47 protein-coding genes and 1 pseudogene (2 of these 48 only partly in view) are annotated in these 57671 nt (G+C 35.0%); 24 read left to right on the top strand and 24 right to left on the bottom strand.

Going from position 1 to position 57671, the window contains the following annotated elements; genetic code table 11:
• A protein-coding gene (ccmA, locus tag ACJZL3_RS02910; protein ID WP_007548816.1) for a heme ABC exporter ATP-binding protein CcmA crosses the window boundary here: on the bottom strand, positions 1–430 show its 5' portion. Its footprint begins 194 nt before the window's first position; only the first 430 of its 624 coding nucleotides appear in the window; it begins with the start codon at positions 428–430; the stop codon falls past the left edge of the window.
• 3 nt (positions 431–433) lie between these two features.
• The gene (locus ACJZL3_RS02905) at positions 434–865 is read right to left on the bottom strand and encodes a hypothetical protein (protein ID WP_010082661.1); all 432 of its coding nucleotides are present in this window, start codon (positions 863–865) and stop codon (positions 434–436) included.
• 190 nt (positions 866–1055) lie between these two features.
• Between ACJZL3_RS02905 and aspS the strand changes: the two genes are divergently transcribed.
• Together aspS and ACJZL3_RS02895 are read left to right on the top strand one after the other, a co-directional pair.
• Positions 1056–2858, top strand: a complete 1803-nt coding sequence (gene aspS, locus ACJZL3_RS02900; RefSeq protein ID WP_038198726.1) for an aspartate--tRNA ligase — start codon at positions 1056–1058, stop codon at positions 2856–2858.
• A gap of 61 nt (positions 2859–2919) precedes the next feature.
• Complete coding sequence (locus ACJZL3_RS02895; protein WP_038198717.1) at positions 2920–4182, top strand: MFS transporter; 1263 nt, start codon at positions 2920–2922, stop codon at positions 4180–4182.
• A 7-nt stretch (positions 4183–4189) separates the two neighbouring features.
• Here ACJZL3_RS02895 and ACJZL3_RS02890 read toward each other — a convergent pair whose 3' ends face one another.
• Positions 4190–5113 (bottom strand): RluA family pseudouridine synthase, encoded by a 924-nt coding sequence (locus ACJZL3_RS02890; protein WP_006279888.1) that lies wholly within the window; start codon positions 5111–5113, stop codon positions 4190–4192.
• A 408-nt stretch (positions 5114–5521) separates the two neighbouring features.
• On the bottom strand, positions 5522–6502 hold the full coding sequence (gene pdhA, locus ACJZL3_RS02885; protein ID WP_006279887.1) for a pyruvate dehydrogenase (acetyl-transferring) E1 component subunit alpha: 981 nt from the start codon (positions 6500–6502) through the stop codon (positions 5522–5524).
• A 55-nt stretch (positions 6503–6557) separates the two neighbouring features.
• Between pdhA and hemJ the strand changes: the two genes are divergently transcribed.
• From hemJ to miaB, 3 genes are all read left to right on the top strand, one after another.
• A complete protein-coding gene (gene hemJ, locus ACJZL3_RS02880) occupies positions 6558–6986 on the top strand; it encodes a protoporphyrinogen oxidase HemJ (protein WP_010082641.1) in 429 nt (142 codons plus the stop codon).
• Positions 6983–7318: a hypothetical protein gene (locus tag ACJZL3_RS02875; RefSeq protein WP_138344595.1), complete on the top strand. Its 336-nt coding sequence runs from the start codon at positions 6983–6985 to the stop codon at positions 7316–7318. Before hemJ ends, ACJZL3_RS02875 begins: the two co-directional genes overlap by 4 nt.
• 613 nt (positions 7319–7931) lie before the next feature.
• Entirely contained in the window at positions 7932–9251 is a 1320-nt protein-coding gene (gene miaB, locus ACJZL3_RS02870; protein ID WP_419198923.1) for a tRNA (N6-isopentenyl adenosine(37)-C2)-methylthiotransferase MiaB, read from the top strand.
• Between the two features lie 139 nt (positions 9252–9390).
• Here miaB and ACJZL3_RS02865 read toward each other — a convergent pair whose 3' ends face one another.
• Entirely contained in the window at positions 9391–10857 is a 1467-nt protein-coding gene (locus tag ACJZL3_RS02865; RefSeq protein WP_007548626.1) for a peptide MFS transporter, read from the bottom strand.
• A gap of 176 nt (positions 10858–11033) precedes the next feature.
• Here ACJZL3_RS02865 and ACJZL3_RS02860 point away from each other — a divergent pair, with 176 nt between their 5' ends.
• Both ACJZL3_RS02860 and ACJZL3_RS02855 read left to right on the top strand, forming a co-directional pair.
• Entirely contained in the window at positions 11034–14369 is a 3336-nt protein-coding gene (locus ACJZL3_RS02860; RefSeq protein ID WP_070356811.1) for a class I tRNA ligase family protein, read from the top strand.
• A 68-nt stretch (positions 14370–14437) separates the two neighbouring features.
• Entirely contained in the window at positions 14438–16927 is a 2490-nt protein-coding gene (locus tag ACJZL3_RS02855) for a hypothetical protein (protein ID WP_419198922.1), read from the top strand.
• On the opposite strand, the gene pheT is transcribed toward ACJZL3_RS02855, so the two are convergent.
• Positions 16918–19257 (bottom strand): phenylalanine--tRNA ligase subunit beta, encoded by a 2340-nt coding sequence (gene pheT / locus ACJZL3_RS02850; protein ID WP_010962581.1) that lies wholly within the window; start codon positions 19255–19257, stop codon positions 16918–16920. The two genes, ACJZL3_RS02855 and pheT, sit on opposite strands and share 10 nt — an antisense overlap.
• 112 nt (positions 19258–19369) lie before the next feature.
• The gene (locus ACJZL3_RS02845; protein ID WP_010962582.1) at positions 19370–19633 is read right to left on the bottom strand and encodes a hypothetical protein; all 264 of its coding nucleotides are present in this window, start codon (positions 19631–19633) and stop codon (positions 19370–19372) included.
• Positions 19634–19862: 229 nt separating this feature from the next.
• Between ACJZL3_RS02845 and ACJZL3_RS02840 the strand changes: the two genes are divergently transcribed.
• Genes ACJZL3_RS02840 through ACJZL3_RS02815 form a run of 6 tightly spaced genes read left to right on the top strand, consistent with a single transcriptional unit; the run spans position 19863 to position 24457 of the window.
• On the top strand, positions 19863–20588 hold the full coding sequence (locus ACJZL3_RS02840; protein WP_022626288.1) for a F0F1 ATP synthase subunit A: 726 nt from the start codon (positions 19863–19865) through the stop codon (positions 20586–20588).
• Positions 20589–20647: 59 nt separating this feature from the next.
• Complete coding sequence (locus ACJZL3_RS02835; protein WP_006014985.1) at positions 20648–20875, top strand: F0F1 ATP synthase subunit C; 228 nt, start codon at positions 20648–20650, stop codon at positions 20873–20875.
• 3 nt (positions 20876–20878) lie between these two features.
• Complete coding sequence (locus tag ACJZL3_RS02830) at positions 20879–21358, top strand: ATP synthase F0 subunit B (RefSeq protein WP_010962584.1); 480 nt, start codon at positions 20879–20881, stop codon at positions 21356–21358.
• 8 nt (positions 21359–21366) lie between these two features.
• The gene (locus ACJZL3_RS02825; RefSeq protein WP_070356812.1) at positions 21367–21843 is read left to right on the top strand and encodes a hypothetical protein; all 477 of its coding nucleotides are present in this window, start codon (positions 21367–21369) and stop codon (positions 21841–21843) included.
• A gap of 5 nt (positions 21844–21848) precedes the next feature.
• Positions 21849–23447: a glycosyltransferase family 2 protein gene (locus ACJZL3_RS02820; RefSeq protein ID WP_419198921.1), complete on the top strand. Its 1599-nt coding sequence runs from the start codon at positions 21849–21851 to the stop codon at positions 23445–23447.
• A complete protein-coding gene (locus tag ACJZL3_RS02815; RefSeq protein ID WP_038198748.1) occupies positions 23429–24457 on the top strand; it encodes a COX15/CtaA family protein in 1029 nt (342 codons plus the stop codon). Before ACJZL3_RS02820 ends, ACJZL3_RS02815 begins: the two co-directional genes overlap by 19 nt.
• Here the strand turns inward: ACJZL3_RS02815 and ACJZL3_RS02810 are convergent.
• Together ACJZL3_RS02810 and ACJZL3_RS02805 are read right to left on the bottom strand one after the other, a co-directional pair.
• Positions 24406–26481, bottom strand: a complete 2076-nt coding sequence (locus ACJZL3_RS02810) for an acetyl-CoA carboxylase biotin carboxylase subunit (protein WP_070356813.1) — start codon at positions 26479–26481, stop codon at positions 24406–24408. The two genes, ACJZL3_RS02815 and ACJZL3_RS02810, sit on opposite strands and share 52 nt — an antisense overlap.
• A gap of 72 nt (positions 26482–26553) precedes the next feature.
• Complete coding sequence (locus ACJZL3_RS02805; RefSeq protein WP_419198920.1) at positions 26554–27309, bottom strand: ankyrin repeat domain-containing protein; 756 nt, start codon at positions 27307–27309, stop codon at positions 26554–26556.
• Positions 27310–27458: 149 nt separating this feature from the next.
• Here ACJZL3_RS02805 and gltX point away from each other — a divergent pair, with 149 nt between their 5' ends.
• Both gltX and sdhA read left to right on the top strand, forming a co-directional pair.
• Positions 27459–28880, top strand: coding sequence for a glutamate--tRNA ligase (gene gltX, locus ACJZL3_RS02800; protein WP_010962590.1), 1422 nt, complete (start codon positions 27459–27461; stop codon positions 28878–28880).
• A 745-nt stretch (positions 28881–29625) separates the two neighbouring features.
• Positions 29626–31425: a succinate dehydrogenase flavoprotein subunit gene (gene sdhA / locus ACJZL3_RS02795; RefSeq protein ID WP_010962592.1), complete on the top strand. Its 1800-nt coding sequence runs from the start codon at positions 29626–29628 to the stop codon at positions 31423–31425.
• Here the strand turns inward: sdhA and ACJZL3_RS02790 are convergent.
• The 5 genes from ACJZL3_RS02790 to ychF all read right to left on the bottom strand — a co-directional run bounded on the left by ACJZL3_RS02790 (position 31397) and on the right by ychF (position 38532).
• Entirely contained in the window at positions 31397–33295 is a 1899-nt protein-coding gene (locus ACJZL3_RS02790) for an ankyrin repeat domain-containing protein (protein WP_038198760.1), read from the bottom strand. The two genes, sdhA and ACJZL3_RS02790, sit on opposite strands and share 29 nt — an antisense overlap.
• Before the next feature lie 294 nt (positions 33296–33589).
• On the bottom strand, positions 33590–34195 hold the full coding sequence (gmk, locus tag ACJZL3_RS02785; RefSeq protein WP_022626283.1) for a guanylate kinase: 606 nt from the start codon (positions 34193–34195) through the stop codon (positions 33590–33592).
• The gene (locus tag ACJZL3_RS02780) at positions 34179–35984 is read right to left on the bottom strand and encodes a pentapeptide repeat-containing protein (protein ID WP_070356815.1); all 1806 of its coding nucleotides are present in this window, start codon (positions 35982–35984) and stop codon (positions 34179–34181) included. The genes gmk and ACJZL3_RS02780 overlap by 17 nt, the downstream gene beginning before the upstream one ends.
• Positions 35977–37170 carry an ankyrin repeat domain-containing protein gene (locus tag ACJZL3_RS02775; protein ID WP_070356816.1) on the bottom strand — a complete coding sequence of 398 codons (1194 nt, stop codon included), beginning with the start codon at positions 37168–37170 and terminating at the stop codon, positions 35977–35979. Before ACJZL3_RS02775 ends, ACJZL3_RS02780 begins: the two co-directional genes overlap by 8 nt.
• Positions 37171–37437: 267 nt before the next feature.
• Positions 37438–38532, bottom strand: a complete 1095-nt coding sequence (gene ychF / locus ACJZL3_RS02770; RefSeq protein WP_010962597.1) for a redox-regulated ATPase YchF — start codon at positions 38530–38532, stop codon at positions 37438–37440.
• Positions 38533–38649: 117 nt separating this feature from the next.
• Between ychF and ACJZL3_RS02765 the strand changes: the two genes are divergently transcribed.
• Positions 38650–39582, top strand: a complete 933-nt coding sequence (locus tag ACJZL3_RS02765; RefSeq protein WP_419198919.1) for a hypothetical protein — start codon at positions 38650–38652, stop codon at positions 39580–39582.
• 75 nt (positions 39583–39657) lie between these two features.
• Entirely contained in the window at positions 39658–40833 is a 1176-nt protein-coding gene (locus ACJZL3_RS02760; RefSeq protein WP_419198918.1) for a CCA tRNA nucleotidyltransferase, read from the top strand.
• On the opposite strand, the gene ACJZL3_RS02755 is transcribed toward ACJZL3_RS02760, so the two are convergent.
• The 3 genes from ACJZL3_RS02755 to ACJZL3_RS02745 form a co-directional block, all read right to left on the bottom strand.
• A complete protein-coding gene (locus ACJZL3_RS02755) occupies positions 40817–42064 on the bottom strand; it encodes a hypothetical protein (protein ID WP_419198917.1) in 1248 nt (415 codons plus the stop codon). The genes ACJZL3_RS02760 and ACJZL3_RS02755 overlap by 17 nt on opposite strands.
• 78 nt (positions 42065–42142) lie before the next feature.
• Positions 42143–42592 (bottom strand): hypothetical protein, encoded by a 450-nt coding sequence (locus ACJZL3_RS02750; protein ID WP_419198916.1) that lies wholly within the window; start codon positions 42590–42592, stop codon positions 42143–42145.
• 135 nt (positions 42593–42727) lie between these two features.
• Entirely contained in the window at positions 42728–43261 is a 534-nt protein-coding gene (locus ACJZL3_RS02745; protein ID WP_070357044.1) for an HK97 family phage prohead protease, read from the bottom strand.
• A 568-nt stretch (positions 43262–43829) separates the two neighbouring features.
• Here ACJZL3_RS02745 and ACJZL3_RS02740 point away from each other — a divergent pair.
• The 3 genes and pseudogenes from ACJZL3_RS02740 to tatC all read left to right on the top strand — a co-directional run.
• Positions 43830–43910, top strand: a pseudogene (locus ACJZL3_RS02740) (WPE palindromic element domain-containing protein); the annotation flags it as partial.
• Positions 43911–44514: 604 nt separating this feature from the next.
• Positions 44515–45612 (top strand): type I glyceraldehyde-3-phosphate dehydrogenase, encoded by a 1098-nt coding sequence (locus tag ACJZL3_RS02735; RefSeq protein ID WP_010962604.1) that lies wholly within the window; start codon positions 44515–44517, stop codon positions 45610–45612.
• Positions 45609–46370: a twin-arginine translocase subunit TatC gene (gene tatC, locus ACJZL3_RS02730; RefSeq protein WP_010962605.1), complete on the top strand. Its 762-nt coding sequence runs from the start codon at positions 45609–45611 to the stop codon at positions 46368–46370. Before ACJZL3_RS02735 ends, tatC begins: the two co-directional genes overlap by 4 nt.
• 53 nt (positions 46371–46423) lie before the next feature.
• Here the strand turns inward: tatC and ACJZL3_RS02725 are convergent, their stop codons facing one another.
• Positions 46424–46879: an arginine repressor ArgR gene (locus ACJZL3_RS02725; RefSeq protein WP_010081874.1), complete on the bottom strand. Its 456-nt coding sequence runs from the start codon at positions 46877–46879 to the stop codon at positions 46424–46426.
• A 125-nt stretch (positions 46880–47004) separates the two neighbouring features.
• Here ACJZL3_RS02725 and ACJZL3_RS02720 point away from each other — a divergent pair, with 125 nt between their 5' ends.
• Genes ACJZL3_RS02720 through ACJZL3_RS02710 form a run of 3 tightly spaced genes read left to right on the top strand, consistent with a single transcriptional unit; the run spans position 47005 to position 49011 of the window.
• Positions 47005–47739, top strand: coding sequence for an ABC transporter substrate-binding protein (locus ACJZL3_RS02720; RefSeq protein ID WP_038198776.1), 735 nt, complete (start codon positions 47005–47007; stop codon positions 47737–47739).
• Entirely contained in the window at positions 47739–48386 is a 648-nt protein-coding gene (locus ACJZL3_RS02715; RefSeq protein ID WP_419198915.1) for an amino acid ABC transporter permease, read from the top strand. The genes ACJZL3_RS02720 and ACJZL3_RS02715 overlap by 1 nt, the downstream gene beginning before the upstream one ends.
• Positions 48370–49011: an amino acid ABC transporter ATP-binding protein gene (locus ACJZL3_RS02710; RefSeq protein ID WP_010962606.1), complete on the top strand. Its 642-nt coding sequence runs from the start codon at positions 48370–48372 to the stop codon at positions 49009–49011. Before ACJZL3_RS02715 ends, ACJZL3_RS02710 begins: the two co-directional genes overlap by 17 nt.
• 390 nt (positions 49012–49401) lie before the next feature.
• On the opposite strand, the gene ACJZL3_RS02705 is transcribed toward ACJZL3_RS02710, so the two are convergent.
• A complete protein-coding gene (locus ACJZL3_RS02705) occupies positions 49402–50601 on the bottom strand; it encodes a phage major capsid protein (protein ID WP_065094900.1) in 1200 nt (399 codons plus the stop codon).
• Between the two features lie 48 nt (positions 50602–50649).
• On the opposite strand from ACJZL3_RS02705, the gene ACJZL3_RS02700 reads away from it, so the two are divergent.
• Positions 50650–50943, top strand: coding sequence for a hypothetical protein (locus ACJZL3_RS02700; protein WP_010962608.1), 294 nt, complete (start codon positions 50650–50652; stop codon positions 50941–50943).
• 192 nt (positions 50944–51135) lie between these two features.
• On the opposite strand, the gene ACJZL3_RS02695 is transcribed toward ACJZL3_RS02700, so the two are convergent.
• The 5 genes from ACJZL3_RS02695 to ACJZL3_RS02675 form a co-directional block, all read right to left on the bottom strand.
• A complete protein-coding gene (locus ACJZL3_RS02695) occupies positions 51136–51933 on the bottom strand; it encodes a hypothetical protein (RefSeq protein ID WP_007548904.1) in 798 nt (265 codons plus the stop codon).
• Between the two features lie 49 nt (positions 51934–51982).
• Positions 51983–52657, bottom strand: a complete 675-nt coding sequence (pyrF, locus tag ACJZL3_RS02690) for an orotidine-5'-phosphate decarboxylase (protein ID WP_010082622.1) — start codon at positions 52655–52657, stop codon at positions 51983–51985.
• Positions 52658–52687: 30 nt separating this feature from the next.
• The gene (locus ACJZL3_RS02685; protein ID WP_010962610.1) at positions 52688–54010 is read right to left on the bottom strand and encodes a hypothetical protein; all 1323 of its coding nucleotides are present in this window, start codon (positions 54008–54010) and stop codon (positions 52688–52690) included.
• Positions 54011–54178: 168 nt separating this feature from the next.
• Positions 54179–56716, bottom strand: coding sequence for an AAA family ATPase (locus tag ACJZL3_RS02680; protein ID WP_419198914.1), 2538 nt, complete (start codon positions 56714–56716; stop codon positions 54179–54181).
• A gap of 66 nt (positions 56717–56782) precedes the next feature.
• Positions 56783–57671, bottom strand: the 3' end of a protein-coding gene (locus tag ACJZL3_RS02675; RefSeq protein WP_182282612.1) for a valine--tRNA ligase. 1706 nt of this gene lie beyond the right edge of the window; 889 of the gene's 2595 nt are visible here — the last part of the coding sequence; its start codon lies beyond the right edge, outside the window; its stop codon occupies positions 56783–56785.

Genomic DNA, 57671 nt, shown 5'->3' with positions numbered 1-57671 from the left:
AAATCAAGAGGCGAGCAAGCGCAACTCTCCTTTTCCAGCCTGCAGAAAGTTCGCCATATCTAATATTAAGTACAGGTTGCAACTGCAAGCAACAAATAGCTGCCACAATCAATTCTCTAGTATTTCGTATTCCTGCCCAGAATTCTACGTTTTGAGCAACAGTTAAGCTATCTTTACAGGCATTCTTATGGCCTATATAGACCATAGAAGATATATAGGATTTTGGATCATCATATATATCTTTTCCGCAGTGCCTTATATTGCCTGATACCGGCGGTAAAAGTCCAGATAAACTTCTAATTAAGCTGGTTTTACCACTACCATTTGGACCAGTGATTAGAATCTTTGATTTTAGCTCAGCTTTAAAACTGAGATTCTTAAATAGTACCTTATTATTACGAGTGCAGGATAAATTTTCACATTCAAGCATGGATTATCTGCCCTTTCCCTTATGTTTACCTTGAGTTGAAGCCTGAGCTTTTACAAACAGCTCCCAAAATCCTTTCTGTCCGCCTTCTCTATGTATCAATTGTGCAAAACGCTGCATTAAACCATTACCCATCATAACCATCTTTGTCCATTTACCTACCGGTTTTGCTATGTCAACTATTTCTGGATCTTCTTTATAAACTTGCACATCTTTTTGCTTCTCACGCAGTATTTCCTGTTGTTTCATCAACTCTTTTTGCTTATTTTTTTGATATAATTCATTGAATTTTCTGTCTTCTTCCCACTCTTCTTTAAAAACTTTTCTAGGAAATATGATTTTTCTAATGCGATTTTTGTATATTTTTCTCAAAAAGAGAAATACTTTGACTATAGCAAGTAATGCTATACTATATATAATAATTTGTCCGAAAGACATTTTCTGTACTCAGCTTACGCCACATTATATTATACCATAATTATAGAAATTGTGCAATTTTTGTGTGAGTAAAGACAGTATAAAAGTAATACTGCTCTATTTCGTAAACTGGACAAATATCTGACGAATGGGCTTGTATGTGGTAAGGTTTATTTCTATACTTTTTAAAGAATTTAGAAGTGAAACAAATATGAACTGCTACAAGACTCACACGTGTGAAGAATTAAGAAAGAATGATGTAGAAAAGGAAGTTACCCTTTCTGGATGGTTATATCGTAAGCGCGACCATGGTAACCTAATTTTTGTTGATTTAAGAGACTTCTACGGAATCACTCAGCTAGTATTTAATAATGACAAAGACTTTTTTGATGAGATATCAAATTTAAAATTGGAGAGTGTAATTACTGTTACAGGAATAGTTGAAGCTAGAACTGAAGATACGGTAAACAGCTCTATTTCTACCGGAGAAATCGAGGTGATAGTCAACAATTTGCGCGTTGAGTCGGAAGTTGAGTTCCACTTTGATGAAGAAATAGCAAAAGAAGAAAGAAGTATATTGGCAAGCATTACCGGCGAGCAAGAATACCCAGAAAACATGAGATTTAAATATCGATTTCTTGACTTAAGACGTGAAAAAGTCCGCAACAATATTATTTTGCGCTCACAAATTATTGCAGAGCTCCGCAAGCTCATGATAGAGCGAGGATTTTTAGAGATTCAAACTCCAATACTCACTGCTTCCTCTCCTGAAGGAGCACGCGACTACCTAGTGCCAAGCAGGCTAAATCCTGGCAAGTTCTATGCATTGCCACAAGCTCCGCAGATTTTCAAACAGTTGCTCATGGTTTCAGGGTTTGATAAATATTTCCAAATTGCACCGTGTTTTCGTGATGAAGACGCAAGGGCTGACCGTTCTCCGGGAGAGTTTTATCAGCTAGATCTTGAAATGTCTTTTGTAACTCAAGAAGACATCTTTCAGATTATTGAGTCTACCTTATATAGAGTGTTTGCTAAATTTTCTCGCAAGTCTGTCGATAAAGATTTTCCACGCATTACATACAAAGAGGCAATGCTTAAGTATGGTTCTGACAAGCCAGATTTGCGTAATCCACTATTAATCAGCGATGTTACAGAAATTTTTCGTGATTCAGGGTTCAATATTTTCAAAAGCAATATTGAGCGTGGTATGGTAGTGAGAGCCATCCCTGCACCTAAAACAGCAGAGGAACCACGCAGCTTCTTTGATAAAAAGATAGAACATGCGCAAAAAGAATTCGGTGCTAAGGGTCTCGGATATATAACGTTTGATAAAGATGGAACTGCGAAAGGCCCAATTGCTAAATTTCTTGATGAAAATAGGCTAAACCACATAAGAGAAGCAACAAACATAGAGCCAGGAGATAGTGTATTTTTTGCTTCTGACAAAGAGAATGAGGCGGCAAACATTGCAGGAAAAGTACGCACTCTTTTAGGGTCAGAACTCAGTCTTATAGATGATAATATCTTCAAGTTTTGTTGGATCATTGATTTTCCATATTTTGTATATGACGATAAAAGTAAAAAAATCGATTTCTTTCATAACCCATTCTCCATGCCACACGGTGGTCTGAAAGATTTAGAGGACAAAAATCCACTGGATATCCTTGCTTACCAATATGATCTTGTTTGCAATGGAATAGAACTGTCAAGTGGGGCGATTCGTAATAACAAACTGGATATCATGTATAAAGCTTTTGCCATTGCAGGTTATAGCCGGGGAGAAGTTGATACAAGATTCGGTGCACTTGTACGTGCATTCAGATTTGGTGTTCCTCCTCATGGTGGAATAGCACCAGGAGTTGATAGAATAGTTATGCTGCTTGCTGATGAGCCAAATATTCGTGAAGTAATCTGTTTTCCTATGAACCAGCAAGGTGAAGATGTTCTAATGGGTGCTCCTTCCAAGGTGGAGGATAAGCATTTACGTGAATTATCCTTGAAGGTTATTGAATGAAAAATTTTATAGCAAGGAGCACCGGTTAATGATATATTAGGTTATGTTAAATTGAAAGACCATGAATAATATCCAAAAAGCAATACTATCGGGCATGATCTGTAACATGATTGTGTGGTATGAACTCACTCTTTTTGGAGTATTAACAGATACAATCATCAACGTTTTTTTCCCATCAGAAGATCATTATTTGAGTACACTCAAATTCCTTGGTGTTTTTGCAATTGGTTTTGCGTTTAGACCAATTGGTGCAGTAATTTTTGGTTATATGGGAGATAAGTATGGCAGAAGAAAGACTTTACTTACTTCAGTAATATTAATTTCAATATCATCCACAATTATGGGAATTATACCTGGGTATAAAGAAATAGGGTTGCTTTCACCTGTATTGCTTGTGTTTTGTAGAATAGTGCAAGGAATAACTGCAGGAGGTGAAACAAGCATTAATACAGCATTTACGATAGAGCATTCAAAAGATAAAAAAAATCTAGGTTTCTTAGGAAGTATGAAGCCCTTTAGCGGAGCCCTTGGAACGCTCTTATGCATAACAATGATATTTATCTGCAAAAGAGTTACAGGTGAGAACTATGAAATATGGGGATGGAAGTTGCTTTTTTATTTTTGCTTTTTTTGGGGGACAATAGGTTTTTTAACTAGGTACATATTAAAAGAAAGCTTAGCATATAAAACTAATAAGTACGCTAATAATTTAGCACATTCACCATTGTTAGAACTAGTAAGAAACTATAAAAGACCGCTTATTATTTCAATCAATCTGGGAATTGCTCAGAATGCAATTGTCTACGCAGCAATAATGTTTTATAATATATCAATAAAAGAGCTAGTTATTTTATCTATTAGTGTTAAAGATTTAATGAGGATAGTAATACAGGTTGTATTTGCAGCATCTGCGGTACTTTTTGCAATTTTATCTGATAAAGTTGGAAGAAAACGCGTAATGATTCCTGTACTGATTATGCTATCTCTGATTGGTACATGTGTATTACCATTATTATCTTCCGTTAACCACTATGTCGTAATAATAACTTACTTATTGATTACTATACCAGTAGGTGCATCTTTTGGAATATATGGTTCTGTTATTTGTGAACTGTTTCCAACAAAAGTAAGATGCACTGGCGTAAGCTTAGCAAATAATATATCTGCAGGAATTTTTGGTGGCCTTTCTCCATACATATGCATGTGGCTTATAGAAAAAACCGAAACAAAACTTGCAGCAGGCATTTATCTTACTGCCTGCGCATTAATTAGCCTAATATCTGTGCTTCAAATTAAAGCCAAAGACAGAAAAGTTGATTGGTGAAATCGTTTCAGTCGAAAAATAGCGCTTCAATGGATTTTTCGATGTGTTTAGTGATAGGAGCGGTGATAGTGATTTCTTTATTGTTTGGCAGTTTTAAAGATAAAGAATGCGAATGAAGGTGAATTTTATTTGCTATCCCATCAATAAAAGCTTTTTTACCACCATATTTACCGTCACCAAGAATAGGGCAATTTATATGAGCTAAATGTGCACGTAACTGATGGGTTCTGCCGGTAATTGGTTGTAATTTTAAATAAGCAACATTGTGTTTGGATTTTGCTATAATTGAAAAATGCGTAGTGGCATTCTGAGGTGAATTTTCATCAACGACCACTTTTTCTTGACCTGAAACATATTTTTTCACCAATGGATAGTCTATTGTTCCACTATCCTTGCTCGGTATGCCAGAAGTTAATGCTAAATAAGTTTTTTTTACTCTTCGTCCTTTAAATTCTTCCATAAGGTATCTGGCAACATTAGCGTTGCGTGCGAATATTATCACTCCACTCGTATCTCTATCTAGCCTATGGACAATTTTAAATGTTTCTCCCTCTCTTATTTGGTCAAGCAAATCACTCATGCTAATCTTTACTTTTACGCCACCTTGAACGATGACCCCTGCGGGTTTGTTTATAGCTAGTATATATTCGTCTTCATATAATATGTTCTCTCTTAGTAGATTCACTAACTTTTCATTATATTTGCGATCAGAATTAGCGTTTTCAATATAATTCAAGTGCTTCAGCGTTATAGTTTGCCCAGAATTTACTCTATCACTGGACTTTGCTTTGCAATCATCAACTTTGATTAATCCTTTCCTTAAAGATTTTTCAATTACAGATTGCTTTAGATCAGGAAAGATTCTTCTGATGTACCTATCCAGCCTAACGTTATCGTCTTCTATTAATATGGTTTTTATACTTTGTAGCATTCCATTATTTATAATGAATATCTAGTGAAATGTCAATTATTGGTGTCATTCCAGTGTCAAGCACTGGAATGACACCGAAGGGGCTACTGCCGTCATAAAGGAACCAGTGTCAGCTACTCGGATGACAGGAGAAGGAGACTACTGAGATGACAGCTAGCCTGACAACCGTCATCCCGCTGCTTGTTAGCGGGATCTAGAGATACCGCGAATGAATCGCGGTATGACGGTTCGCGGCGGCATGACGTAGAGCTTGCGTTAGCTATACTTTTATACTCACCAACTCAGCTGGATCCAAGTAGTCAGAGCACTGGGATGACAAAAAAAGGAGGGCACTTGGATGACGGGAGAAGGAGCTATTTGGATGACATCGTTTACTATACAATGTTTGTACAGTTCTGGATAAAAAAATTAGCTAACAAATTTATAAACATCAGTATACAGCTCATCAACGCTTGGTTCTTTACTATTTTTGGCAAAATCTTCCGACTTTTTTACTAAATCACGTATTTCCTTATCAATTACTTTGCACTCTTCTTCTGAAGCCATTTTATTATCTGTCATGTATTTCTTTAAAGTGCTTATAGGGTCATGATTTTGCTTCATATCTTCAACTTCTTCTTTTAAGCGATAAGTAGCAGGATCTGACATTGAGTGACCGCGATATCGATATGTCTTCATTTCAAGCAGGATAGGCCCTTTTCCGCTGCGTGTGTGTTCCGCTGCTTCGCTTGTAGCCTCATAAACAGAGAAAAAATCCATTCCATCAACTTGTTTTCCAGGAATACCAAAACTTTCTCCTCTTTTATATAACTCTGTTACTAAAGTTGACCTTTGCACGGAGGTTCCCATTGCGTATTCATTATTTTCTATGATGTAAACCACAGGCAACTCCCACAAAGATGCCATATTAAACGATTCATATACTTGTCCTTGATTTGCAGCACCGTCGCCAAAATATGTAAATACCACATTATCTTTTTTCTTATATTTATTAGCAAATGCTATTCCTGTGCCAATTGGAACTTGTGCTCCCACTATTCCATGCCCGCCGAAGAATTTTTTTTCAACGTCAAATACGTGCATCGAACCACCTTTACCTTTCGAGCATCCTGTTTCTTTGCCGGTAAGCTCTGCCATTACAACATTTGGATCAGAATCACATGCGAGCATTAAGCCATGGTCTCTATAACTTGTGATAAAAGCGTCACCTAATTTTGATGCAGCTTGAGTTCCAACTGCAACTGCTTCTTGTCCTATTGATAGGTGACAGAACCCGCCTATTAATCCCATCCCATATAATTGTCCTGCTTTTTCCTCAAATCTGCGTATGAGTAGCATTTTCCTGTAGAATCCAATTATCTGTTCTTTAGTGAAATTTTCTGCTTTCATATCGATTTCTTTTTCATTAAACTAACACAATACCAGGAATTTTAAATTTTTGCTAATGAACTATTACCACTGGCTTGAGGCTTTTCACGTTATCTCTGTTATCATGTGGATGGCAGGTATGCTTTATTTACCCAGGCTTTATGTCTACCATGCAACTGTAAAACCGGGATCGGAAAATGATAGCTTGCTTCAAACAATGGAAAAGAGGCTACTTAGATATATCATAAACCCTGCAATGCTTTTCTCACTTGGTCTTGGAATTACACTAATGGTTATTAGGGAAGCATATCGTGAAGGATGGTTTCATGTAAAAGCATTTGCAATACTTTTGATGTTAATTATTCATATGCTACTTGCAAAATATAGGAAAAATTTTGCAATGGGTTCGAATAAGAAGTCACATATTTATTTTCGCGTTTTAAATGAAGCAGTTACAGTATTGATAATAGTTATAGTTATTATGGTTGTTGTAAAACCTTTTTGACTGACCTTACCCAAAAAAAGCAGAAAGCTCGTATCTGTTCAGATGCATGGCTAATGTACAATACTGAAATAAAAATTCCAGTGCTCCCTTTCTTGTCATCCCAGTGCTTGACACTGGGATCCAGCTTTCTTTACAAATTCACCAAAAGTGCTTCATTCTATAACGCAAAACCCATACTCACCAAACTCAATGCATTACTTGCAATTAAGTCTCCTGGATGCCAGTGTCAAGCTACTCGGATGACACCATTCTTTTTCCTGGATCCCAGTGTTAGCTACTTGCATGACACCATTCTTTTTCCTGGATCCCAGTGGGCTTTGTTGCATCGCTAGCTATGATGGATAAAGATAAAAAAGGTAGAGAATATCAGTAGCTTATTATTCTGGTATTTATAACAAGAACGGTCAGTGAATACCTAAATTTGAGTAAAAGAAATTTCACTACCACTCACTAATCCGGCTAAAATTCAAGAATTTCAATGCTTTAGCTATTTTCAATAGAATTAAATTTATTAATATAAATAATAAATTACTATTCTTAAATTTGATCAGATTGATTGCAAAAAAACAAGATTTTCAATAGGTTGCTTATAATCCTAACTATAGTTAGCCTTTCATAAGTAGCGATGCAACAAAGCCATCCCAGTGTCAAGCACTGGGATGACAAGAAGAGGGCACTGCCCTCTTGGATGGAAGCCAGTGTTAGCTACTTTCATGACACCCTGACAACCGTCATCCCGCTACTTGTTAGCGGGATCTAGAGATACCGTGATGGTATGACGTAGGGGTTGCCGAGAACTTGTCATCCCAGTGCTTGACACTGGGATCCAGTTTTTCGTATAATTTTGTCAAAATCTATTGTGCTAGCAAGTTCACTAGCGTCACGCGCTGGTCTGTTAGACATTTACGTGTAGGGTGAAGAAATTTTGAAAAAGACATACCAAATATGAAAGGCCTATATATTAAAACTTACGGCTGTCAGATGAACGTTTATGACTCCGTTTTAATGGAAAATGTAATTAAACCTTTGGGGTTCAACGTTGTTAGTGATGCAGGGAAAGCCGATTTAGTGATACTGAATACTTGTCACATTAGAGAGAAGGCAGCAGAAAAACTTTACTCAGAGCTTGGGAAGATTCATTCGTTACGAAAAGAAATGACTATAGTGGTGGCTGGGTGTGTAGCGCAAGCAGAGGGAGAAGAAGTGTTCAGAAGGGCTCCTTTTGTTGATATTGTTGTTGGTCCGCAGAGTATCGCTACCTTACCGGAGCTGATAGTCAAAGCAAGCAGAAGTAAAGGTCATGTAATAAACACTGATTTTCCTGAAGTTGCAAAGTTTGATAAATTGCCAGATGAATGCTATGGCAATAGCCAGGGGTCTTCTGCGTTTCTTGCCATACAAGAGGGTTGTGATAAATTTTGTACGTTTTGTGTAGTGCCCTATACTCGTGGAGCTGAGTATTCACGGCCAGTGAATGAAATATTTCGTGAAGCATTGAAATTAGTTGCAAATGGGGCAAATGAGATCAATTTGCTTGGTCAGAACGTCAATGCTTACCATGGGGAGTGCGAAGGGGAAGTGTGGGATTTAGGAAAATTAATTAGTCATATTGCTAAAATTGAAAAGCTAGAGAGGATTCGTTATACAACTTCTCATCCAAGAGATATGCATGAATCTCTCTACTTGGCACATGCGGAAGAGCCAAAGCTCATGCCGTTTGTTCACCTGCCTGTGCAGTCTGGTTCGAATAAAATATTGCACGCGATGAACAGGAAACACACTGCAGAGGAGTATTTGGAAATAATAGACAGATTTCGCAAATTGAAACCTGAAATCGAATTTTCTTCTGATTTTATTGTTGGTTTTCCTGGAGAAACCGAAAAAGATTTTGAAGAAACTATGAAATTAGTAGAAAAAGTTAGATATGCTCAGGCTTATAGTTTTAAATACAGCCCAAGACCAGGCACACCGGGAGCGGAAAGAAAAGATCAAGTACCAGAAGAGGTTAAAACAGAGCGCCTTCTTCGTTTACAGAAATTAATTAGTAAGCAACAACTTGAGTTTAACCAGAGTATGGTAGGTAAAACTATACCTATTCTATTTAGCGATAAAAAAGGTAAACACCAAAACCAAATTATTGGTAAAAGCCCATATATGCAATCAGTGTGCATTGATGATTCTGAAGGTAAATACAGGGACAAAATAGTAAATGTGAAAGTGTTGGAAGCTCGGCAGAGTAGTTTGCTGGGGTGTGCATTTCACTGATTTTAAGCAGCGTTAAATATAAATCTTAAGCAAAGAGTATTGAAAAAATGCAATCATAATCTTTTTCAAAAGTTACAAAGTTTAATTGCTACCTCTGCTGAACGGGTACCTTAAACCTACAAATTTGAGCTTACCTATATCAATTTTTTGTACAAGATGAGTTAGTAACAACTTTATGTATAAAATTGAAGAAGAATAAAAATACAATAACGAGCATTAAATTAAATATTCCCACCTTTAAAAAACCCTCTTTATATATTTCTAAAGATTCTAAATAATTTATTTTACCATTTACTGAAGGAACTGACATAAATTTTGATATTGCAACTCCGGCTAGGTTAGAAAACGCTAATGACAGCATTACTATACCCATCACTACTCCTCTAAGGTTTTTGGGGGCTAGTGTAGTTGCTTGTTCTTGGACTAATGGAGCAATACATAATTCTCCCAGTCCCATAAAGGAGATAGCAATTATTAAATATAAGTATTCTACTTTACCTTCAATGTTAGAGTTTAAACATCCTATGTACAGTGTGAAAAAACACATAGCCATTGTCAGAAGGCCAAGGGTAAACATGGAAGTTGCATATTTTTGCTTAAACTTCATGTATGTTCCAAAAAGAAAGCCAAATATTATAATTGACAAAGGATTTATGGCTTGAGAAACTGAAGCTGGGATTGTTATACCTAATACATTGTTAATAACGTTTCTTTCGGTGAATAAGTTAACCAAAGAGCCAAGCTGCATTTCTAAAGCAAAAAAACACAAGAAAAATACCACAAGAATAGATAATGCCACTAATTTTCGTCTTTGTTCTGCTGATAATTTAGATATTATATAAATAAATATGCCCAGAGCTGTTATTCCAATAAATATGAGCATATTAGTAAAAAATTCACTATGTATAAGCATTTTAGCAATTATTGATGATGACAGAAAGCTTCCTATCAATACTATACCAAAAATTTTAATCCCTAATATGCGCTTATTCATAAGCTCTGGATAAGGAGAAAGGCCGCTATCTCCTAAAAGATTCTGAAATTTGAGAAAAAAGATTAGCCCTATAGACATCCCAATACCAGCTAAACCAAAGCCGTAGTGCCAGCCAAACAAGTGGGCTACATAACCACATGAAATAGAAGCCAATATTGCTCCAATATTCACACCTACGTAAAATAAAGTAAAGCCTCTGCTACGTTCAGGATCGTCTTTGCCATAGCATGAACTAAGTAAGTTAGTTACGTTCCCTTTAAACATACCAGTACCTATGGCTATTAGAGATAAACCTAAATATAATAAACCTGGTTCAAACTTAACCAATGACATGCAAGCATGACCTGCTATCATCACTATCCCTCCAAGCAACACCATGTTGCGGAATCCCATCAACTTATCAGCTAAAAAACCTCCAAGTATTGGTATAGCATAACCTGTTGCAGCAAATAATGAGTAAATAGTAAAGGCCCTCTCATCAGTGAAACCTAAGTGAGAAGTCAAAAATAGGACCAAAAGTGCCCTCATTCCATAGTAAGAGAAACGTTCCCACATTTCAACAAAGCACAACATTTTTAAAAATTGTGGAAACTTATCTGTCTTCTGATCCATAAAATACCCCTAAAGCTTAGGTTAATGTTAAGTAAAACAATAAAAACTGCAAGTAAAACTTAAAAAAAGGTATTGGAAGCTCGGCAGAATAGTTTGTTGGGGTGTGAGCTACGGAAATATTTTTGAATTTGTAATTTTTCAGAAAGCCCTATATTCTTTAGTTTTACATAGCGAACATGAAGTCAAAGCATTATCCTGATACAGTAAGTAGTCCTGATTTTTTATCGTTAGAAAAGGAAATCATAAAATTTTGGCAGGAAAACAAAGTTTTTGAGCGGTCAGTTGAAGAACGTTCCAAGGATAATTGTTTTGTCTTTTACGATGGGCCTCCGTTTGCAAATGGACTTCCGCATTATGGACATTTACTCACTGGTTTCATCAAAGACGCATTTGCAAGATATCAAACTATGCTTCAAAAAAGGGTTGAACGTAGATTTGGCTGGGATTGCCATGGATTGCCGGCTGAGATGGGTGCAGAAAAAGAACTTGGAATATCTGGTAGAACTGAGATAGAGAAGTTTGGTATAGATAAATTTAACGATCATTGCCGTACTTCTGTGATGAAATTTTCATCAGAGTGGGAGAAGTATGTAAATAGGCAAGCAAGGTGGGTAGACTTTCACAATGACTATAAGACTATGGATAAATCATTCATGGAGTCGGTCATGTGGGCATTCAAGCAGCTTTATGATAAGGGTCTGGTGTATGAATCAGTGCGCGTTGTACCATATAGCTGGGCATGCGAAACTCCATTATCTAATTTCGAAACAAGGCTTGATAACGCGTATAGAGAAAAAGTTAGCAAAGCTGTAACTGTTGCATTTGAGCTTTTAGAAAACCCACAGCAATTTAAAAGTGTTAAACGAAAGTGTAAATTACTTGCTTGGACTACAACTCCTTGGACGTTGCCGAGCAACTTGGCTTTAGCAATAGGAAAAGATATTAAGTATTGTGCAGTGTCAGTCCACCCTTTGATGTCATTCCAGCGCGTGACGCTGGAATCTATTTCTGGATCCCAGTGTCTGGGCACTGGGATGACAGGGAGTAGTGAAGGAAGTTCAATGAATGGTGAAATATACATTTTTGCTGAAAGCTACTTAGAGAAATTTATCAGCCACTCTGAACAAAACAATATTCCATATGAAAACTGCAATATAAAACTTAAAGCGAATGATCTTGCAGGTCTTTCTTACAAACCACTGTTTGACTATTTTAAAGACACAAAAAATGCATTTCGCGTTTTTATTGCTGATTATGTGACGGAAGAAGACGGTACTGGCGTTGTGCATACTGCTCCTGGATTTGGTGAGGAAGATTTTTACCTTTGCCAAAGCCATGATATTCCAGTTATTTGTCCAATTGATAACAGTGGAAAATTTACTGCTGAAGTTTCAGATTTGGCAGGGGTTCATGTTTTTGATGCCAATGATACAGTAATAAAAAAATTGAAAGGGCAGGGAAGTTGGTTTAAGACTGAGCAATATATTCACAATTATCCACACTGCTGGAGAACTGACACTCCTTTGATCTATCGAACTATGCCTTCTTGGTATGTTGCTGTTACAAAATTCAAAAGCAGAATGGTAGAGCTAAATAAGAGAGTTAATTGGATACCAAACCACATTAGAGATGGTCAATTTGGAAAATGGCTTGAAGGGGCACACGACTGGTCAATTTCACGCAATCGATTCTGGGGTACGCCAATCCCTGTATGGAAATCAGATGATGCGAGATATCCAAGAGTAGATGTATATGGTTCAATAGAAGAACTGGAGAGAGATTTTAATGTTAAAATAGACGACTTGCACAGACCATTTATCGATACTTTAACAAGACTAAATCCTGATGATCCAACAGGAAAATCAGTTATGCGCCGTGTACCTGACGTGTTTGACTGCTGGTTTGAATCTGGCTCGATGCCATTTGCGCAAATCCACTATCCGTTTGAAAATAAGGAGTGGTTTGAATCTGCGGATTTTATCACTGAATACATAGCGCAAACCAGGGGGTGGTTTTATACGCTCTTTGTATTGTCCACTGCTTTGTTTAATAGGGAACCATTTAAGAACTGCATATGCCACGGTGTTGTTTTGGATGTAAAAGGGCAAAAATTGTCCAAACGTTTGAATAACTATGCAGATCCAATGGAGGTTTTTGATAGATACGGTTCTGATGCACTGCGTTTTCTTATGCTTTCTGGATCTATTATTTGTGGTGGTAATTTGCTACTCGATAAAGAAGGAAACTCAATACGAGATGTTCTGAAAAACGTAATAAAACCTATTTGGAACAGTTATCACTTTTTTACTATGTATGCAAATGCAGATGGAATTAAAGCTGAAGTTTGTAAGGATTATCAAAGTACTATTGATCGCTACATGATTTCCAAATGTTTTGAAGCTGTAGAAAGTATCCAAGCTTCTATGAACAGCTATAGCTCCCAAGAGGCTTGCAAAATTCTGATAGATTTTTTTGAAGTGCTGAATAACTGGTATATTCGTCGCAGTCGCGAGCGTTTTTGGAAAAGTGATTTGGATCAGGATAAAACTGATGCTTATAATGTTCTATATACGGTTTTTTATTACATACTAAGAGCTGCAGCTCCTTTGTTGCCACTTATAACAGAGAATATATGGCAAGGGCTTAAGTATGAAGAAACATCTGTTCATTTGGCTAATTTTCCACAATTAGAGAAGTTTGATAGTCAGCTCATTGCCAAGATGGATCTAGTGAGAGAGGTGTGCAACTCTGCACTTTCGATCAGAAACACTTTTAATATACGTATCAGACAGCCGCTTGGCAGTATGATCATTTATCATCAGTCTTCCTGTAGTTTTCTTGAAGGTGAACCGCTTTCTGTCATCCCAGAGTTCTCTCCTGTTATCCAAGTAGCTGACACTGGGATCCAGTGTGCTGCAGATTCAAATGAGTACCAGGAGATGATAAAAGATGAGGTGAATGTAAAAAGCTTGGAATTAGTAAACAGACTTGAAGGTATTGCATCACTAGAGTTAAAGCTAAATTTCCCACTGCTTGGGAAAAGAATTCCAGACAAAATCAAGAAGCTAGTTCAATATGTCAAGGAGGGAAAATGGAAGCAAGTTGAGAATGAGCAGATATTTCTAGGAGACGAATCAGAGAACTATATTATAGAAAAAGGCGAATATGAACTATTGTTAAAAGCAAACAGTGAATATTCCTCTGTATTTGATAACAATAAAGGGATTGTCATTCTAAATACTGAACTAAATGATGAATTAATTCTAGAAGGGTTAGCGAGAGATGTCGTGAGGCTCATTCAAGAAACCAGAAAACAAGCTGATTTTCATATATCAGATAGAATCAGAGTAATAATCAAAACAGAAGAAGAGAAAATTAAGGAAGCAATAAATACGTGGTTTGAATATATAAAAGAGCAGACCCTTGCCTTATCTTTGGACATTAATACAGAAATTGGAACTAACTTCTATTCTAAGGAATATCAGGATTTAAGTGTTAGTATTGAGCGTTAAATTTTTAATAAAGTTGCAAGATTGTCAGTATTTATGCTATACTTAAGGTAATTGGATAAGGTTATAATATGAATAAAGCTGTTGCAGATGATTATGAAGAAGTTGTTAACAATAGTGGTGGTTTAGGTAAAGCAGAATCTGTTGTTACTTTGGAGGAGGAAGAAGAGTTTTTTGATGCTATGGAAGCTGTTTCTAATGTAGAAGAAGGGAATAATTTAGGTCTTGCTACTTCAGAAGAGGAAGAAGAATTTTTTGATGCTGTGGAAGAACAAGAGCCGTTAGCTAATTTTAACGTTCCACTCAGTATATTTCATTATAAAGATTATAACTCTGATTTTTTTACTTCCTGGTATAATATATCAAGCGAAATATTTAAGGAAATAAATAGAACTTGCCCAGAAAAGAAAATATTAAATTTAGCTCTGTCAGTTTTAATGCTTCCTTATATTGCTTTTACTGCACTGGGATTAGTCGTATGCAGTAGATTTCAAGCAAACAGCAAGACACAAGACAGTGTAGGGGAAGATAAGACAAAAAAGAGTGAAACTGGCGTGCCAAAAAGATTGGCATATGGTGTTCTTGCTGCAATAGCAATTTTTGTTAATATGGCTGTACTTGTAGCCTTAGTTGTTCCTGCAACAATTGCTTTGGCTACTTTTTATCTTTTAAATAGAGATTTATCTCACTCTTTAGTTACTGCTCTTAAAATAAGTATGGGGCGGTATTCTAATAAGCATCAAAATATTGAGGTGTCTTTTCATGAAAAGGAAGTTACTGGACCAAATATTGCGTGGGATATGGAAATAGAATTTCCACCGCAATTTAAACGATTGCTTAGAGATTTGTATGAAAATGAAAATAACAAGTGGTTTGATGTGACGCGGAATTCAGAGCATAGCATCGTACTGAAATTGTCAACTAACATCAATTTAAAAAATGGTCTTAAGCCCTTACGCAATGAAATCAAGGATGTGCTTGCAACTTCTATTCAGGAATTTGCGAAGACTATGGAAGAACTGATAAAGCTAGAAAAGAAAGAGATTACATATGATAAATTGAAGGAATTATTGAACGAATTCAAGTCGAAAGTGGTAGATAGTATAGGTCATAATTTGACAAGTCACTTAATACAAAGTGCTTATCAAGTTGCCTTTATACAAGCAATTAAGTTTCAGCGAGATAGACGGGGAGAAGATTTTTCGCTGGAAGATGAGATAAAAAATTCTTTAGTGAGACAGGAATTAGAGAGTTTAAGAGGAATAGGTCAAACAAGGTGTAACAATATATATAAGAAATTAAAAGAAATACATGAAAACAGTAGCTTAACAAATGACACCTTAAAAAGGGGGTTAGAAGACCTTTTTAAATTCGAATATGATGATCAAGAGATTGAGCGCAGGCTGATAAAATCAGTAATGAAAAAAGTTCAAGGTAAGTTAAGTCAATCAGATATACCGGATAAGGAGAAGCAAAGCCTAAGGAAGCAGCTTGAAGATTTAGAAAAAAAAGTAAAGGTTCCATCGGATAAGGAAGCTTCAGCTAAAATAAATGACTTTATAGAAAAGATGTATTTAGAAATAAAAAAATATAAAGTGCAAAGGTTACTTCGAGAACAAAAAAAGGGTGTTTTACGTTTATGCAAGAAATTAAGAAAATATGGTGAATCAGGTCTAGCAGAAATAATTGAAGCTTTTCGCGTGCAAGATGAAGGACATTTAGAAAAATCTACATTAGAACAAACACTCAAAGATCAAAATAAGCGTTTACAAGCTGAACAAAATAACAGGGAAAAAGGGCATCCGGGTACAAGATCAATAGAAGTGCTCTTAAAAAGGAATGAAGAAATTCTGAAAGCATTAAAACAGTTAGAATTAGGCAAAAAAGAATTATTGATAAATGAAGAAACAAAAAATGATTATAAAGAAGAACTAACGTCTCGTGAAAAAATAAAATTTGCAGTAATAGAAGATGATTTACTGAAGGTATTCAAGCTTGAAACTTTTGATGAAAAAGAAATCAAGAAGTTATTAGAAAGAGCAGAACTGGAGTACTGTTTAGCAGAAAAACGCATCAAATATCCTGTAATTAAAACAAAAGATAATATCAAACATTTTAGTCAAAATTTATTGTCTCCTTTGATAGACAATTTGACAAAAAATATAATAAATAATATACCAGGAAATAGTGAAGGTTGTATACAGAAAGTTAAGAACTGGAGTAAAGTTATGTTTGGTGCAATAAAGATTGGAGCATCAAATGCTTATAAAGAGACTACAGAGAGAAAAGCGTTAAATGTGGCACATAATACTTATAAAGAAGGAGAGACATTTCTTCAATGTTTTCAGTCAAATTATGAAGGTATTGGAGCCTTTTTAGGTAATTTATTTTCTGATGATGGGGTAACATTTAAAAATGATGTGTGGCCTAAAATAGAAGAGCATTTGCATGGAATGTGGGATAGATTTTTCAAGGATATTGAATTCAATATTGGAAATAAATTGGATGAAGTAAGTGTGACACAGCAACGGCAGGAAACTATGATTGTGACTCAACGATAAGTTCTCAAAGTTCCTCCGGTATTTTCACATACTAAATTAACTATAGCACTTGATTCTTTTTGGATCTCTTTTTCAGTTAAAGTGTGGATTGGAGAGCAAAAAGTAACTGACAACGCTATAGACATCTTATTCGGTTCTATATTATTTCCATGGTATACATCGAATATCAAAACTTCTGTGATGAGCTCTGAGCTTTTTTTTATCACATTGATTATGTTACCTACTTCCACATCCTTATTTACTATAAATGCAAAATCACGTTTTACACTTTGGTATTTATAATCGATAAATTTCTTTCTACTTACAGGTAAATTTTCAATATTTTCTAGTATTACCTCAAAACCTACAACTTTTTGCTTGATATCAAAAAGATCTAATATATTAGGATGCAACTCTCCAAAATAACCTGCTACTTTATTCTTAAAAGAGAGAGTGCCTGACTTTCCTGGGTGGTAATGTTCTTTTTCTGCTTTCTCTATCGTTAAATTATCACAATTAACGTTAAAAAACTCCAAAGCTGCTATGCAATCAGCCTTTGCGTCAAAAACATCTACTTTCCTATCAGTATTATAATGGTTTCGCGGTAAATTATTTCCTGACCTAATTCCACTTAAAACATACTTAGACTGAGCTTCACCATCGTAAATCGGCCCGATTTCGAAGATTGCAAGATCAGATATTCCATGGGCAATATTATCAGCAGTAACTTGCAATAAATTTGGCATAATACTTGGTCTCATTATATTAAAGCTATTGTTAAACGGATTATCGATGATAAATAACTTATTCGAGTAACCAAATTTTTCAGCTGTTGATTCACTCATAAACGACCAGGTTAGCACTTCATGAAACCCTCTGTTTGTCATCAAAATACGCAAATTGTCGTATGTACTATCTACTTCTTCAACATTATTTGGTAGTGGTTCTTCTTTTATTTTGTCATAGCCGTATATCCTTGTTACTTCTTCGATTAGGTCAGCCGGTATTGTCACGTCCGGTCTCCAGCTTGGTACTTGTACATTCCAATTGCCTTCGGTTTTTTTATCAATACTAAACCCTAGTTTCGTTAAGATATCAAGCACCTCATCAGGCGATACAGACACACTTCCAAACTTGTTCACATCCTGATAATCAAAGCTCACCTTGGTGTCAGCACTATCTAAACTGCCAGCAGACACTACGCTTGAGGTTTCTCCACCACATAAGTCCAGAATCATTTTAGCTGCAAGGTTGAGTCCATCAAAAGTAAATTCAGGATCAACTGAACGTGCAAATCTGTAACTAGCGTCTGTGGAGATGCCGAGCTGCCTTGAAGATTTAGTAATAGAGATGGGATCGAACCAAGCAGACTCTAAAAAGATATCAGTAGTTTCAAGAGTACATTCACTGCACTTACCACCTATAATTCCAGCAATTCCATGAATATTTTTATCACCTGCAATAACGCTTATGTCTTTGTTTAATAAGTATTCTTTACCGTTCAAACCAGCAAATTTTTCTCCGTCGTTTGCTTTGCGTACTGTGAGCTCTCCTTCTATTTTTTTTGCATCATACGCGTGCATTGGGCGGCTGAAAGATATCATAATATAGTTCGTGATATCAACTATTGCAGAAATGGAGCGCATTCCTATCGATTCCAGCCTATCTTTTAACCATTTTGGGCTTTCTTGATTTTTTACATTGGCGATGTATATTCCACTAATAAAACTTTCCCCGTCAGTAACTTCAACATCGATTGGTGAATTTATGGAGCTGGTAAGTTGTGGAATGCTTAAAGTCTTTAATGTCCCAATTCCAGTTGCAGCAAGGTCGCGAGCTATTCCATAAATGCCTAAGCAATCTCCACGGTTTGGAGTAACATTTATATCAATTACAGGGTCACAATTGAAAAATTTATCCCCTACTTTATAATCATCGGAAAGCTCGATTATTCCTTCACTTTCCTCTTGAACCAGCGCAAGTTCAGAAGCAGAGCAGAGCATCCCTTCACTTAGCACTCCTCGTATTTTTGTGGGCTTGATTGTGAAATCACTTTCTGGCAATGTGCTACCAAGAGATGCAAGCACAGTTTTCATACCTTCTCTAACATTGTTTGCTCCGCAAACTATTTGTAGAATTTTACTTCCGTCATCTACTTTACATAATTTTAATTTATCAGCATTTGGATGAGGTACGACTTCTAATACCTCTGCAACGATAAACCCAGTCAATCTGGAATTATCGATCACATCTTCTACTTCTAACCCTATGTGAGTTAATTTATCGGTAATTTCTTCTAAACTAGCATTGGTTTCTAAGTACTCTAATAACCAAGATAATGTGAATTTCATGGACCTAAAAAGAAGTGAAAAAGTTATTGTAATATAAAATGTAGTGCTTTTAAAGCTTATTGTAGTGGAATACTTCTACATCATTGTTTATGATGTAGAAGCTTTTGTAACTTTATATCTTCTTGCGAAGAGAAAGAATTTTTTCTATATCACCTTTTAAATCTATCTCCAGAAAGAATTTAAGACTTTCATAATCCCAGGCATCCTCATCAATGTTACCATCAAAAAAGAAGTGTATTATTGCATTGTTGAGTCCTATGTAATAATCGCGAGTATCTTCGTCAAGGAAACAATCTACTGATTCGATGTATCCGTTACCAAATTCCTGCTCCAAATTTAAAGGATGATTAGTGTTAATAAAATCTATTTCGTTCATTATATACCTCACTAAAAATTAAATTATAATCAAAATAAGATATTAAGTCAAGATATTGAATAATTTAACAAGATTAGTAAATTTTAAAATACAGAGCTGACTGTAATTAACATTCTAATTACATATTTTGTTAATATGTTAATGTTATAATAATACAGAGCCTTATCTTAATTCTTGACTTTGTCCTATAAAATTCATACTTTATTTACTGTTTATAATTCAGATTAAAATGGCACTAAATCCACTGGAACAGTTTAAGGTATATACAATAATAGAGTTACCTAGGTTATTTGGGTATGACGTAAGCTTTACCAATTCATCTTTTTTCACGATGATTTCGGTGATATTGATGATACTCTTTTTGCTTTTTGGAATAAAGAAGGGGTCAGTAATACCAGGATATTTGCAAGCTGCAGTTGAGTATGTATATGATTTTGTTATTTCAATAATAGAAAATAACACTGGAAGCAAAGGCTTGCAGCACATTCCATTGATATTCACAGTATTTATTTTCATTTTATCGTGTAATTTAGTTGGTGTTCTTCCTTATAGTTTCACGGTCACAAGTCATGTGATAGTCACCTTCGCTTTATCGATGGTGGTTTTTATTTATATAACGATTGTTGGATTTAAAGAAAGGGGAGTAGAATTTTTACGCATATTGCTACCAAAAGGAACTCCTTCGTGGCTTGCACCTATAATAATTATTATTAAGTTGTTTGCTTATTTAGTAAGGCCGGTTAGCCTATCAATAAGGCTTGCAGCAAATATGATTGCTGGTCATACAATCATCAAAGTGATAGCAGGGTTTATTGTAAATATGAACATATTTTTCACTCCTGCGCCGTTTTTGTTCATAATTGCATTGATAGGATTTGAAGTATTTGTTGCAATTTTACAAGCTTATATATTTACTATATTAACATGTGTATATTTGTCAGATGCAGTAAAGTAATTGACTTCCTTGTAGAATATTTTACAATTATATTATAAAGAAATAATTAAAGGTAATATATGGATTTAGTAGCTTTAAAATTTATAGCAATTGGTTTAGCTGTGTTTGGAATGCTCGGCGCTGGTTTAGGTATAGCTAATATCTTCTCTGCTATGTTAAATGGGATTGCGAGAAACCCTGAATCAGAAGGTAAAATGAAAAGTTATGTTTATATTGGTGCTGCCATGGTTGAAATCATGGGATTGCTTGCGTTTGTACTTGCAATGTTATTAATATTTGCTGCTTAACAGATGCCACAGCTTGATGTTTCAACCTTCTTTTCTCAAGTTTTTTGGTTTTTAATTTTTTTCTCTTCACTTTTTTTCGTAGTAAGTTGTTTATTTTTGCCAAAGTTAGATGAAATAATAAGCACTAGAAGTAAAGAAGTATTGGGTTCTTTTAATAGTTCTGTTCATCTTTTAAGACTTACGGAAGATCAGATTACCAAGTATAACGCAGCTTTAACCCAAGCTAGAATACAGGCAAAAAAAATCATAGATGATGCACTTGCTCAGGTAGAAGAAATGAGAGCTAATGTTAAGAATATATTAGAAGAGGAAGATAAAAAAAAGAGCAAGCTTATTGAAAAAAAAGTGGCAGAATTTAAATCTGAATATACTGATCAGTTAAAACAAATGGCTACTAGTATTGCTTTAATTTATTATACTAAATTGACTAATTCTGAAATTGAAGAGGAATTTATTGCTGACTTGGTGTCCAAAGAATTTTAGGGGTTTTTATGTCTACATCACTGATTATCGGTCTTGCCTTCTTGGTAAGTTTTGTCCTTTCGTATAAATTGCTAAAGAAAGTGATAAAAAATGCGCTTAACAATAAGCGTAACAAAAGCAAATTTTCAAGTGAAGAAACTGAAAAATTCAGGAAAGATATGTTGGAGTATTACAAAAAATCTTCTAAAAAATACAAAGAATTAGATGCAGAAGTTAATAAAATGATGAATGAAGCACTTGATAAAGCTAATAGTATCATTAAGCACAATAGACAGCAGCTAGATCAGACATTAGATGACAATGCCCATTCTAACTTGAAGAAAGTCACTGACCAAGTTGAAAAAGCTCTTGGAGATTTACAGGCTAACACAGCGAGTATAGCTGCTGATGCTGTAAAAAAAATAATGCATGAACGTAAAGATGATAAGCGTAGTAGCGAGGTCATATCTTCATTTTCACGTGACTTAAATAAAAAATTGCATTAGGTTTAATGCCTATACTTCAAGCTGATAATGTAGAAAAAATTAAGTTTGATTCTAGTTTGTGCAAAGAGCAAGAGAAACTTTTTTACTATAAATTTAATATAATTCCTTGGCAAAAATTAAATGATACTACTTTTTTTATGGTTGAAGACACAAGCCGAGATATCAACCGTTGGGTCGAAGCTCATTACAGCATTGACTATGTATTAATAAAAGTGGATAGCGAACAGATTTTAAATCTTCTTAACTCGCACTTTGGTATTTCAGAATTTGCAAGCAACTACTTATATTACAAGAATCCTAATTTTTCAGCTAAAAGCATTAAACTAAGCTCAATATTTTTTGCTTCTTTCTTTATTGTAACTTCAATTTTAACACTAACAGAGAAATATACATATTTTGCTTTGATGTTGATATTTATAATCGGATGTTCTAGTTATTTATTCAAGTTTTTAGCTACAGTTTTTAGCTTATGTGAAACCTCTAATCAAAAAGTGGATTATAGTAAGCTGAATGAAGAAGATTTTCCTATATATACTATTTTATTGCCTGCTTTTAAAGAAAGTGCAGTGATAGAGCAATTGATCGAAAGCATTGAAAGTTTGGATTATCCAAAATCAAAATTAGATGTGAAGCTTCAGGTAGAAAGTGATGACCAAGAAACGCTAGCAGCTATAGAAAAGTACACTTTACCGCAGTATTTTGAAGTAATAAAAGTGCCTCATTCTTTGCCTAGAACAAAAGCCAAGTCATGCAATTATGCTATGAGCTTTGCTAGAGGAAAGTATGCAGTAATATATGATGCGGACGATAAACCAGACCCATTGCAGTTAAAAAAAGCACTGATTGAATTTAATAAGGACGACGATAAGCTTGCCTGTGTACAGGCGAAATTAAATTACTACAATTGTGATTATAATTTTCTCACAAAATTCTTTTCTCTGGAGTATATGAACTGGTTTCAATACTTATTGCCTGGATTCCAAAAAATGAACATGCCGATACCTTTGGGTGGTAGCAGTAATCATTTTTCAGTAAAAATTCTAAAAGAAGTGTTTTTCTGGGATGCTTATAGTGTTACCGAAGATGCTGACCTTGGTTTGAGACTTGCGCAAATGGGATATAAAACCAGGATGATTGACTCAGAAACATTGGAAGAGTCACCAATTGCTGTATTTGCTTGGATTAAGCAAAGAGCGCGCTGGATCAAAGGCTATATGCAAACTTATATTGTTCATTTAAAAAATATAAAGTCACTTTATAAACACACTGGATTTAAGGGAATTTTGCTATTGAATCTTTTTGTTGGCTCTGCAGCTTTTATATTTTTTACTACTCCATTTTTACTGCTTTCATTGATATTAACTAAAGTTTTAAATGAATTATTTTTGTACTACTTTGTAGTGGTATACGTTACTAACCTGATTCTTTTGGTAATAGCTGTCAAACAGCAAAAGATGCCTTTTTATTTTTATATAGTATCGATATTTTTTCCGGTCTATAGTCTGCTACATAGTGTTGCAGCTTTTCTTGCCTTATGGGAATTTATTCTTTACCCTGAGCGATGGAACAAAACTCAGCATGGTTTATGGAAGCAAAACCTGTAGCTATTTGGCTTTTTCTCTGCTCGGTCATGGTAATTCTCATGGTAGGGATTGGTGGATTTACCAGACTTTCAAAAGCAGGATTGTCAATCACGGAGTGGAAACCCATTACTGGAACATTACCACCACTGAGTGAACAAGACTGGCTACAAGAAAAATTAAAATACGAAGCTACACCTGAATATAAAGCACTTAACTATGGTATTAGTATGGAGGAGTTTCGCGCTATATACTTAATAGAATATGTACACAGATTGGTTGCAAGACTAACAGGTTTAGTTTTTGTCCTGCCATTTATATATTTTACATTAAGAAGAAAAATATCTAAAAAGGTAGTAATAAAGCTATTTGTGGCATTATTATTTGGAGCTTTACAAGCTTTTGCTGGTTGGTATATGGTAAAAAGCGGCTTGGTAGCCAAGCCTCATGTTAGCCACTATAGGCTCGCACTTCACTTATTATTAGCATTAATTATCTTTGCATTATTTTCATATCAATTTTTTGATTACCAAATCAGGCCAAAGCAAACTAAACTTAAGATTAGTTGTAACACCAAGTACTACGTAGGAATTATTTTAGTTCTGATCATGATACAAATAATTTTCGGCGCATTTGTTGCAGGATTAAATGCTGGTCTAATTTACAATACCTTTCCACTAATGGACGGACAAATCGTTCCAGAAGATTTATTTTTCTTACAGCCTACATGGCTGAATATCTTTGAGAACAGAGCGACAGTGCAATTTATACATCGAGCACTGGCATTGCTAATACTAACTTTGGTAGTAATACTCACAGTAAAAAATGCTAGCATAAAACCGGTATATATTATGCTGCTCTCCGTCGTCATTCAGATCATTTTAGGTGTAATTACTCTATTATTGCACATACCAATAGCCATTGCCATAGCTCATCAAGTGTTTTCATTTATCTTGTTTGGGTCAAGTTTGTACTTCTTATGTTATTTAAGAAAGCAGACTACATCACCAATCTGCACATTTTTTCCTTCTTGAACGGGAATATTTTTTATCACCATTGCTGCTTCAGCACATATGATATTTTCCATTTTCATTGCCTCCACCACAAATAAAGGTTGTCCTATTTCCACCTGATCTCCTACATTTACGTGCAATTTAACTAATAAACCAGATATTGGGGATTTTACAGCATCTGCTGAAATCCCTTCTGTTTCATTATTTAGCATTAACCTACTTAATTCAGCTACATGAGGCTTAAATATACAACACTCAGCTTTCATGCCTGCATGCCTTATGAAGTACTTGCTGCCTTGTCTTTCTATTTTAAGTGCTATATTGGTATCGTCATTAATTGTGATATATAGCAATCTATAACTTGATTTCCACTTGCCTATAACGGAGTATTTATTGTGATTATATACCGTTATTAATATATTATCTTGGTATTTTGCATTTACGGAGTACTCATTGTCATTTATATTCACTATGAATAAATCTCTTGCACGGTCACCTGCCATCCGAGTAGCTGATACTGGTGCCCCTTCTTTTTTACTAGATTCCAGTGTCACGCACTGGAATGACACCTGAGATGTTTCATTCACTGCTTTATGATGGTACCTTTCTTCATTTTCCAAATGAACATATAACGCAGTGAAAATAAATATTTTAATATACTCCTCTGTAACAAAATCGCCGTGAAACCCACTAGGGTAATGATCTGGAATGAATCTCGTATGGAGCTTTGCTGCGATAAAATTTGGGTGATGGAAGATGGATTCTAGAAATTCTATATTATTTGTTACTCCTTCTATATAGCATTCAGACAATGCTTTTTGCATTCTGCTGATCGCTTCTACTCTATCTTTTCCATATGTTATCACTTTGGCAATCATCGAATCATAGAACATGCTAATTTCTGAACCTGCAGCAACTCCATCATCTATTCTTACATAATCATTTTCACCCGGTTTATCGTAATATTTTATTCTTCCGCTGGAAGGGAAAAATTTCTTCGATGGGTCTTCAGCGCAAATTCTACTTTCTATTGCAGAACCAGTAAGTTTAATATCATCCTGATTGAATCTCAATTTCTCTCCACAGGAAGTTCTAATCATTTCTTCTACTATGTCTATTCCAGTTATAAATTCTGTTACTGGATGCTCAACTTGCAATCTCGTATTTACCTCAAGAAAATAGAAGTTTTGGTCTTTATCTACAACAAACTCAACAGTGCCTGCTGAAAAATAGCCAACTTGCTTTGCCAGAGAAACACATTGAACATACATTTTTTGTCTTACTTCTTCACTAATGAATGGACTTGGCGTTTCTTCTATTATTTTCTGATTATTCCTTTGTATCGAGCATTCTCTTTCTCCAAGACAAACTATATTGCCATATTTATCTGCTATGATTTGTATTTCAATATGTCTTGGCAACTCTATATATTTCTCTATAAAGATACTGCCATCCTTAAAACTTTTCTCTGCTTCATTTGTGGCTGATGTAAATGCTAGTTCAATTTCTTTTTTGGAGTTTACAATTCGCATTCCTTTGCCACCACCGCCTGATGCAGCTTTGAGCATAACGGGAAAACCGACCTCTTTAGCAACTTGAGCTGCGTGGGCAGCATCGCTGATCTTACCCATATATCCTGGCACTACATTCACTCCAGCTTTTCTTGCAGCTTCTTTTGCTGTTATTTTGTTGGCTGTAACTTCTATTGTTTCTGCACTGGGACCGATGAAGTCTATATTATGTTTTTGAAGAGCACGTGGAAAATCTGGATTCTCTGCTAAAAAACCATAGCCAGGATGAACTGCCTCAGCACCTGTTTCAACTGCTACTTCACATATTTTTTCAATGTTTAAATAACTGAGGCAAGATGGCGAAGGGCCGATATATCTTGACTCATCTGCTTGTCTTACATGCACAGAATTTACATCTGCATCCGAGTATATGCACACACAAGATATACCCATCTTATGGGCAGTTCTGATAATCCTGCAGGCAATCTCTCCTCTGTTTGCTATTAAAATCTTACTGTACTTCTTTTCTATCATCGTATGAGTATACTTTCTGAAGTTAAGAAAGTAAATTTCTATATCATTGCCTGCAAGTAATTTCTAGCTTCATCAAACACCTAAACTTTCTCCTGCAAGTTGTACATTAGCATTTTCCACTAAAGTGCTTTCGTTATGCAAGGCATGTATCTCGCTACATGCTTTAACTGACAGGTATGTGACTCCGCCAGAAGCTATTACAACCATCGAGCTTAGTGCAAAAGATTGAGAAACTAAAAATAAAAAGTATAAAGACAAACATAAAGCAGCGATACATGCTATCGCTCCTATTATATATAAGCACAGGTGAAACTTCTGGTTACATATAAAGCTGTCTTTTATGCCTGCGATTTGCTTAATTTCTTTCTGTTGTGCAGCATTTAAGTAATAAAGAGGAGTTTCCCTCTTCTTATTAAAAGCATAGCCTTTACTGCAGAGCGCATCTTTAATATATTTTTTATTACATTTGAGTTCCTCTTTCAATCTGCTTACTTCTTTCCGATCTCCAGCTTCTTCTGCTTTCGTAATTTTGTTATTAGCTTCCTTCTCTAAGTCATTCACAATCTCTTGTACTGCAGGCAGCAAAATTCCACTTCTTGCTGCTTCATGAAATGGATTATCTCCATATTCATTATGCGCAGTTACAGAAGCAATGTTCTTCTTACAAATGTCTACAAATTTACCTTTGTTTTGTATTCTTGCAGCTAAATGCAGGAGATTACCTGCCTGTACTCTTTGTTTTGTTTTATCAAAAGGGCCGGTGTAACGCCAATTGATATTAGCTTCATTATCTGAAAGCAATTTTGCTATATCTACAAGTTCATCCATAACTCACCTCGCTATATTCAACCAATACTAAATTATACAACACAATTTATGAAAAACAAGTAAATTTTATCTCTCAGAACAAATAAATTCTAAATTGTTACAAACATAAATTTTAGCTATCATCATTTACATTACTGTAACAGACAAATATGCCAGGTATAGTCACGAGATTTGCTCCATCACCAACAGGATTTTTGCACATTGGAGGAGCTCGTACTGCGTTATTTAATTGGCTCTATGCAAAGCATCATGGTGGCAGGTTTTTGCTAAGAATTGAGGACACCGACAGAAAACGTTCAACACAAGAAGCAATTGATGCAATTATAGAAGGGCTAAGATGGCTCGGTATGAGCTATGATGGGGAAATAGTATATCAGTCAAAAAGAATAGAGCGGCATAAAGAAGTAGCAAACCTTTTAGTTGAAAAGGGTAGGGCGTATCACTGTTACTGCCCTGAAGATGAAGTTGCAGAAAAGAAGGCAAAAGCAAGAGAAGAGGGCAAGATATACAAGCATAAATGTACTACAAAACCTCCTTCTTGTCATCCAAGTAGCCGACACTGGAAAAATATGTGGTCACGCGCTGGAATGACATCGGGTGTGAGGTCAGTTGTCCGCTTTAAAGTGCCAGATTCGCAAGAGATCGTCATTGATGACAAAATATACGGCCAAATCAAAGTAAATAGCGACCAGCTTGATGATATAGTGATCTTACGCTCTGATAACACTCCAACATATATTTTTGCCGTGGTAGTTGACGATCATGATGCTGGAATAACTGATATAATACGTGGTTCTGACCATCTCACTAATACCTTTAAACATCTGCTAATATACCAGGCTCTTGATTTTGACATTCCACGCTTTGCACATGTGCCGCTTATCCATGGGGAAGATGGGAATAAGCTATCCAAAAGGCATGGTGCCACAAGCGTTTGCGATTATGAAAAGATGGGAATATTGCCAAAAGCGATGCGTAATTACTTGCTGAGACTTGGCTGGAGTCACGGCAACGATGAGATTATTAGCGATGAGCAAGCAATAGAGTGGTTTAATTTAGAAAGTATTGGTCGTTCACCTGCACGGCTCGATTTCAAAAAACTGGAGCATTTGAATAACCACTATATTAGTAATATGAGCAATGAAGATATTCTGACTCTAATGCTTAGAGAAAATACTCTAACTGACAAAAAAAAGGGCTATTTACTGCAGGGACTGACAGAGCTAAAAAAAAGAGCAAACTACCTGACCGAATTATTGGATTTAGCAAAATTTTATATTCAAGATCCGCCACTTGATTTAAGTGAAGAGGCTGAGCAAATTGTCAAATCTAACCTCGATATAATCAAGTTACTTGCGTCATTTCTGTCAAAGATCGGTGATGAAAATTGGAATAAGGGTTTTTTATCTTCTCAGATCAAGGAATGTGCAAAATTGCACGATATGAAAATAAGCGATGTATACCACTCATTACGCGCCCCTATAACTGGAGTAATGGATGCACCTGGAATCATTGATATCATGGTGATTCTTGGTAAAGATGAGTGTATAAGAAGGTTACAAGCAATTTAAATGAAATAAGAAAATTTCTTGACAAGCTTTGCCAGCCCCTTTATCATGACAGTGAAGCTATTGTATTTGCTTTCGCCAATCTGCAGATTAAAAGGTAAGGATTACTTAATGTATCGGCGTCTTATGTTTAATTTTTTGCAGTATATAGATACTGTATGTCTTTACAAAACTTCATCTACATCTAGATTTTTATCTAAATAAGCTGAACGCGCTTACAAAGCGTTACAAGACATCAAAAAATGCCAATACTCGACAAAGATAGTAAAAGACTAGCTAACTCGGGGATTCTTTGTCTTTTTTTCTGCTTGGTAAATTTCTTAAACATTTGCAGCGTAGGTTAGTTGCAATTAAAAGCAGCTGAATTTCGCTTGTCAAGCGTTTAAAACATAAAAAACGCCAATATTTTAAAGCGGATAATAACCACGGGGCTTCTTTTGCCTTTTTTTTCGTTTGGTAAATTTCTTAATGTTTATAGCTAAACGACAATCGTCATCCCGCTGCTTGTTAGCGGGATCTAGAGATACCGCGAATGAATCGCGGTATGACGGTTCGTGGCGGCATGACAATAAGCTCGTCATCCCGCTACGTGTTAGTGGCTGAGATACTGCGGCGGTATGACGTAGGATTGCTGTCATCCCGCTACTTGTTAGCGCCGCGGCGGCATGACGTCTTAACTATAGAAAACTTGTATAGATTTTTTCTACTTCTGTGATATCATAAGCCTGTAATGATAAAATAAGTAAATATGGATAAGTCAGCGTATGAGATCATAGAACATGAGTATGACGTGGTAGTAGTAGGTGCAGGTGGAGCAGGGCTCAGAGCAACGCTTGGGATGGCTGCAACTAATTTTTCAGTTGCCTGCATTTCTAAAATTTTCCCTACACGAAGTCATACAGTTGCAGCACAAGGCGGAATTAGTGCAGCTTTAGGTAATATCGGTGAAGACGATTGGCGCTGGCATGCATATGACACAATAAAAGGTTCAGACTGGCTTGGTGATCAAGATGCAATAGAATATATGTGTAAAAACGCTGCTAAAGCTGTTATTGAACTTGAAAATTTTGGCGTACCTTTTTCTCGTACAGAAGATGGCAAAATATACCAGCGTTCCTTTGGTGGAATGACAACTCACTTTGGTAAAGGAAAATCAGCGCAGCGCACTTGTGCGGCAGCAGATAAGACTGGGCACGCAATCCTTCACACTCTATATCAGCAGTGTCTTAAATTCAACGCTGAATTTTTTGTTGAATACTTTGTGATTGATTTAATTATGGATAGCGAAACATGCTGCGGAGTTCTTGCTTGGTCGCTATGCGACGGCACATTACATAGATTTCGTGCGCATAGAGTGGTGCTAGCAACAGGTGGATATGGACGTGTTTATTTCTCTGCAACAAGTGCGCATACCTGCACAGGTGATGGTAATGGCATGGTAGTAAGGGCTGGATTACCACTTGAAGATATGGAATTTGTACAATTTCATCCAACAGGAATATATGGCTCAGGGTGCTTGATGACAGAAGGATGCCGTGGTGAAGGGGGGTACCTCGTTAATTCTCAGGGCGAGAAGTTTATGGAACGTTACGCACCAAAAGCAAAAGATTTAGCTTCCCGTGATGTGGTAAGTCGCGCAATAACAATTGAAATTAGAGAGGGAAGGGGGGTTGGACCAAAAAAAGATCATATGTATTTAACTATAGCGCATCTTGATCCGGAAGTAATAAAACTCAGATTGCCGGGCATCAGCGAAACCGCAAGAACTTTTGCTGGAGTTGATGTCACTAAAGATCCAATACCGGTCATTCCGACTGTTCACTATAACATGGGTGGCATTCCAACCAATTATTATGGAGAAGTGATCACGCTGAAGCAAGGTAAGGAAGAGGTAGTAGATGGACTATTTGCAATTGGAGAAGCTGCGTGTGTCTCTGTGCACGGTGCAAATCGACTTGGCTCTAACTCGCTTCTTGATCTTGTGGTTTTTGGTAGAGCTGCAGCGCTCAGAGCAAAAGAGAAGCTAAAGTCCGGTACACCACATAAAAAATTGCATTCAGACTGCACAGACTGGATAGTAGATAGATTTAATAAAATGCGATTTGCTTCCGGTGGGCTAAAAGTAGCAAAAATACGCGGTGAAATGCAGAACACTATGCAAAAATACGCATCAGTTTTCCGTGTTGCTGAAGTTTTAGAAGAAGGCAAAAAAGCTATAAAAAAGGTAGCAAAAATGATGCCTGATATTTCACTTGAGGATCGCAGTATGATGTGGAACAGTGATTTAGTTGAAGCGCTGGAGCTTGCTAACATGATCCCACAAGCGGTTATTACCATGGAATGCGCAGCTAATCGCGAGGAAAGCAGAGGTGCACATGCTCGTGAAGACTTTCCTGAACGTGATGACAAAAACTGGATGAAGCACACTATAGCGTGGCTTGAAGAAAAGAAAGGGCAAATTAACGTAAAAATTGATTATAAAAAAGTGGCTGAAAAAACTCTGAGCGGTGAGATTGATTTCATAGCGCCAGAGAAGAGGGTTTATTAGTCAGCCCATCTAGCTTATTCATGAATTGACGTAGTATTGATACATCGCTCATTTTAGTAGCTGGGTTTTCTGTATGCTCTGATTGATCTGATGCTCTAGCATTAAGAGCATTTTCTAACTTTAAGTAAATAGGGTAACACATTGCACAAACCGCTATGGTCACCGATAAAGCGGCTGCAGCTATCATGTTTCCTGCTAAAGCACTAAATACTGTTGCAAAAATTAAACCTCCGAGTATCCATTTTACTGGAAGACTTATATTCTTACGAGCATTCTTCTTAGAAAAATGCTCTTCAAGTTCTTCTTGTGTTTCTGGGTCAGGGCTAACACCTGTTATATCTTTGATTCTTTTTGTAGTCTGATAATATTTTTGCTTACGATGCTCTTTAGGTATTGTTATATGGTCACTTTTATTCTCAGCACCATTTTGTAACAATTCTGCACAAAATTCAGCAGTATAATAATGTTTTGTGGGCCTTGATCTAACCCACCTAGAAAAGTCTTTTAACTTACTAGGTATCTTCTCTGTTTGTCTAATTAAAGCAACTTGCGCTGGATATTTATCATCTTTATTTTGAGCGTTTATAGCCTTATGCAATTTTTCTGAAGATATTACTCCTTTTTTTTCAAAATCTAATATTAACTTCAAATATTTGATTTTATATTCTCCTTTAAGTAAAGCAATGTGGTGTAAGGCATTATTTTTATTTGCACCTTCAAGGCTAATGTTCGCCCCCTCTTGCAATAGTTCTTTAAAAAGTTCTTTATCATTATTTTTAATTGCTAAATGTAACGGATAATCACTATTACTATTTGGAGTGTTTACAGTATGTGCCACAATTTCTTTAACTTTTGCTTCTGTCTTGATTTTTATTTCCTGCTTTAGCTCAGCCTTTTTAGCTAATTTCTTTAAAAATTTACAATAGTATTCATTTTGCCCCTTAGACAATTTTTTTAAGCTTTCCTCAGGTAATTCTAACTGATCATGGCTGGCTCCATGCTCTAACAATTTTGTAAGAAACTTAAGTGTGTTATCGTTATCTTGGATTGTGTGAGACTCATGTTTTTCTTTTGTTATCTTGTTAATTAGTGCCACCTGAAGAGGGGTCTGATTTTCACTATTAATGAGTTGTGCTAGATCTTTCTTGGTGACCGTTTTTATTAGAATACCTAGAAACTTGCGTTTCTGTTTCTTTTCCAACGATACGATAAGGTGTAAAATATTGTTTCCTTTTTCATCTTTTATGCTGCTAATATCCGTACAATCTTTTAGATATTTTTCAAATTTCCTGTTATTTCCATTTTTGATCGCTTTTAGTAATAGAGCATTGCTATTTGTTATTTCGTTGCTTTTCTCTACTTCTTGATCTTCATTTGCTGTATTAGGGTTACTGATTGAATGTTTCTCATAATCATCACCAGCATCGCTACTGTAGTCACTTTCAATTCCACTGTCCCTACGATCATTTTGGTTACAATATTTGCTATTATAAGTAATTTCTGAAATTGCTTGCTTTACTCGCTCTTTTGTTTCATTTGATATTTTTTTCGATCGTTCTATTGCTTTATCTAGCACTGGAAGGAAGCATTGGACATAATACCTATAATATTTTTCTTGTTCTCTAAGTGATTCTTCTAATTTAGTTAATACTTCAGGACTAGCATCTTTTTCAAATAACCTTTTACACTTCTTGAGGGTTCCATCTTGACCTCTTGGTTTTTCACGCTTGTGTTCTTCTTTTTTTACCTTTCTCTCTATAATGCCATACAATTGCTCGTCTTTTCTATCCTGCTCTTGCTTTTTATTTTTATCTATGCATTCACCTAATTTATCTGCATTAGTAGTTAGTGCAGTTATATCTATACCCATACTAAAACCTCAATATTAAAAGCTATTTAAGTTGTCAGCACTAAACTAACAACCAAGAAGTTTGACTTTTAAATTGAGCTAAACGTTGTATATGTGATCAAAATATAGGTGGAAAGGCAGAAAATTAATTTCTGTGAGAAAATTTGCCGTCATAGTTAAACCTCACTTGAACAGTTGCTACTATTTTAACCATTTAATCTTAAAAAATAATAAATATAGCTAAACTGTGAAATGTGCTATTGGCTAAAATAGGATAAGAAACTATAGCTGCAAATATCCAAATTGATGTTTTTATCAGTCTTCCAGACTTGGTTTTTCTTTTAGTTTTTTAAGTCTTTCTTTATTTAGTATGGAGCTTATCTCTTCTACACTTTTATCAATATCATCATTGATTATTACATAATCATATTTATCACGTTTGCTTATCTCTTTTTGAGCTTCGGCTAATCTGCGCTCTATTTCGCTTGCATCATCACTATTACGCTTTTGCAAACGCAACCTAAGCTCTTCCATTGAAGGGGGAAGTATAAAAACACTCACAACTTTTTTTCTCATGAGCTTGAATAAGTGAAATGCTCCTTGCCAGTCTATGCTGAGTAAAACGCTTATTCCACTGCTCAGGTTTTGCTCTATAAAATCTCTTGGTATACCATAAAAATTCTCAAAAACTTTGGCGTATTCAAGCATTTGGCCAGCTTTGCATAACTCGTGAAATTTTTCTTCGGTAACGAAAAAATAGTCTTTTCCATTTATTTCGCCGGGGCGAGGCTTGCGTGTAGTCATAGAAACAGACCTAACTAAATTAGTTGATTGCTCAAGTAATTTTGCTGATATAGTAGTTTTTCCAGCTCCAGAAGGGGAGGATAGAACCAATAATACGCCCTCACTTTTTACGGTCATTTTTCTTTGCATTTTTTAACATGGTGCTTTTTGGATCAGAGTTTAAAAAGCTAGAACCTTCTAAATTAGAATTTGATAAGTTGGTGCCAATGAGAGAAGAGTTATCAAAGACAGTATAGCGCAAATCGGTTTTTTCAAAATTTGCCTTATTCAAATTAACGTTTACAAACTTTGCTCTACTCAATGTTGAATTAGAAAAATCGGCATTTTCTAAATTCATATTCTTAAATTCAAAGTAAGAATAATTTACATTAAATTTTTCACCCTGTGATATTTTCTCTTGCAAATCTCCAATTGAAGTTATAGCATTTTCTAACCCTGCAAGTTTTTTCTGTCCTTGATTGTCAATCAAAATCGAATTATCAAACTTGCAATCTGTTAAATGAACATCAGCAACTGAACTTTTATATATGCTTGAAGAGTGAAAAGACATATCACTAATTGTTGAATTACTCAAATTGCTAAGAAAAAAACTAGTTTTCCTAAAGGCATTAGCGTGAAGCAAAGAAGATCTGAAATCGCTTTCAATAAAATTTGAATTAGTTACTTTTAAATTGGACCAACTCGAATTATCAGCTAATAAATTAAAGAATGTTGAATTTTCTATTTCACTGGAATCAATATTATGGCGAGAAAGTGTACTGTTATAAACTTGAGAGTCTTGGATTTTTATCTTATACATTGAAGTTGTAGAAAGGTCTGAATCTTCTATCTTCACATAGGTGAATAGTGAATGGTCAAAAAATGAGCCATTCATGTTAGAATTTGCAACTTTAGTATTATGAAACTTTCCGTGACGAATGTCAGCATTAGAGACATTAACTTGATGCAGTTCACTAAAACTAAAATCAATATTGGATAAATCAGCATCATGAAGATTTGCTTCAGAAACATATGCATGTTTTATCTTGGAACCATTTAGTATAGATTGAACAAAACTTGAATTATCGTCATTCACATAGGAAATTTGTGTGTTGCTTAAATCAGTTTCGTCGAAGTTACTGTTAATTATGATAGAAGAATTAAGGCAAGCATCGGAAAGATTGCTACCTGTAAAGTCTGATTCTTTTAACTCTGCACCATATATGTTAGCATTTTTTAATGAAGAAAATTGTATCTTTAATTTATATGCATCCACTCCAAAGAAACTTGCATTATCAAGGTTGTTTTTCTGCATAACAGTATCGTTTATTTCACTATCACTAAAATTTACGTGGCTAACATTCGAGTTTGATAAGTTGGAGAAATTCATTTTCACATTCGAGAAATTAGTATGCAAACCAATTACGTTGTGCATACTTACTTTTTTGAGATCGGAACTGATAAAATCAGCATAACTAACATTAGACTGATCAAATACGATATCTGTTAAGTTTGCAGAAACAAATTTTGTAAAACTCAAATTTGTACCTTTTATTTTAATGCCATGTAAATTAGCATTGGAAAAATTAGCACCACGTAAATCAACATCAATGAAAGACACATCGGATAAATCGGTGTTAGAAAAATCGGCACCAATCAGACTTACTCCATCAAAAACAGATTTACTTAGGTACAGTTGGTTAAAATTAGCTCCATTTAAGTTAGAACCAAAACCTTTCTTAAAATCTTCTGGCACGCCCTCTTTGTGGCACTGCACCAAAAATTCAGCAAAGTCTTTTTTACTGTAAGATACGTATTTTGCATCACGCAAAGCGTTTAAAAAATCACTAATCTGATTTTTTTCATCATTTGTTTCGTTTCCATAACATAAATGACCAACTAAAATTAATATCAAAAATCTAATCATCTTGCTTATCGCACTGTATTTCTTTCGTTTTCACAGCCCAATCGTACATTGCTGAGCTTTCTTTATTGTCTATTTTTCTATCCTCCAAAAGATGTGGCATCATTTCGGCAATCGCATTTATTATATTGATCTGCTTTTTTTCGATTGCTATATCAATTGGGGATTGAAAATTATTGTTAACTACTCTAAGATCAGCACCTTGTAATAAGAGAAAGCGCACTATGTCTACCTCACCTTGTTTAACTGAATAAATGAGAGGAGTATCACCCAATTTATTTCTAAACCTTAGTATCTCTTGAATTGTTAATCCAATTTTTTCTAGCTTACTTATTACTCCTCTTAAGCAAGTTAAGTTGTTCTTCTTAATGCAGTAAAAAAATTGCTTACTGTAATCATCAATAAACACAGTTGTAGGAAGATGCTCATTAAGGCTATCATATTGTCGTTTATATATTGACTTGCTTTGTATGTCTTTATGACCCCATTCTTTTATTGGTTCTCTGTTTAGCTTTGTCCATTTTTGTAAACTTTTCTTTTCACTTTGCTCTTCTTCATCTTTTTTAGTTATAGGTTTTACTCTATTGCGGTCCTTGGAATTACTGTTTGTTTCTTTCACTTTTTTTTCTTCAGACTGATTCTCTACTTTTTCTTTTTTTCCCTCTAATAATTGACTCGCATCACTTTTTGAAAGTTCATTATCTTTTATATCAATCTTCTGATCAGCTTGTAGATTTTTTTGCGGGTTAGCTGTATTCTCATTTAAATCAGCACTTAAAGGCAAAGGCTCTGGTTTCAAATCTTTATTCACTTCTTTATTGGCCACATTTGGTAAATTTTGAGCAAATTTGTCTGTGCTTCCTTCTAGCTGGTCATTTGGCAAATCTTTATCAATCCTTTCACCTTCACTTATAGTTTTTTCAACCACGAAAGCTTTGTTCTCGTTGTGTTGCAGTTTCTCTTTATCGGTAGTGCCGTCTAATCTTTTGCTCTCAGCCTCTTGTGTTTGTTTAGCATCGACGTTGCTTTTTAACTCATCTTTTTGATTTGTGCTATCTTGCTTCCTTACACCTACATTTTCGTTTTTATGAACTGATTCAATTTTCTTTTCTTCAAGCTGCTCTACGGCAAACAGGATGGGTGATCCGAATACGACAGCTAATAATATAAAATATAAAATATTCTTCATAAATATCCCAAGCATAAGCTTAATTAAAATGATACTATAATCAAATGATTAATCTACAGTAAAAAATGCCTTAGGATTTAATTTATAAAAAAACAATAGATTTTTTGTATCTGTTCAGGGGCATCGCAAATATTGAAGCAAAGTGGTCAGTGCTTACTGTACGAACATTGTGGTTTGAGAGCAATCTCCGCTAGGGAGGATGTCATCCCAGTGCCCAGACACTGGGATCCAGAAAACTTAACTTTAAATAAGTGGCTGCATAATAAACTACACATTAAACCTAAAGTGCATTATATCGCCATCTTGCACGATATAATCTCTGCCTTCAAAGCGAATTTTTCCTGCGTCTTTGCAAGCTGATTCACTTCCATACTTTATGTAGTCTGCAAAGCTTATTGTCTCTGCTTTTATAAAGCCTTTCTCAAAATCAGTGTGGATTACACCTGCTGCTTTATCGGCTGTTGACCCTATTTTTACTGGCCATGCACGTGCTTCTTTGGGGCCCACAGTAAAGAAAGTTATCATACTCAGCACTTCATACATAATACGCGCTACTCCATCAAGGCCTGATTCTTGTAAGCCAAATTCTGATAAAAAACTCTGTTTTTCCTCTTCACTATCAAGATTTGCAATATCTGCTTCGAGTTTTGCTGAAATGCAATAAAATTTGCTTTTATTTTCCTCCGCCATCCTCTCTACCTTTTTAGATAATTCATTGCCAGTTATAACATTTGTATCTTCAACATTGCAAACGTACATAACGGGCTTTGTTGTCAGCAATTGAAGCAACTTCATCTCATCTTCATTGATATTCTCCAAACTTCTTGCAGGTTTACCTAATTTTAAAGTAGCTAATACCTCTTGCATTAATTCAAGTTGTCTCTTTAGCTCTTTATCACCTTGCTTTGCTTTCTTTTCCAATTGAGGAAGCCTTTTTTCTATGCTATCAATATCAGCTAGGATTAATTCCATTTCTACCACTTCAGCATCTGATATTGGATCTATTTTACTGTGTATATGGCTGATATCGTCATCCGTAAAGCACCTGAGCAGATGAACGATGGCATCAACTTCTCTGATATGGCTTAAAAATTTATTGCCAAGCCCTTCGCCTTTGCTCGCACCCTTTACCAGACCTGCAATATCTACAACTTCTAATTGGTTGTAGATTACCTTCTCTGAGCCTGCAATTGCTGCGATTTGTTTCAAACGTTGATCTTTTATCGAAATCTTGCCTATATTTGGCTCGATTGTGCAAAAAGGATAATTTGCAGCTTCGGCTGCACTTGACTCTGTAAGCGCATTAAATAAGGTTGATTTTCCTATGTTTGGTAACCCAACTATACCGCAGTTAAAACTCATATTTGCTATGTAAAATTATAACTATTGCATAATTTAAAAATTTCTGCTATACTTAATTAGTCGCTTATTGACAATTTTGTTGGTATAGTAATATATAGCTTAAATTAAGGTAAAACTATGACTACAGCTAAGAAACGGAAACTACCAAGTGACTTTCATGATGTTGAGGTTGGAATAAAAAGGCCCAGGATCTCAGGGCAAGAAATAACTCTTTTAAATAGTAACCCTTACCCTGACAATTTCTATGTAGGACAAGCAATTGGTAATGGAAGCTGTTTTTTTGACTCGTTCAGGCAAAGTCTAGAACAACAGACAGGAGAGCAAGTTACTGCCGAAAAATTAAGAAATGATTGTAGGGAATTTGCGCAAAAGAATCCACCAAAGTGGTTTACAAATGCAATTGTCAATAGTCATGATAACAATGGCCAGCACCGTAGTGAAACTGTAGATGATTATACAGCAGACATTATGCGTAACAGTAGGTGGGGTGATCCTGACGTTGAAGGCAGAATACTTTGTGAAAAGTATAAGGTAAAGCTACATGTTATAGAGAACCAGACTGTTGATAACCAAGATCTGTCTTTGCATGAATTAATAGACAATTCAGGTTCAAAAAGTGTAGGTGAATACAATAAAGTTGATTATGATGATAGTAGTACTGTGCATATAATAAACAAAGGCGGATTGCATTTCGAACCATTGCTTGATAGAAATAAAAGTTCAGCAAAACAACTGCAAGAGGAAACCAAACTTAAACAAGAGCAAGAACAAGAAGATTTCCTATTAGCAAAAAAACTGCAGCTAGACGAGATCTTAGAATATTGTAACCTTTCAAAGGATATCTCTGAGAGAGCAGAGGTTGAAAAGGGATTTGATAAGTTATTGGCAGAAAATGCTGATGGAAAAATTGGTGATGTTGTAGGGCAGTGCGTTAGTGATATAAAGCAGCGCATAGAGCAGCAAAACCCTTCAAGTTTACTAAGATGTGGTACGGAATCGATGGCAGAACCATTTCATCAACAACGAGCACCACAACTTGTAAAATCTTAATAGCCCTGTATATTTTTATATAGGGCTTTTGCAAGCATTTCATATAATATGAACTTCCAGTACGTACTAACCTAAATGCAAGTTGACCATGAGACTAGTTTAATTATTGATGCCATAGAGGAATTTGGTGGTGAGGCTAGGCTTGTCGGCGGGTGTGTGAGAGACTCAATTTTGCAGCGTGATGTCCACGACATCGATTTAGCTACTAATTTGCTTCCCAATCAAACGATTAAAGCGCTAAAACTCCGTAATATAAAAACTATTCCAACTGGCTTAAAACATGGAACTATCACTGCGGTTCTAAATCAGAGGTCTTTTGAAATTACGACACTAAGGCATGATGTGAAATGTGATGGTAGGCATGCAAAAGTAGAATTTACCAATAATTGGCAAGCGGATGCTTCAAGGCGCGACTTTACATTTAATGCTCTGTATGCAGATAAGCATGGCCATATATATGACTACTTTGGTGGTATAGAGGACTTAAAAGCGCGAAGGTTAAACTTTATAGGCAACGCTGAAGATAGAATTAAAGAAGACTATCTACGTATTCTAAGAGCTTTTCGTTTTCATGCAAAAATATGTGTCGGAGATTTGAGTGATGAAATACTAAGCGTATGCAAAAAGCATTCGCATATGATCCAAAACCTCTCTGGAGAGAGAATAAGAGATGAAATACTTAAATTGCTGGAGTGCAATGATCCTTTTCCAACACTTAAGAGCATGCAAGAATCTGATGTTTTGCAAAAGATTATCTCAAAAGAAGTAAAATGCGAAATTCTGTCTTCGCCACTTCTTTTGGGCACTGATGCACTAGTAAAATTAGCGTTACTCCTTAGGGCTACTAAAAAAAATGACAGGTTAAGTCTTGGAGAATATGTAAGCAAATTTTTACGTCTTTCGAACAAGCAAAAGAAAAAGCTGCTATTTTTACTATCCAACGATATCAAAACAGAACTCTCAGAAAAAGAGCAAAAAAAATACATATCTTTATTTGGTAGAGAATTATATTGTGATTTAGTGAAAATTTGTGGTGTTGAGTCTGGAGAAAATGTTGATGAATACATTTCATTTGCTAACACATTCAATATTCCAAAATTTCCTTTATCTGGCGATGATTTAATAAGTATAGGTCACCAGCCAGGAAAAAGTTTAGGTAGAAACTTGGAATTGCTAAAACAACATTGGGAAGATAGCTCCTACACTTTAACAAAAGAGGAGCTGGTGCTTTATGCTAAGAACCTATTCTAACTGCTTTCTGACTGTTCAATGAATGTATGCTTGCAATATTAGGGGAACTCATAGAGGAATTAGGTATATGTTCTTTTTTAGCTTTTTCTGTTAATTGATATTCGTTTACTCCTCCTTGAGTTTGATTACACATTCCCTGATCTGGAGATAAAAATTTATCTCTTATGCTTAATGCCAGTTGTAACTCTTGAATCTTATTTGAAAAACATTTCATTTTAGCCTCTGTTAATTTTCCTGTAACAATTTCTTTAAGCAATTCTCCTGAGTCGTTATTATTATTATTCTTGCTATTAAAGCTGTGCAAGATAGAGTCTACAATCTTATTTACCCCTTCTTGTTTGTTAAATTCTAATTTTTTTACGCATTTTCTAACAGAAGGTGACAACTTGGCTTTTAACGTGTCATCTCGTAGTTCTTTACCCATATTTTTTCCAATGTTACAATGTTCGTTGACAACTTCTTTAACCTTAGCTTCTATGATCTCCCTTGCGGATTGTTTCAAATTACTTTCTAATAATTCAAGCAGCTTACTGCTTTCAAATTTGCCATCATCTTGATTTGATAGAGACTTTATAGTTTCATTAAGCACGTTATGGCAAAAGTGTTTCTCTTTAAATTCAGGAAAACCTTTTTTTAACTCCTCGTTTTTCCCAGATAAAAAGTTATTGAGACCCTTATCCCTAGAAAGCTTATTGGGCAAGTTTCGTAATTTTGAAAGAGTTGATTTTGCAGTAGATACTGTACTCACTGCACCTGCCTTTTTAGCCAATTGACCTTCTTTTGCTTCCTGTAGTTTCTTAGTGTCAGCTTTCAATTGACCTTCTAAATCAATCTCCAATTGTTGTTTAGATTCTTGAACACTTTGTAATTGCTTCCCCAAGTTCTCCATTTCACCCAATTGAGCAGTCAATGTATTCACACTTAATCGTAGAGCTTTGTTTTCATGACCTAAGTCACTGACTTTATTTTCTAATTCAGTATTTTTGTCTTTAACCTGACACAATTTATCAGTCTGTGATTTAAGTAAAGCCACTAATTTGCTAGCTTGCCATTGTTGATTCAATTCAATTAATTTATCCTCCTTGTCCTTTAACCTACTCTTAAGTTCTATTATTTGTGCTTGCAGACTTTCATTATCTTTCCTAGTAGCTTCAATTTCTTCTCCTTGCTCTCTTATTATCATGTATTGATCAAATATAGTTTTCTGTTGTTCATCAACTTTATCCTGCATTGCTTTTTTATCTTGTTTGTATTTGGTTAGTTACTCTTCTCGTTCGCCTGCATCTTCTGTAAGTCCCTTATAACTCTTTTAAAGTCCTTCAATTGCAGATCGTAATTCTCTATTTTCTTCTTTTAAGGAAGCATTTTGTAAACGTTCAAGTTCTAATTCCTGATTTATGCCCTCCAGCTGTTCTTCTAATGCTTCATCATCTTCCTCTGTTATCAATGCTACTCCATCAGTCTGAACCCCTCCATCTTTGTTTATCACTACACTTTGGCTCTCTTTCTCTACAACTTCAGGTTTTAAGTCAACTTGAACACTTCCATCTATTGTCTTAAAAGCATCAGTTTGAACTTCATTGTTTGCAGTAGTTTTATCGTAGTACAAAATATTTTCTGCCCATCTATTCCATCTCTTGGGCAATATTCGTCCAATCGTTTTTAGATATAACCAAGCAAATACAGTAGACCAGCTGTATTTTTTTTCCTTTCGCTTAATATTAATTTCATAATTAACCTTATTATTAATATTTAGCATAAAATTACCTTATTTTTTAACTTTAATTTACAGAAAATTTTAATAGTAATAAAGTTATATATATTAGTATAAATGTTAAACAAATACTAACGCAGGTGTCAAATTATGGTAAAGTCTTTGCCCGCCTAATACACTTTAAGCAGAAATGTACATGTCTGCAAGTACAGCATTTGCTTTTTCTATCGCTCTTGCTAACACTCCCTGTTCATTGTTCTGATTTTTCACATTGATTACCTGAGCAGCCAAGTTTGCAGGAAAAGTGACCAAACTGACTTCCCATAATTCCACTTGTTTTAACACTCTAGCTCCACTTTTATGATCAACATCATACTCTATAGGTATATAGCCGATGGAAAGTCCGTTAATTGCCCCAGTTTTGAGCATCAAATACACTTCTTCTGCTTTCTGAATACCCAAAAGTAAATGTGCGGTTATATACAGGCCAACATCATTTTCATAAATATCTATGATACTACCTATAGGTTCGTCAGGATTATGCTGCCAAAGGAGTTTTATTTTATTTCTGTTTAAATTTTCCTTAAATGCTCCGGGCAATATCAGATCATTTTGTTTATCAACTATGTTAAAAACGCTCGCATAACCAGAAAATACACCGTTTTCTCCTATACTTTTTATTGACAATGGTGAATAGAGAAATTTCTTATTCATAAAGCCTCCTGTAGTATTGGGAATTTTGTTTCGCAATGCACTGCGATATAATTCTATTATATGCAGTGCTCTAAAAGGGGGAAGCACTTTCTTAGTTACTAAAAACGCTAAATTGTAATATGGTACAATGTTACAACGATGTCATGAAAGTAGCTGAAACTGGTTCCTTTATGACGGCAGTACCTTCTCCTGTCATCCGAGTAGCCTCCTTTTTTTGTCATCCCAGTGCTTGACACTGGGATGGCTTTGTTGCATCGCTACTTATGAAAGGCTAACTATAGTTAGGATTATAAGCAACCTATTGAAAATCTTGTTTTTTTGCAATCAATCTGATCAAATTTAAGAATAGTAATTTGTTATTTATATTAATAAATTTAATTCTATTGAAAATAGCTAAAGCATTGAAATTCTTGAATTTTAGCCGGATTGGTAAATGGTAGTGAAATTTCTTTTACTCAAATTTAGGTATTCATTGACCGTTCTTGTTATAAATACCAGAATAATAAGCTACTGATATTCCCTATCTTTTTTATCTTTAATCCATCATAGCTAGCGATGCAACAAAGCCCACTGGGATCCAGAAGACTTAATTTCAACCAAGTGGCTGCATAATAAAGGCTGGATTCCAGTGTCAAGCACTGGAATGACATCACAGGGGCATTGACCTCTCTTGGGCTCTTTTAGCTATAAACATTAAGAAATTTACCAAATGAAAAAAAAGGCAAAAGAAGCCCTGGGGTTATTATCTGCTTTAAAATATTGGCGTTTTTTATGTTTTAAACGTTTGACAAGCAAGATTTAGCTGCTTTTAATTGCAACTAACCTACGCTGCAAATGTTTAAGAAATTTACCAAGCAGAAAAAAAGACAAAGAATCCCCGAGTTAGCTAGTCTTTTACTATCTCTGTCAAGTATTGGCATTTTTTGATGTCTTGTAACGCTTTATAAGCGCGTTCAGCTTATTTAGATAAAAATCTAGATGTAGATGAAGTTTTGTAAAGACATACAGTATCTATATACTGCAAAAAATTAAACATAAGACGCCGATACATTAAGTAATCCTTACCTTTTAATCTGCAGATTGGCGAAAGCAAATACAATAGCTTCAGTTTCATGATAAGGGGGCTGGCGGAGTTTGTCAAGCAAGTTTTTAGCCCTGTCTCCTTGCTATAATGTTCATATCGATAGAAAAGCAAAAGAATAAAATGAAATATCAAGTGATATCCTCTATAATTAAATTTTTTGAATGAAGAGATGACGATTCGTGTAGGAATTAATGGTCTGGGTAGAATAGGCAGAGGCGTATTGCGTGCTATTTTCGAAATAGAAGAATATAGCAAACAAATAGAAGTTGTAGCTGTCAATGGATCGCTCAGTGCAAAGCAGCATGCACATTTGATTAAATATGATTCTGTTCATGGCAAATTCAGTGGTGATATTGATTTTAATGAGTCTCAAAATTGGATTTCTATAAATGGCAAAAAGTTTTCTTTATATAGAGAACGGAATCCTGAAAATATTCCTTGGAATGTTGATGTAATACTTGAATGTACTGGTGCATTCAATAAACGTGAAGAAGCAATAAGGCACAATGCAGAGAAAGTAATTGTCTCTGCTCCAGTTCCGGATGCTGATGTCACTATAGTTTATGGTGTGAATGACGATATGCTCGAAAAAGAGCATAAAGTGATATCAGCAGGTTCTTGCACTACAAATTGCCTTGCTCCGATTGTGAAAGTCCTACACTCCAGTTTAGGTATAAAAAGCGGTTTTATGACTACTATACATGCCTACACGAATGATCAAAATGTTCTTGATGGTAATCATAAAGATTTGCGTAGAGCAAGGGCTTGCGGATTATCTATGGTGCCAACTACAACCGGGGCAGCAAAAACAATTGGTTCTATAATTCCTGAATTAAAGGGCAAGCTAGATGGCACTGCCGTCAGAGTTCCGGTTAGCAATGTTTCTATGGTTGATTTTACATTTACGACTGATAAGAAAGCGACCGTTAAAGAAATCAATGAAATGTTTAAGGATGCAGCTCTCTCCTCTACGTCATTCCAGCGCGTGACGCTGGAATCTAATTTCTGGATCCCAGTGTCAGCTACTCGGATGACATCAGAGGGTACTAGGATGACAGAGGGTTATCCAATGTCAAATGTACTTTCTATATGCGAGGAACCTTTAGTCTCAATAGATTTTGTGCATAACCCTTATAGTGCAATTGTGGATTTAACTGGTACATATGTTACAGGTGATATATGCAGGGTTGCAGCGTGGTATGACAATGAGTGGGCTTTTTCGCTGAGAATGTTAGACATAGCATTATTGAGCTATAGTAAAGTATGAACTGGAACTCAAGCAAATACGCCTCATTTTATGAGCACTTTGCGGAACTCAGAAAAAGAGTTATCTTTTGCTTTCTATTTTTTTGCGTTGCTTTTGGTTTTTGTTATTACTTTAAGGAAAATATATACCGTTTTTTACTCGCACCTTTAATAGAAGCAACAAAAGGTAGCGAAGGTTTTTCTTTAATTTACACAGACTTAACAGAGGCATTTTTTGTGTATCTCCAAGTTGCAATAATGAGCGCACTTTTGTTTTCTTTTCCTGTGTTTGCATGGCAATTTTATATGTTCTTAGCACCTGGGTTATATAAAAGTGAAAGGGCAGTGTTGTTGCCATACTTGATTGCAACACCGGTTTTATTTGTAACGGGAGCTACTGTAGTCTATTACTATATATTTCCTTTAGCCTGGAAGTTTTTCATCACTTTTGAACATAGTGGGAAATCTTTCGGTATACCAATAGAGTTTATGCCATCAGTTAGCGAATATTTAGACCTCGTTCTCCAATTTATGTTTGCTTTTGGCACTGCATTTCAAATTCCAGTAATACTCACATTAATGGTGAGAGTAGGGTTACTCACTACACAAAGTTTGTCAAATAAACGCAGAATCGCGATAGTGGTAATTTTTATTATCGCTGCAATCTTAACTCCACCTGATGTATTAAGCCAAGTAGGGCTTGCAATACCTATGCTGATTCTATATGAATTGTCCATTCTGATATGTAGGTATATTGAAAAAAAGAAGACAAAGATTTAAACAAAGAAATCCCTCTTATCTCCTTTATATCACATTTTTAACTTACAACATTCTTATTCAGGACTTAAATATGGAAATGTTTCATAAATTGATTGTAATACTTTGTTAAGTTCAGCCTTACTTTTGATGATCAATAATACTGTATCATCACCTGCTATAGTTCCTATAATTCCTATGTTTTTGCTATTATTTAATGAATAAATAACATACTTCTGATCTAGAAAGTAAGCTAGGCTGCTAGCTTGTCCTGGTTGAGTGTGTAGTACTATTAAACCAAAATCCGAAATTTGCATATTAAGTATTAATGGTAATCGATATTGGTTGATGTCAATTACTTTATACATACCAGCAACTTTGGCAATTTTAAGTTTTTTTAATTTTCTTGATAAAGTAGCCTGAGGAATGTTGTGCCCTCTTTCTTTAAGCAAGGTCTGTAAATCGCTCTGCTCTAAAATTTCGTGATTTTGAATAATATTTAAAATATGTTCACCTAGTGTGTTGTCATGCATTATGCATTTTCCTCATATTGAATATGTAATAAGTATATTTGAAATTATATTCATTATTTCTTGACTATTCAATTTTTAATGTCTATATTCATAAGATGAATAAAATATGAATATAAATTAGTAATATGAAAAAATATATTTTAAATGCTATTATAGTGATAAGTATTCTATTAACAGGATGCAAGGAAAATAAACACGATAATATCATTAGATTTGCAATTTCTGCAGATTATCCACCTTTTGAATATTATGAAAATGGTAAATTTACTGGCTTTGACATTGAGCTTGCTCAATTAGTAGCAAAAGAGTTAGGTAAAGAAGCGATATTTAAAGATATGCAGTTTAGTGCTATATTTGCAGCATTGCAAAGTAATTCTGTAGATGCTGCTATATCTACTATTGGTAGCACAGAAGAGCGTGAAAAAAATTTTGATTTTTCAAATAGTTATTATACAGGGGAATTTGGTATTCTATATCACAAAAATAAACCCATAGCCGGTATAAACAACTTAACTCACAAGAAGATAGCCGTTCAACTAGGAACTGTCATGGAAATTTGGCTAAAAGAGCATGTTCCTACAACAGCTCAAATTATTGCTATAGACAATAATAATCAAGCTGTAGAAACATTAAAGTCTGGTCATGTTGATGGCGTCCTAATTGATGAATTCCAAGGTAAAGTATTTAGCAAAAAAAATCCTGGTCTATCATGGTCAGCCACTGCCAAGTTAGATGGTGGTTATGTTATTGCTGTGAATAAAGGATCTGCTTTAAAGGATAAAATAAACGAGGCATTAAAAAGTTTAGAAAGTAAAGGTGTAATACAAAAAATAGCAGAAAAATGGCTAGGAGATAACTGATGCAGGAATTAATTTCTAATTTCTTGTTTGTTGGAACAGGCCTTGCCTTTACTTTAAAATTATTGATTGGAGGACTGCTTTTAGGTGTGAGTCTAGGGGGATTATTGTCAGTACTCAGATATAATAAGATCTGTATTCCATTAATTAATGGAATTATATCTGTAATACGTGGCACCCCCCTTATATTACAGTTAAGTGTTGTTTATTTTATGACCCCAACCATTGCAGGAATTAAATTAAACATATTTAGTGCTGGCATTATAGCATTTGGTCTAAATAGCTGTGCTTATATTGCTGAGATTTTACGAGCTGGTATTGAAACTATATCAAAAAACCAGTTTGAAGCAGCTAAAACTTTACAAATACCTAGTTTCTATATGTGGAGAGATATTATATTACCACAAGTTATTAAAAATACTCTTCCTGCAATGATAAATGAGATCATTGCACTCCTTAAAGAAACGGCATTAATCTCTACTATTGGTGGTGTTGATATTATGCGCTCTGCGCAAATGCTTGCAGCAGAACAATTTACTTATTTTATACCACTTTGTCTTGCTGGGGCTTATTATTACGCTCTTGTATTACTAATTGAATATATAGGCAAAAAGATTGAACAGAAAGGTATATATGATAAAAATGCATAATGTTTGTAAATTATTTAATAATGTTCCAGTACTTAATAATATTAACCTGATTATAGAGCAATCTATAGTTGGTCTTGCTGGTCCTTCTGGTAGTGGTAAATCAACATTGTTACGTTGTATACAAAAACTCGAAGTTTTAGATTCTGGTAGCATTGAATGCAATGATAGTACTGGTTTTGTATTTCAGGATTTTCAACTTTTCTCACATATGACTGTCTGGGAAAATCTTACATATGCTCCCAAACTTAAAAACAAAACTCAGGATCAAAGTGATTCACTACTTGAGTCTTTGGGTATTGCCTCTAAAAAAAATGATTACCCTAGTAATCTATCCGGTGGGCAAAAACAGCGGGTTGCGCTTGCCAGAAGCTTAATGATGAATCCAAGGATTCTATTATGCGATGAGCCAACGTCTGGTTTAGATGTAGCAACAATAGTCGACGTTGTGGAACTACTACAATCAGTTAGAGATATGGGTATTACTATGATTATCGCTTCTCACAATTTGGATTTTTTAACAAAAATATCAGATCGGATTATTCTGTTAAAAAACGGAAAAATAATTGTAGATATCAATCCTAAAGAAATTGATGAACCAACAAACTATTTAAAAAATAATTATTAAAAGAGAATCACTCATATCATACTGAGAGCTATAACAGATCTTAGCATCGAAAATTACATAATATACATTATGGAAAACAAAATTACATAATGTAAGAAGCAATGCTAAAAATAAAATCACATAATATAGCAAACTATAGCTAACCCAAGAAAGGTTTTCCTACGTCATACCGCCGCGATATCTCAGCATAGATTCCGCTAACAAGTAGCGGAATGACGAATTTTTGTTTTTCAAACTGTCGGTAAATCTAAGTCAGTTTAGCTATATGTGTCAAGCACTGGGATGACACCCTCCTGATGGGCCAAAATCACAATGTTCGTACAGTTATGGAATGAATCGCGGTATGACGTGTTGCTTTGATCAGCTATAAAGATGATGCTGCGGAAGTTTTTAGTACTTGCTCGCAACTTTCAACAATTTAATAGCACTGGTGTTTACAACCTCTCCGCCGACACGCTTAGTGACAAAAAACCTCACATAAGGTTTATTCGTATAAGGGTCTCTTAATATTCTCATTCCTCTGTTATCTACAATCTTATAAGCTTGTTTGAAATCTGCCATCGCAATTACTGGTAGCTGATTGTTTGGCGCTGGTGGCATATCGGCAGATTGATATACTGGTATTCCCATTAAAGTATCTGGAGCTTCAAGCGACAGACTTGGCTGCCAGAGATACTGACCTGTTTGAGATTTTAGCAGCCTGATATCCTTCAACGTACTCCTGTTCATCAAAAATGACGCATTTTTGGAATAATATTCGTCCAGAGAGTAATACAACATCATTATTGAATCACTATCTAATTTTTCAGTTTTAACTTGCTCTATTTTATTATAACTGTTTCCATTTTCATAAGCTAAAATTCCTTTTGGTTGAAAAGTGCCCTCACCCTTAATGAAGGCTTCGCTTTCTTCCTTACTAAAAGTCTCGGCAATCTTTTCCACCAGCCAACTCTCAACATCGACAAACGCATCATCGAGTAACTTTTGTGATATTTGTGGTTGAGCATATAACTCGTAAGTTGTGACGGAAATCTTTTGGATTTTGGGCGTGTCCGTATCTTTTGCAAAATCATACTTAGACTTATTGCCACCGTCCTCATCATCTACTGTTTCACTGCTCCAACCTGCACCGGCGCGGTCAAAATCTTCTATAATGTAATCCAATGTTTCAGTAGAGATTCTTTGACTGGAGCATATTTGTCGCATTGGGGACGAATCAGTTACGCGCTTGTTTATGCGTTTTACAATATGCGGAGTAACTAGATACCCCCCGATATCACTGTCATCTCCACTGAGGGTTTTGTGTGATAAACCGCTTTCCATTCCCTTGCGGATATAATCAGAAAAATATTTATCGCTTGTGCTAAAATCTGTATTTACTTCTGGGCGTTGAGCTGCAGTTTCGATCAAGTCTAAACGCTCTTTGCAACTATCAATGGCATTATTTACCTTGCATAGCTGCTCAATTGTTGCAGAATCAGCACGCCCTTTGCTTTCAATTTCTTTTAGTTTGCGATCATTTATTAATTTAAATTGCTCCCATGATGAAGCGAGTTCATTGATACGGTGAGCGATATCGGTAAGTGACATAATAGCCTCCTTTGAAAATGAAATAAAAATGGAAATAAGGTAATAGGAATGGCATCCATAGATGTTTCCCACAGTTGTACGAATATTGCAATATGGTACATAGTAAACGATGTCATTCCAGTGCTTGACACTGGGATCCAGCTTCTATGCAACTTAATTAAAAACGTTTGTTTTAGCGTAAGACAACTACCTTTAGCTCATCAGCTCAGTTATAAGCAAAATTTCTGGATTCCAGTGTCAAGCACTGGAATGACATCATCTGTTGTGCAATTTACCTTTAAAAATGAATATCCGTACAGTTATGTGCTTGGCACTGAAATGGCATCATTTTTTATCTGTTGAAAATGTAAACCGAAAAATAGCGTGGCACTTTGTGCCACGCTTAGTACTGTAAGCTTAATCCAGTAATTAAATTAAGCGAGGTAAAATAAAAGATAATGACACTATATAATGTTCGTTCTTTTATGTCAAGCACTTTTTTGAATTTTTTTGGTGATAATTTTTATCCAGTTATTTTATTATTGTAGTATAATTTCAATGCCAGATACTATCATTATGATCACTATCTAAATTTAAATCGTAATTATCATCAAATTTATATATCCCCTCCATCTCTTCTCTATGCAATTCATGTGAATCACCTAAAGCTTTTTGATTAGAAACGTCAACACAATACTGTAACAGTGCTCTTAATGCTCCAGCACTATCTTGATCTAAATTAAAATTGCTAAAATCAAATTTCTGCATATTCTCCACATGTCCTTCTCTACATAACCTACATATCTTAGCAAAAGCCCTTTCACTTTCTCGACTCCAAGCATTAAGAAAGTAAGGATCTACTACTTTGCTAAATTGTTTCTCTATCTCTTCAAGAGAGCTCTCTGGATTAAGTTCTAATATTACTTTGAAAATCCCACTGCCATGGAATCCATAAAATTTACTAGATAAGCTATCTTTTACAAAATTAACTGCATCATCTATTGTAACACCAGAGCGAGATTCAAATATCATCTCAAATGCTCCATAACAACTATCAATACCAAAATTAATTATTTTTTCCATAAAATCAATTACCTCTTCTAAGGAAATTTGTGGCTTATTCCTCAAGATAACTTCTAAACTCTTGACAAAATTATGCCCATGCTGACCCATAGCATGGGTTTTCCCATTTATTGTATAATGATATAGCTTCTTATTTTCTATTATATGCTTATTGCACTGGTAGATATGTAGCTTATTCAATTTGCCAGAATATTCCTCTATTTCCTTATCTGGTAATTTTGAGCGGAATTCCTTGATTACTTCGCGTATTATTCTATTGATATTACTCATGCTTATTCCTAATTAATATGTTAGTATTTTTATAAATTAAGTTATTATATTAAAATTCTTTCATGGATTTCAATATTAGCTCCGCACTACTTGTAGTTTTTGTAATGGGTCTGCCAATGACGATATAATCAGCTCCTGAATTTATTGCTTCTTTTGGTGTTGCTGTTCTTTTTTGGTCGTCATGACCTGGATCTATACGAATTCCTGGAGTAATAATTTTAAAGTCTTCACCGCATTCTCGGCGCACTTCCTGAGCTTCCAATGCAGAACAGACTATTCCATAGAGTCCAATCTTTTTTGCAAGCTTTGCAAGCAAAATTACCTGTGATTTTACTTCTCTTGCTACTCCAAGCTCGTTTAAATCCTCATTGCTCATACTAGTTAGCACTGTCACTCCAATCAGCTTTATTTTTGTGCCTTGCACTACACTTAGCGCTTCTTCAAGCATTTTTGTCCCACCGCTGATGTGCAGAGTTAACATTTCAACGTTCAGAACTTTTATTACTTCAACTGTTTTAGCTACAGTGTTTGGAATGTCATGCAATTTCAGATCTAAAAAAATTGGTACATTGCATTTTGCAACTTCTTGCACTCCAGAAAGACCTTGAGCAGCAAAAAATTCTAATCCCAGCTTTACCATGCCAACTTTACCACGCAGAGCATTAGCTAGAGAAATAGCCTTATTTAAGTCTTGTGTATCCAGTGCGCATATTATTGGGTTCATTATCTTGCATGATTTATCTTATAATAAGACTCATTGTTGTGTTTTGCAAATACTTTCACTCTGATTGAACTGACTGCGTTCATAAGATTCTGTCAATAGTGAATTTGGCAACTTGGTCGGGGTGGATGAGCGACTGACAAATAATGATTCATATCCAAGATCTTCCAGCGAAGAAGAAGGCGTTTCGTCTGGCAAAAGCCGTGCAATTTCTCCTTGTAACGCAGACTTTAATATTTGAATCGTATCTAATATTGCTTTTCCATCATTATTTCTTATTGGTTCTTCTATATTGTCTGTTACGCATCTTATCAACAGTTGCGCAAAATTCACTTGTTTTTCTTTCTCTTTCAAAAAATCTTCTATTTGACTGTCTCGTTCTAAAAGTGAATTTCTTAAACTTTTTACTTCATTATTACAATCTTTTCTTATCCCATCTAACTCAAAAGATTGATTTTTAATTAAACCATTTGCTTCATCTAACTCTTCAAATTTCTCTTTTAATTCTTTAGATAAATTTTTCTTTTCTTTGTTGACCTCTTTAATTTTACATTGTAGCTTATCTAAGTTTGCATGCAGCCTTTCTTGTTCTTCACGTAATTCCTCTACTTCTTTAGAAAGTTTATTTTTTTCCTTATTCAATGCCTCTACTTTTTCACTAAGTTCATGTTTTTTCTCACGTAGTGCCTTTTGTACTTCACGTAACGTTTCTATTCTATCATTTAACCCCTTATTCTCTAGCTCTAAATGTTTATTATCATCCACTTCCATCTTCAGCTTTGCAATAAATCTACTTCTTTCTTCCAACTGTTTCTTTAAACATGAGATTTCAAGTTTTAATTTCTCTTCCTGCTCATTAAGCTTACCTATTTCCTTTCTTGTTTTGTCCAATTCATTGTCTATTTCAAACGTACGATTCTTTGCTGTTTCTAATTTTTTCTCTAAAGATTTTTTTTCTTCAAGAAGAGATTCTCTCTCAACTTCTGACTCATTTACTTTCTGATCCAATCTTTTTGCTCTCTTGTCTAAATTTTGCTTTTCTCGAGTTAATTCATGTTTTAATTTTTCCACTTCTTTGTTTGCAGCTTTTTCAGCTTCCTTTCCTAGAGTTATTTTATTTTCTAACTCTTGCTCTTTCTGAGCGAATTTATTTCTTTCAACCTCTATTTTTTTATTATTACTAATTATTTTATACGAAAGTGCAAGCACCAAAACAGATAATGTAGCTAAAGCAAGAATTAGAGGAAGAGGCACATTAGAAGTTACAATAAGCGCTAAAGATGTAAGTAACGTAAGAGTAGCTAAGGAACTAGCTATAAAATAAAATGTGTTAGCCTCACTAAGCAAATTGCTCATTACTCCCCTCCTCCCCCCACGTTCAGCAGTCTTGTATATATTTATTAAAATTCTCTTATCTGTGGAGGAATTATAGTGCTGCACCTACAACAAACTTTCCTTTTTCAGTCTACTAGCTAAAAATGGCTAAGGTTTTATGTATCCAGTGTACAACTGTACTCAAAATGTCTAGTGGCTATTGATCGGGGTAGAACATCCACTGGTATATCCAGGATCTTCCACAAATGAAGGAACAGACGTTTCGCCTGGCAAATATTGTGCAGCTTCTTCTACTAACTCAGACTTTGTTGCTTGAATCACTTGTAATATTACTTTTTTATCATCATCTCTGATCACTTCATTTTCCCTTACTAATTTTTCTACCTCATCTGTTACATATTCTATCATCCATTGCAAAAAAAGCACTTCTTCTTTTTTCTTTTCCAATAAAGCTTTTTGAAGTTGTTCTATTTGAGAGGATTGCTTCAAAAGTGAACTGTTTAATTCTTTCACCTTATTATCGCGATCATCATTCACTGTTGTTAATGTGTTATCAGATTCTTTCTCTTCTTTTTGTAAAGATAATGACTCCTTTTCCAGCTCCTTAATTTTAGATAAGTACTCTTTCTCCTTTGTACACAATTTATCAACTTTACTTTCAAGATCAGTGCGCTTTTGACGTTCATCACTAACTTTACCTTCTAATTCTTTCTTTTCCTTTTCCGACTGGCATAACTTCTTCTCTAATTCTTCTATGTCGCTTTCTGAGCTCTCATGTTGTTCTTCCGATTCTAAAGTTTTTAATTGTTTTACTTCTTCTACTTCTACTTTTTTTCTTAACATAGTTAATTGAGTACGCAGAGAAGAAGCTTCCCTACTTTTATGTTCTAATTCCAAGTTTAATTCATCTTCATATTCCAATCTTAAGCGTAACTCATCTTCATATTCTGACTTTAAACATAACTTATTCTTTTCACTTTCTAATTTGCATTGACACAATTCCTCCATTAAAGAATCCACTTTTTCATTCAATCTTGTATTTTCATCACGTAACTCTTGGTGTTCAAGAGAAAGCATCTCCTCCTTATGTTCTAACTGACCTTTTACTTTTGCTTCCAATTCTACATTATTACTAATTATTTTACATGAAAGTGCAAGCACCAAAATAGATAATGTAGCTAAAGCAAGAATTAGAGGAAGAGGCACATTAGAAGTTACAATAAGCGCTAAAGATGTAAGTAACGTAAGAGTAGCTAAGGAACATAAAGCGTCATTCAGCTTATGTGATGGTCTGGATGTGTATTGCTGTGATTCTCCTATAGAATTTTCAATTTTCCTGTTAGTCTGCTTATTCGACACCTCTCCAATATTATATTTAATATAAAAATCTTTAATTATAGTATAAGCAGAAGTTCCAATCTTGTTGTTTAACTTTTCAACTATATAATTTATAAAACATTCCACATCTGCTGCTGAGATAGAGAGTGTTGTAAGTGTTGTTTCGTTTAAAATTCTTGAGATAGCATGCTTGTACTTTTTATTTTTTAATTTTTCATTCAGACCATCCTTCAGTATATTCTTAAGTATACTTCCTTCTATCATAGTAAACTTGAGTTTACTACTCAAACGACTTCCCCTAACAAGTGATGCATCTAAATCTTGCAGACTAACATTAGTTGTAGCAAACACCGTCACACCTTTATCAGCTTCATCGAATCTAGTGAAAAAATAATTTAAAGGTACTCGATTGGCATCAGTGCGTCCCTTGCCAAAGCTGTCGATTTCATCTATAAGAACTATACAAGGAGCGTTTTCGTTTGCTTTATTAAAAAGCTCATTTATATTTGATTTTTCAAGCAAATCAGCTCCAGAAACTTTTATAAATGTAGTTAGAGATATCAGCTGATCCCCAATCGCCTCAACAATTGAACTCTTACCAGTTCCTCCTGGACCGTGAAAAATGAATCCTCTTTGTATTTTTTCTTGCTCTTCTTCTGAATCACCTGATTTTGCTGAAGACACTATATTAATATTATTTTTTATTGATTCATAAATATTTACTAATTTTGTTTTTATCTCTTTTATAAATATAAAATCCTCAAATGCTTTCTTCCCTCTTTTTTCACCTTTTGCGCAAAATTTCATAAAAATCTTTTCTTGTGTTTTACTTTCTGTTGCAGCACTAGCAATCTTTGCCTTTAGCTCTTCCATTTCATCTTTTGTTGCAGCACTACCAATTAGCTTTTCAACTTCATTACTAAGCTTATTTATCTCTTCTTTTGTTGCAACACTAGCAATCTTTACCTTTAGCTCTTTCACTTCATTGTTAAGCTTATTTAGCTCCTCTTTTTTTGCAGCACTAGCAATTAGCTTTTCAATCTCATTGTACTGACTACTAAGCCTCTTATTTAGCTCTTTGATTTGAGGCTCTAAGCTTTGTATTATATTTTCTTGCTCTTTAGCTAATCCATTTTTTTCATTAGGTTCTGCTTTTTGTGCATCAAGCTTTTTATTCTGGCTGATCATTTTACATGAAAGTACAAGCACCAGAACAGAAAGTATAGACAAACTCAAAGCAACAGGAAGAGCTACATTAAAGGCTGCAACTGAAGACAAGAACTCAACATAAGGGGCAACGGCAAGTGTCCCAGACGCAAGCAATACCAAAGTAGCAAGAGCACCAGCTATAAGATACGGTGCATTGGCTTTATTATATAAATCCCCCATTATTATTCCCTCATACTAATAATGATTACAATAGCATGGATATTAAAGGAAGTAAAGCTATAAAAATCAATATAAATCTATATTCACTATGTATTTCTCGTCTTCAGTTTCAAGCTCAGACTGCATCCACTCTATCGTTTCCGCATTGCAAACTGCCTGCAAATCATTCTGTGCGGATTGATCCAACTTATCCTCTCGTAGATCTGCTTTTATCATCAACTTTTTTATCAGATGCTTAACTGATACATTATTATCTGCCTTTATCTTTCTGATAATGTTTAATATCTGAATAACATTATCTCCCATTTCCTCTGAATATTTATCGTAGATAAGTTCTTCTTTGCTTGGCCAATTACTTTGATTGTGTACAGAATTATAACTATACAACTGGTGGTATATCTCTTCTGTAATGTATGGCAAGAAAGGTGCAAATAACCGCAAAATAACATTTAACACATACGCCAAGCTTTGTTTTGCACTTAAGGTTGCTTCACTGCTTCCGTACGCACGTTTTTTTACTAACTCCAAGTAACTATCACAAAAATCCTTCCAAAAAAATTCCTCTATTGCGCCCAAAGCTTCGCAGTATTCAAACTGTAATAGGTTATTTGTTGCTCTTTCTATAACTTTGTATAACTTAGACAATATCCACTTATCCATTGTCTCGTGAGCAGAATTTATGCTCATCACTTGATGCTTTTCCATGAACATGGAAACGAACTTGCTAGCGTTCCAAAGTTTTGTAACGAGGCGCTTGCCAATTTTGAATGTATTTTCAGAGTAGACTGTATCAACTCCAAGCCTTGAGTTCGCTGCCCAATAGCGCACTACATCAGCTCCATAAGTTTCAAGTATTACATGAGGAGTGATGATGTTACCCTTTGATTTACTCATCTTTTTCTTATCATCTGCTAAACACCAACCGCTGATCATAATGTTTTTCCAAGGTAAAGAA

The organism is Wolbachia endosymbiont of Rhagoletis cingulata (assembly GCF_048537655.1).
Lineage (GTDB): Bacteria > Pseudomonadota > Alphaproteobacteria > Rickettsiales > Anaplasmataceae > Wolbachia > Wolbachia pipientis.
The sequence above is the reverse complement of the archived record's forward strand: the minus strand, read 5'-3'. Positions and strand labels throughout refer to the sequence as shown.

Bases quoted from the DNA above. Each gene is read 5' to 3' on its own strand.
- pdhA (WP_006279887.1), bottom strand. From the start codon at position 6,502: ATGAAAGCAGAAAATTTCACTAAAGAACAGATAATTGGATTCTACAGG.
- ACJZL3_RS02855 (WP_419198922.1), top strand. From the start codon at position 14,438: ATGAATAAAGCTGTTGCAGATGATTATGAAGAAGTTGTTAACAATAGT.
- ACJZL3_RS02840 (WP_022626288.1), top strand. From the start codon at position 19,863: ATGGCACTAAATCCACTGGAACAGTTTAAGGTATATACAATAATAGAG.
- ACJZL3_RS02895 (WP_038198717.1), top strand. From the start codon at position 2,920: ATGAATAATATCCAAAAAGCAATACTATCGGGCATGATCTGTAACATG.
- gmk (WP_022626283.1), bottom strand. From the start codon at position 34,195: ATGACCGTAAAAAGTGAGGGCGTATTATTGGTTCTATCCTCCCCTTCT.
- ACJZL3_RS02810 (WP_070356813.1), bottom strand. From the start codon at position 26,481: ATGATAGAAAAGAAGTACAGTAAGATTTTAATAGCAAACAGAGGAGAG.
- ACJZL3_RS02745 (WP_070357044.1), bottom strand. From the start codon at position 43,261: ATGAATAAGAAATTTCTCTATTCACCATTGTCAATAAAAAGTATAGGA.
- ACJZL3_RS02680 (WP_419198914.1), bottom strand. From the start codon at position 56,716: ATGGGGGATTTATATAATAAAGCCAATGCACCGTATCTTATAGCTGGT.
- ACJZL3_RS02735 (WP_010962604.1), top strand. From the start codon at position 44,515: ATGACGATTCGTGTAGGAATTAATGGTCTGGGTAGAATAGGCAGAGGC.
- pheT (WP_010962581.1), bottom strand. From the start codon at position 19,257: ATGAAATTCACATTATCTTGGTTATTAGAGTACTTAGAAACCAATGCT.
- ACJZL3_RS02890 (WP_006279888.1), bottom strand. From the start codon at position 5,113: ATGCTACAAAGTATAAAAACCATATTAATAGAAGACGATAACGTTAGG.
- sdhA (WP_010962592.1), top strand. From the start codon at position 29,626: ATGGATAAGTCAGCGTATGAGATCATAGAACATGAGTATGACGTGGTA.
- ACJZL3_RS02685 (WP_010962610.1), bottom strand. From the start codon at position 54,010: ATGAGCAATTTGCTTAGTGAGGCTAACACATTTTATTTTATAGCTAGT.
- ACJZL3_RS02825 (WP_070356812.1), top strand. From the start codon at position 21,367: ATGTCTACATCACTGATTATCGGTCTTGCCTTCTTGGTAAGTTTTGTC.
- ACJZL3_RS02705 (WP_065094900.1), bottom strand. From the start codon at position 50,601: ATGTCACTTACCGATATCGCTCACCGTATCAATGAACTCGCTTCATCA.
- pyrF (WP_010082622.1), bottom strand. From the start codon at position 52,657: ATGAACCCAATAATATGCGCACTGGATACACAAGACTTAAATAAGGCT.
- hemJ (WP_010082641.1), top strand. From the start codon at position 6,558: ATGAACTATTACCACTGGCTTGAGGCTTTTCACGTTATCTCTGTTATC.
- tatC (WP_010962605.1), top strand. From the start codon at position 45,609: ATGAACTGGAACTCAAGCAAATACGCCTCATTTTATGAGCACTTTGCG.
- ACJZL3_RS02815 (WP_038198748.1), top strand. From the start codon at position 23,429: ATGGAAGCAAAACCTGTAGCTATTTGGCTTTTTCTCTGCTCGGTCATG.
- ACJZL3_RS02835 (WP_006014985.1), top strand. From the start codon at position 20,648: ATGGATTTAGTAGCTTTAAAATTTATAGCAATTGGTTTAGCTGTGTTT.
- ACJZL3_RS02845 (WP_010962582.1), bottom strand. From the start codon at position 19,633: ATGAACGAAATAGATTTTATTAACACTAATCATCCTTTAAATTTGGAG.
- ACJZL3_RS02820 (WP_419198921.1), top strand. From the start codon at position 21,849: ATGCCTATACTTCAAGCTGATAATGTAGAAAAAATTAAGTTTGATTCT.
- miaB (WP_419198923.1), top strand. From the start codon at position 7,932: ATGAAAGGCCTATATATTAAAACTTACGGCTGTCAGATGAACGTTTAT.
- gltX (WP_010962590.1), top strand. From the start codon at position 27,459: ATGCCAGGTATAGTCACGAGATTTGCTCCATCACCAACAGGATTTTTG.
- ACJZL3_RS02695 (WP_007548904.1), bottom strand. From the start codon at position 51,933: ATGAGTAATATCAATAGAATAATACGCGAAGTAATCAAGGAATTCCGC.
- ychF (WP_010962597.1), bottom strand. From the start codon at position 38,532: ATGAGTTTTAACTGCGGTATAGTTGGGTTACCAAACATAGGAAAATCA.
- ACJZL3_RS02905 (WP_010082661.1), bottom strand. From the start codon at position 865: ATGTCTTTCGGACAAATTATTATATATAGTATAGCATTACTTGCTATA.
- ACJZL3_RS02805 (WP_419198920.1), bottom strand. From the start codon at position 27,309: ATGGATGAACTTGTAGATATAGCAAAATTGCTTTCAGATAATGAAGCT.
- ACJZL3_RS02790 (WP_038198760.1), bottom strand. From the start codon at position 33,295: ATGGGTATAGATATAACTGCACTAACTACTAATGCAGATAAATTAGGT.
- ACJZL3_RS02860 (WP_070356811.1), top strand. From the start codon at position 11,034: ATGAAGTCAAAGCATTATCCTGATACAGTAAGTAGTCCTGATTTTTTA.
- ACJZL3_RS02715 (WP_419198915.1), top strand. From the start codon at position 47,739: ATGCAGGAATTAATTTCTAATTTCTTGTTTGTTGGAACAGGCCTTGCC.
- ACJZL3_RS02830 (WP_010962584.1), top strand. From the start codon at position 20,879: ATGCCACAGCTTGATGTTTCAACCTTCTTTTCTCAAGTTTTTTGGTTT.
- ACJZL3_RS02700 (WP_010962608.1), top strand. From the start codon at position 50,650: ATGGCATCCATAGATGTTTCCCACAGTTGTACGAATATTGCAATATGG.
- ACJZL3_RS02750 (WP_419198916.1), bottom strand. From the start codon at position 42,592: ATGCTAAATATTAATAATAAGGTTAATTATGAAATTAATATTAAGCGA.
- ACJZL3_RS02755 (WP_419198917.1), bottom strand. From the start codon at position 42,064: ATGCAGGATAAAGTTGATGAACAACAGAAAACTATATTTGATCAATAC.
- ACJZL3_RS02780 (WP_070356815.1), bottom strand. From the start codon at position 35,984: ATGATTAGATTTTTGATATTAATTTTAGTTGGTCATTTATGTTATGGA.
- ACJZL3_RS02760 (WP_419198918.1), top strand. From the start codon at position 39,658: ATGCAAGTTGACCATGAGACTAGTTTAATTATTGATGCCATAGAGGAA.
- ACJZL3_RS02725 (WP_010081874.1), bottom strand. From the start codon at position 46,879: ATGCATGACAACACACTAGGTGAACATATTTTAAATATTATTCAAAAT.
- ACJZL3_RS02720 (WP_038198776.1), top strand. From the start codon at position 47,005: ATGAAAAAATATATTTTAAATGCTATTATAGTGATAAGTATTCTATTA.
- ACJZL3_RS02710 (WP_010962606.1), top strand. From the start codon at position 48,370: ATGATAAAAATGCATAATGTTTGTAAATTATTTAATAATGTTCCAGTA.
- aspS (WP_038198726.1), top strand. From the start codon at position 1,056: ATGAACTGCTACAAGACTCACACGTGTGAAGAATTAAGAAAGAATGAT.
- ACJZL3_RS02865 (WP_007548626.1), bottom strand. From the start codon at position 10,857: ATGGATCAGAAGACAGATAAGTTTCCACAATTTTTAAAAATGTTGTGC.
- ACJZL3_RS02765 (WP_419198919.1), top strand. From the start codon at position 38,650: ATGACTACAGCTAAGAAACGGAAACTACCAAGTGACTTTCATGATGTT.
- ACJZL3_RS02775 (WP_070356816.1), bottom strand. From the start codon at position 37,170: ATGAAGAATATTTTATATTTTATATTATTAGCTGTCGTATTCGGATCA.